General features: G+C 40.7%; 38 protein-coding genes and 16 pseudogenes. 28 read left to right on the plus strand and 26 right to left on the minus strand.

All coding sequences use genetic code 11. The features are described 5' to 3' along the window. Nucleotides 1–286 precede the first annotated feature (286 nt). Nucleotides 287–1,459 (minus strand): replication initiation protein, encoded by a 1,173-nt coding sequence (locus tag MWG72_RS13220; RefSeq protein ID WP_004647771.1) that lies wholly within the window; start codon nt 1,457–1,459, stop codon nt 287–289. 857 nt (nt 1,460–2,316) lie between these two features. On the opposite strand from MWG72_RS13220, the gene MWG72_RS13225 reads away from it, so the two are divergent. Together MWG72_RS13225 and MWG72_RS13230 are read left to right on the plus strand one after the other, a co-directional pair. After that, the gene (locus tag MWG72_RS13225; RefSeq protein WP_004647772.1) at nt 2,317–3,090 is read left to right on the plus strand and encodes a ParA family protein; all 774 of its coding nucleotides are present in this window, start codon (nt 2,317–2,319) and stop codon (nt 3,088–3,090) included. Nucleotides 3,091–3,103: 13 nt separating this feature from the next. Next, nucleotides 3,104–4,015, plus strand: coding sequence for a ParB/RepB/Spo0J family partition protein (locus tag MWG72_RS13230; protein WP_004647773.1), 912 nt, complete (start codon nt 3,104–3,106; stop codon nt 4,013–4,015). A 50-nt stretch (nt 4,016–4,065) separates the two neighbouring features. Here MWG72_RS13230 and MWG72_RS13235 read toward each other — a convergent pair. Beyond that, a pseudogene (locus MWG72_RS13235) lies at nt 4,066–4,780 on the minus strand (IS5 family transposase). A gap of 888 nt (nt 4,781–5,668) precedes the next feature. Between MWG72_RS13235 and MWG72_RS13240 the strand changes: the two are divergent. Both MWG72_RS13240 and MWG72_RS15590 read left to right on the plus strand, forming a co-directional pair. Beyond that, nucleotides 5,669–6,358, plus strand: coding sequence for a GntR family transcriptional regulator (locus MWG72_RS13240; RefSeq protein ID WP_004647775.1), 690 nt, complete (start codon nt 5,669–5,671; stop codon nt 6,356–6,358). A gap of 315 nt (nt 6,359–6,673) precedes the next feature. After that, a pseudogene (locus MWG72_RS15590) lies at nt 6,674–7,175 on the plus strand (transposase); the annotation flags it as partial. Nucleotides 7,176–7,194: 19 nt separating this feature from the next. On the opposite strand, the gene MWG72_RS13245 reads toward MWG72_RS15590, so the two are convergent. Further along, nucleotides 7,195–7,368, minus strand: coding sequence for a hypothetical protein (locus MWG72_RS13245; protein ID WP_004281965.1), 174 nt, complete (start codon nt 7,366–7,368; stop codon nt 7,195–7,197). 217 nt (nt 7,369–7,585) lie between these two features. Between MWG72_RS13245 and MWG72_RS13250 the strand changes: the two genes are divergently transcribed. Beyond that, nucleotides 7,586–7,774 (plus strand): hypothetical protein, encoded by a 189-nt coding sequence (locus tag MWG72_RS13250; RefSeq protein WP_247144247.1) that lies wholly within the window; start codon nt 7,586–7,588, stop codon nt 7,772–7,774. Between the two features lie 642 nt (nt 7,775–8,416). On the opposite strand, the pseudogene MWG72_RS13255 reads toward MWG72_RS13250, so the two are convergent. Then, nucleotides 8,417–9,417: pseudogene (locus tag MWG72_RS13255) on the minus strand (IS30 family transposase). Nucleotides 9,418–10,185: 768 nt separating this feature from the next. Here MWG72_RS13255 and MWG72_RS13260 point away from each other — a divergent pair. From MWG72_RS13260 to pnuC, 3 genes are read left to right on the plus strand one after another with little or no spacing between them, the layout of a single operon-like run. After that, nucleotides 10,186–11,391, plus strand: a complete 1,206-nt coding sequence (locus tag MWG72_RS13260; RefSeq protein ID WP_155861424.1) for a phosphotransferase enzyme family protein — start codon at nt 10,186–10,188, stop codon at nt 11,389–11,391. A 40-nt stretch (nt 11,392–11,431) separates the two neighbouring features. Next, nucleotides 11,432–13,612: a TonB-dependent siderophore receptor gene (locus MWG72_RS13265; protein ID WP_247144248.1), complete on the plus strand. Its 2,181-nt coding sequence runs from the start codon at nt 11,432–11,434 to the stop codon at nt 13,610–13,612. Nucleotides 13,613–13,640: 28 nt separating this feature from the next. Continuing rightward, nucleotides 13,641–14,210, plus strand: coding sequence for a nicotinamide riboside transporter PnuC (pnuC, locus tag MWG72_RS13270; protein WP_247144249.1), 570 nt, complete (start codon nt 13,641–13,643; stop codon nt 14,208–14,210). A gap of 177 nt (nt 14,211–14,387) precedes the next feature. Here the strand turns inward: pnuC and exaC are convergent, their stop codons facing one another. Further along, nucleotides 14,388–15,899, minus strand: a complete 1,512-nt coding sequence (exaC, locus tag MWG72_RS13275) for an acetaldehyde dehydrogenase ExaC (protein WP_247144250.1) — start codon at nt 15,897–15,899, stop codon at nt 14,388–14,390. Between the two features lie 201 nt (nt 15,900–16,100). Here exaC and MWG72_RS13280 point away from each other — a divergent pair, with 201 nt between their 5' ends. Next, on the plus strand, nt 16,101–17,282 hold the full coding sequence (locus MWG72_RS13280; RefSeq protein WP_004647792.1) for a helix-turn-helix domain-containing protein: 1,182 nt from the start codon (nt 16,101–16,103) through the stop codon (nt 17,280–17,282). Between the two features lie 507 nt (nt 17,283–17,789). Here MWG72_RS13280 and mdh read toward each other — a convergent pair. The 8 genes and pseudogenes from mdh to MWG72_RS13320 all read right to left on the minus strand — a co-directional run. After that, the gene (mdh, locus tag MWG72_RS13285; protein ID WP_071850974.1) at nt 17,790–18,962 is read right to left on the minus strand and encodes an iron-dependent methanol dehydrogenase; all 1,173 of its coding nucleotides are present in this window, start codon (nt 18,960–18,962) and stop codon (nt 17,790–17,792) included. 255 nt (nt 18,963–19,217) lie between these two features. Beyond that, on the minus strand, nt 19,218–19,490 hold the full coding sequence (locus MWG72_RS13290; RefSeq protein WP_004647794.1) for a hypothetical protein: 273 nt from the start codon (nt 19,488–19,490) through the stop codon (nt 19,218–19,220). Next, nucleotides 19,487–21,046: a PepSY-associated TM helix domain-containing protein gene (locus MWG72_RS13295; protein WP_247144251.1), complete on the minus strand. Its 1,560-nt coding sequence runs from the start codon at nt 21,044–21,046 to the stop codon at nt 19,487–19,489. The genes MWG72_RS13290 and MWG72_RS13295 overlap by 4 nt, the downstream gene beginning before the upstream one ends. Before the next feature lie 3 nt (nt 21,047–21,049). After that, on the minus strand, nt 21,050–21,328 hold the full coding sequence (locus tag MWG72_RS13300) for a hypothetical protein (RefSeq protein ID WP_247144252.1): 279 nt from the start codon (nt 21,326–21,328) through the stop codon (nt 21,050–21,052). Nucleotides 21,329–21,371: 43 nt separating this feature from the next. Continuing rightward, a complete protein-coding gene (locus MWG72_RS13305; RefSeq protein WP_247144253.1) occupies nt 21,372–21,983 on the minus strand; it encodes a DUF4198 domain-containing protein in 612 nt (203 codons plus the stop codon). A 71-nt stretch (nt 21,984–22,054) separates the two neighbouring features. Continuing rightward, nucleotides 22,055–24,211, minus strand: coding sequence for a TonB-dependent siderophore receptor (locus MWG72_RS13310; RefSeq protein WP_247144254.1), 2,157 nt, complete (start codon nt 24,209–24,211; stop codon nt 22,055–22,057). A 306-nt stretch (nt 24,212–24,517) separates the two neighbouring features. Beyond that, nucleotides 24,518–24,928, minus strand: a pseudogene (locus tag MWG72_RS13315) (transposase); the annotation flags it as partial. Continuing rightward, nucleotides 24,918–25,448, minus strand: a pseudogene (locus MWG72_RS13320) (TolC family protein); the annotation flags it as partial. The pseudogenes MWG72_RS13320 and MWG72_RS13315, both read right to left, overlap by 11 nt. Here MWG72_RS13320 and MWG72_RS13325 point away from each other — a divergent pair. The 7 genes and pseudogenes from MWG72_RS13325 to bioD form a co-directional block, all read left to right on the plus strand. Beyond that, nucleotides 25,437–26,045: pseudogene (locus MWG72_RS13325) on the plus strand (IS982 family transposase); the annotation flags it as partial. The pseudogenes MWG72_RS13320 and MWG72_RS13325 sit on opposite strands and share 12 nt — an antisense overlap. Before the next feature lie 148 nt (nt 26,046–26,193). Then, nucleotides 26,194–27,183 carry a biotin synthase BioB gene (gene bioB, locus MWG72_RS13330; protein ID WP_005093784.1) on the plus strand — a complete coding sequence of 330 codons (990 nt, stop codon included), beginning with the start codon at nt 26,194–26,196 and terminating at the stop codon, nt 27,181–27,183. A gap of 66 nt (nt 27,184–27,249) precedes the next feature. Beyond that, on the plus strand, nt 27,250–27,960 hold the full coding sequence (locus MWG72_RS13335; protein ID WP_005105917.1) for an alpha/beta hydrolase family protein: 711 nt from the start codon (nt 27,250–27,252) through the stop codon (nt 27,958–27,960). A gap of 88 nt (nt 27,961–28,048) precedes the next feature. Further along, nucleotides 28,049–29,329: an adenosylmethionine--8-amino-7-oxononanoate transaminase gene (bioA, locus tag MWG72_RS13340; protein WP_044112459.1), complete on the plus strand. Its 1,281-nt coding sequence runs from the start codon at nt 28,049–28,051 to the stop codon at nt 29,327–29,329. Next, complete coding sequence (locus tag MWG72_RS13345; protein ID WP_100535634.1) at nt 29,326–30,495, plus strand: 8-amino-7-oxononanoate synthase; 1,170 nt, start codon at nt 29,326–29,328, stop codon at nt 30,493–30,495. Before bioA ends, MWG72_RS13345 begins: the two co-directional genes overlap by 4 nt. After that, the gene (gene bioC, locus MWG72_RS13350) at nt 30,462–31,247 is read left to right on the plus strand and encodes a malonyl-ACP O-methyltransferase BioC (protein WP_004282156.1); all 786 of its coding nucleotides are present in this window, start codon (nt 30,462–30,464) and stop codon (nt 31,245–31,247) included. Before MWG72_RS13345 ends, bioC begins: the two co-directional genes overlap by 34 nt. Continuing rightward, a complete protein-coding gene (gene bioD, locus MWG72_RS13355; RefSeq protein WP_243475286.1) occupies nt 31,244–31,909 on the plus strand; it encodes a dethiobiotin synthase in 666 nt (221 codons plus the stop codon). The genes bioC and bioD overlap by 4 nt, the downstream gene beginning before the upstream one ends. Before the next feature lie 421 nt (nt 31,910–32,330). Here the strand turns inward: bioD and MWG72_RS13360 are convergent, their stop codons facing one another. After that, the gene (locus tag MWG72_RS13360) at nt 32,331–32,672 is read right to left on the minus strand and encodes a histidine kinase dimerization/phospho-acceptor domain-containing protein (protein ID WP_004282152.1); all 342 of its coding nucleotides are present in this window, start codon (nt 32,670–32,672) and stop codon (nt 32,331–32,333) included. A 189-nt stretch (nt 32,673–32,861) separates the two neighbouring features. Then, nucleotides 32,862–33,095 carry a hypothetical protein gene (locus tag MWG72_RS13365; RefSeq protein ID WP_225554309.1) on the minus strand — a complete coding sequence of 78 codons (234 nt, stop codon included), beginning with the start codon at nt 33,093–33,095 and terminating at the stop codon, nt 32,862–32,864. A gap of 318 nt (nt 33,096–33,413) precedes the next feature. Between MWG72_RS13365 and MWG72_RS13375 the strand changes: the two are divergent. The 4 genes and pseudogenes from MWG72_RS13375 to lldD form a co-directional block, all read left to right on the plus strand. After that, nucleotides 33,414–33,536: pseudogene (locus MWG72_RS13375) on the plus strand (IS5/IS1182 family transposase); the annotation flags it as partial. A 224-nt stretch (nt 33,537–33,760) separates the two neighbouring features. Beyond that, nucleotides 33,761–35,425, plus strand: coding sequence for an L-lactate permease (lldP, locus tag MWG72_RS13380; RefSeq protein WP_004282148.1), 1,665 nt, complete (start codon nt 33,761–33,763; stop codon nt 35,423–35,425). Between the two features lie 17 nt (nt 35,426–35,442). Continuing rightward, complete coding sequence (gene lldR, locus MWG72_RS13385; RefSeq protein WP_004282146.1) at nt 35,443–36,186, plus strand: transcriptional regulator LldR; 744 nt, start codon at nt 35,443–35,445, stop codon at nt 36,184–36,186. A 3-nt stretch (nt 36,187–36,189) separates the two neighbouring features. Beyond that, nucleotides 36,190–37,335, plus strand: a complete 1,146-nt coding sequence (gene lldD, locus MWG72_RS13390) for an FMN-dependent L-lactate dehydrogenase LldD (RefSeq protein ID WP_114541435.1) — start codon at nt 36,190–36,192, stop codon at nt 37,333–37,335. 353 nt (nt 37,336–37,688) lie between these two features. Here the strand turns inward: lldD and MWG72_RS13395 are convergent. Next, nucleotides 37,689–37,838, minus strand: a pseudogene (locus tag MWG72_RS13395) (VF530 family DNA-binding protein); the annotation flags it as partial. A 328-nt stretch (nt 37,839–38,166) separates the two neighbouring features. On the opposite strand from MWG72_RS13395, the pseudogene fruB reads away from it, so the two are divergent. From fruB to MWG72_RS13410, 4 genes and pseudogenes are all read left to right on the plus strand, one after another. Continuing rightward, nucleotides 38,167–39,295 (plus strand): annotated as a pseudogene (gene fruB / locus MWG72_RS15630) (fused PTS fructose transporter subunit IIA/HPr protein); the annotation flags it as partial. Nucleotides 39,296–39,381: 86 nt separating this feature from the next. After that, nucleotides 39,382–41,031: pseudogene (gene ptsP / locus MWG72_RS15635) on the plus strand (phosphoenolpyruvate--protein phosphotransferase); the annotation flags it as partial. 7 nt (nt 41,032–41,038) lie between these two features. Next, the gene (gene pfkB / locus MWG72_RS13405) at nt 41,039–41,971 is read left to right on the plus strand and encodes a 1-phosphofructokinase (RefSeq protein ID WP_004647820.1); all 933 of its coding nucleotides are present in this window, start codon (nt 41,039–41,041) and stop codon (nt 41,969–41,971) included. A 4-nt stretch (nt 41,972–41,975) separates the two neighbouring features. Then, nucleotides 41,976–43,658, plus strand: coding sequence for a fructose-specific PTS transporter subunit EIIC (locus MWG72_RS13410; RefSeq protein WP_247144256.1), 1,683 nt, complete (start codon nt 41,976–41,978; stop codon nt 43,656–43,658). A 29-nt stretch (nt 43,659–43,687) separates the two neighbouring features. Here MWG72_RS13410 and MWG72_RS13415 read toward each other — a convergent pair. The 8 genes and pseudogenes from MWG72_RS13415 to MWG72_RS13450 all read right to left on the minus strand — a co-directional run. Further along, nucleotides 43,688–44,055: pseudogene (locus MWG72_RS13415) on the minus strand (HipA domain-containing protein); the annotation flags it as partial. A 31-nt stretch (nt 44,056–44,086) separates the two neighbouring features. Continuing rightward, nucleotides 44,087–45,240 (minus strand): annotated as a pseudogene (gene tnpC, locus MWG72_RS13420) (IS66 family transposase). 160 nt (nt 45,241–45,400) lie between these two features. Next, on the minus strand, nt 45,401–45,790 hold the full coding sequence (tnpB, locus tag MWG72_RS13425; protein ID WP_247144257.1) for an IS66 family insertion sequence element accessory protein TnpB: 390 nt from the start codon (nt 45,788–45,790) through the stop codon (nt 45,401–45,403). Between the two features lie 10 nt (nt 45,791–45,800). Next, a complete protein-coding gene (locus tag MWG72_RS13430; protein ID WP_311771908.1) occupies nt 45,801–46,178 on the minus strand; it encodes a transposase in 378 nt (125 codons plus the stop codon). 118 nt (nt 46,179–46,296) lie between these two features. Further along, complete coding sequence (locus tag MWG72_RS13435; protein WP_114541431.1) at nt 46,297–48,108, minus strand: monovalent cation:proton antiporter-2 (CPA2) family protein; 1,812 nt, start codon at nt 48,106–48,108, stop codon at nt 46,297–46,299. 85 nt (nt 48,109–48,193) lie between these two features. Continuing rightward, nucleotides 48,194–48,315 (minus strand): annotated as a pseudogene (locus tag MWG72_RS13440) (IS5/IS1182 family transposase); the annotation flags it as partial. An 8-nt stretch (nt 48,316–48,323) separates the two neighbouring features. Then, a pseudogene (locus tag MWG72_RS13445) lies at nt 48,324–49,156 on the minus strand (IS982 family transposase). 114 nt (nt 49,157–49,270) lie between these two features. Continuing rightward, nucleotides 49,271–49,504, minus strand: a pseudogene (locus MWG72_RS13450) (transposase); the annotation flags it as partial. A 303-nt stretch (nt 49,505–49,807) separates the two neighbouring features. On the opposite strand from MWG72_RS13450, the gene acuR reads away from it, so the two are divergent. The 4 genes from acuR to MWG72_RS13470 all read left to right on the plus strand — a co-directional run bounded on the left by acuR (nt 49,808) and on the right by MWG72_RS13470 (nt 54,471). Then, nucleotides 49,808–50,443, plus strand: a complete 636-nt coding sequence (gene acuR, locus MWG72_RS13455; RefSeq protein WP_004647830.1) for an acrylate utilization transcriptional regulator AcuR — start codon at nt 49,808–49,810, stop codon at nt 50,441–50,443. A gap of 89 nt (nt 50,444–50,532) precedes the next feature. Continuing rightward, nucleotides 50,533–51,510 (plus strand): acrylyl-CoA reductase (NADPH), encoded by a 978-nt coding sequence (gene acuI, locus MWG72_RS13460; RefSeq protein ID WP_086044951.1) that lies wholly within the window; start codon nt 50,533–50,535, stop codon nt 51,508–51,510. Nucleotides 51,511–51,603: 93 nt separating this feature from the next. After that, on the plus strand, nt 51,604–51,762 hold the full coding sequence (locus tag MWG72_RS13465) for a hypothetical protein (RefSeq protein ID WP_161489514.1): 159 nt from the start codon (nt 51,604–51,606) through the stop codon (nt 51,760–51,762). A gap of 42 nt (nt 51,763–51,804) precedes the next feature. Further along, nucleotides 51,805–54,471, plus strand: a complete 2,667-nt coding sequence (locus MWG72_RS13470; protein WP_247144259.1) for an excinuclease ABC subunit UvrA — start codon at nt 51,805–51,807, stop codon at nt 54,469–54,471. Between the two features lie 168 nt (nt 54,472–54,639). Here MWG72_RS13470 and MWG72_RS13475 read toward each other — a convergent pair. Both MWG72_RS13475 and MWG72_RS15595 read right to left on the minus strand, forming a co-directional pair. Further along, a protein-coding gene (locus tag MWG72_RS13475; protein ID WP_247144260.1) for an IS3 family transposase occupies nt 54,640–55,715 on the minus strand; the annotation gives its coding sequence in 2 pieces (ribosomal slippage) (nt 54,640–55,463 and nt 55,463–55,715; 1,077 coding nt in all). Between the two features lie 64 nt (nt 55,716–55,779). Further along, nucleotides 55,780–55,887, minus strand: a pseudogene (locus tag MWG72_RS15595) (site-specific integrase); the annotation flags it as partial. Between the last annotated feature and the right edge of the window lie 156 nt (nt 55,888–56,043).

Consider the following 56,043-nt stretch of genomic DNA (forward strand, 5'->3'; position numbering starts at 1 on the left):
TTATTTGTAGTCATAAATTTAGTCCCCACTTGTTTTTAAGTGGGGACTAAATTAAGGCTTATAGGATGAATTCATAAGGTGTGTTCAGCGAACACTTACGTTTTGAATAGATTTAAGGAATTAGGCAGACCTCATACCCAAGTTGTCACTTGAATTTGGATAACTTAGGGAAGATCTATCTCTAAAGCCTTTATCCAACAGAGTCGTTTTTATCCTAGGGTCCTTACCACTTGTATTCTTTACAAACATATATTTAAAAAAGTGTAGCAAGTTGCTACACTTTTCGCTAGATCAGCTCTTTACCAAAAATATCATTCAGTCTTTCACGAATACTTTGAACGAATTCTGGATTATTTTTAAGTTTATGCTTCATATTTCGTTTAAAGTCATTCAGCCCCATACCAATTTCAGCAAAATCCATTTGGAATAAAGTGTCATTAATGACAATATTTGCTTGAGAGTCAGTGAGGCATCCTACTTTTTTAAACCACTTCTTGAACTGCTGATAATTTTCATCATTATTAAAAATATACCAAGAACGTACATTCGTATCGAATTTAGCCCCTAATTCTTTTACGGATGCATTGTCTTCAAATGGAACATCAAGATAGATTTTTTCAATCACTGCAATTTCATCCAGTGCCTTATCAGCAATCCGATGATGCAGTTTAAAATTCACACCTACAATTGGACGGCCTTTCTTAACGGTTTCATACTCTAATTGTAGATCTGTATTTTCGTTAATTTCTGCCACTATTTTGTCTAATACATAGCGTCTAAAATCTACCCAGCGATCATATTTGGTTTCATTAATATCAATCAGTGCTTTCAAGTTTTCTAAAAGTAATGGCACTTCATAACTCTTTTGATTGGCGTACTTAAATTCGTTTTTAATGAAATAAGTATAAAGACTCATACTGGCAACAGAATCTAGGGCAAAAAGATGTTTTAGCTGATAGGTAGTAAAATTACCCCCAGCCAGTTGAGTGAAATACGGCAACACCTCACTAGTAAAACGAATCTGAATCGCATTTTTAGAGTCATCTTCCCATCTTAACTCACGGATAATGGGAACGACAGAATGTACTTTTTTAGTCTTTCTCTTACCATTATCAGCAGGCTCCTCAATAATAAAATGAGCTACCCGGGATGAAAGCTCTTTATAGATCCGATCTATTGCAACATTAATTGAGTTACGTTTATTTAATCCTAGTAAATCTGCCAAATCATCCTTATACAAATAAATATAAGTTTGTTCGGTAATTTCACCATCTACCCTATTTTTCTCACTATAATTCGCAACCGCCATTGCATATAGAAGTGCCTTATATTCATTGGATGACAACTCGATTGGGCGAATTAAGCGGTTACTGGTACTGACAACGCCATTATGGCGAATGTTGCCTATACAGTAGGGAATATAATTCGTTTCTTCTTGCAATGGTTCAGATTCTGTCATAACCGTGATATTTATAATTTGACTTAGTTTTTATATACAAAAGTGGAAAAACTTTCAAGACTTTCACCACAAGATTCTAAAAGTGGAAGGTCCGTCATCAAAAAAAAGCGTTATTATCCGATTTTTTGCCTTTAAAGTGGAATTAAATACAGTCTTTCCACCCTACAGTGACAGACCTTCCACCTTTAGCCCCCGAAATTACAGTTTAGAATGACTATTTTTACTTTTTTCACCCACATTCAGATAGGTTAAGTTAAATAGAAACCCTGATGTGACAAGGCTTCCACCTTTCAGTTAGATTCGAAAGGTATAACTGCACATATAATCATCAGGAAATATCCAATAAAAACAGATTATCCACAGGTTAAGAACATACAGTGACAACCCTTCCACCTTTAAGGCTTAGTTACGAGACTTTATTAACATATTAAATAATTGTTTTTTAAATTATTTTTAAATAAAAATAGCGGTTTAAAAAATAGCAGTGACAAACCTTCCACCCTAGTGACAGACCTTCCACTTTAGAGTGACAAACCTTCCACTTTAGAGTGACAGACCTTCCACTTTAGAGTGACAGACCTTCCACTTTAGAGTGACAGACCTTCCACTTTATGGTGACAAACCTTCCACTTTTAAAACTCTAAGCATTTGTTTTATATAATAAAAATGCACTCTTAATTATTAATTAGCTAAATAACTAATTATTCTAATTATTAATTAAGCTAGCTTAGTTAAAGATTTATTTTTAAGCTGTTTTACATCTGAACAAATAGGATTTATAAATTTTAAAACTATAGTAAGATGAGTGAAAGTTATTTATATTACTAAACATTCAAATACGGAAGCATCTGACACGCATGTCTGCAAAAATTATTACTGTTGCTAACCATAAAGGCGGATGTGGCAAAACAACGACTGTTGTGCACCTAGCCTCAGAACTTGCCAATCTGGGCAACAAGGTTTTAGTCATTGATTTAGATCCTCAAGCAAACGCAAGTTTACACATTGGGATCCAACATCCAAGCGAAATTGTTGTGACTACAGCAGAATTACTAGTGGGCGATATTTCGTTGTTGGCAGATGCATTACAAGAAGAAACGAACTTTGAAAAAGTATCATTAATTTATGGTTCCTTGAATTTAGGAAAAACTGAAGACCAACTAAAAGAAGAAGCTCCCCGTCCTTCTGAAGAGTTAAATATCAAGTTAGAACTGTTAAAAGATCTTTATGATTTTATATTGATCGACTGTCCACCTAGTCTTAAATTATTAACCAGCAATGCCCTGGCATCTTCAACACATGTCATTATCCCTATTGAATCCGGATCACAATATGGATTGTATGGGGTAACAGATCTTTTAAATCATCTTGAAAAGATCAAACGTATTAATCCAGATTTAGAGCTTTTAGGCGCTTTACTAATTAAGCATGATGAACGTCAGAATGTCTGTAAGCTGATTCGGAATGAAGCCTTGAAACAGGTAGGAAAACTTTTAGAGACTACCATTCCTCAAAGTACTAAAGTTAATCAAGCAGCGATTCTGCAACAATCACTTTTGAACGTAGAAAAAAATTCAAAAGTACGTAAGGCTTTTGAAAGCCTTGCCAATGAAATTGTAGCTAAAGTTTAAACCTGAGAGTATTATGGCAAGCACCAAAGAGCTTTTAGCTCAGAAACTGAAACAGAATACAGAAAAACACCAGCAAGCACAGAAAGACAATATTAGAGAGCTGAAAGAGTTTAGACGTAATGTTCCTATTGAGGATATCAGCCGTAGTCCAAACCAGCCGCGTAAATTATTTGAAGAGTCACAATTAAAAGAACTGGCGGATTCCATTGACGAAGTCGGTCTTTTGCAGCCCATTACAGTGCGTAAACTTGATAATCTGAAATATGAACTCATTGCAGGCGAGCGGCGCTTACGGGCGCACCATTTACTCGGCAAGTCTGTGATTGAAGCCATTATCATTGATGCGAATAATGTAGAAGCATCTTTGTTAACCTTAGCAGAGAATTTAAAGCGTCAGGACCTGACAGATTATGAAATTTTTATTGGCCTGAACTCACTTGATGAGAAGTTAAAGAAAAACAAGCAACGTTTAGCCAATTCACTGGGTTTAAATCGCGAAGATATGTACAAGTATTTAGCGTACGAAAAACTGCCTCAAGTAATTTTAAATGACCTTGATGTGGAACCAGGCCTACTAGGTCGTACTGCTGCAACTGCATTCAAAAAATTTCTGTCGGATCATATAGAGCAACTTTCTGAGGCCGAAAAGGCTTTGCTAGGGGCTTGGGAAAAAGTAAAAGACAAAAAACTAGAGCAAAGTAAAGTTACTGCCTATGCTGAAAAAATATTGAGTCAGGATCCAGGAAAACTGACCACAACATCTGTGGTTAGAAAAATTGAATATGCAGGTAAGATTGCGGGGAATATCAAACTCAATCAAAAACAGCTTAAGGTTTCTCTGAATATCTCGGAAATTGACGAAGCTAGTCTCTTACAACTAGAAGATTTTTTAAAACAGCTGATTCAGAAAAGTGAAAAAGTGTAGCAATTTGCTACACTTTTTTTTGACAATCTCAAACTAGGGCGTGTCATCAATTAAGCCAGATAGATCGCTGATAAGAAGTTTTGAGCCAATTTATCATAGCGTGTGGCAATAGCACGATATTGTTTGAGCTTGGCAAAAAATTTCTCGATCAGATGTCTTGCCTTGTAGATATGTCAATCATAATCACGCTGATCAATAGAATTACTTTTCGCTGGCATCACAACTTGACCCTTCGCCTCTAAAATTAGATCAATGACCCGATCCCTTGAGTTGTAGGCTTTATCCATAAGCCAGGTCTGGCTCAACGATAAGTCCAGCAACACATCTGAACCGTTTAAGTCATGAACCTGCCCATCCGTGAGATAAAATCCTGTCGGGTTGCCTAAAGCATCAGTACGGGCATGAATTTTGGTGCTTAAGCCCCCTTTACTGCGCCTATTCGCCTGATTTCCCCCCAGCGCTGTGTTGGTAAGCACGTACAATGGGGTGCAGTCTAACATCACATATTCATTGTCACGGTCATGTGACAGCACTTCAAAGACTCTCTGCCACACACCTGTTTTAGCCCAAAGACTAAAACGAGTATGCACTACTCTAAAATCACCGAAGCGTTCGGGTAAGTCTCGCCACGGGATACCTGAACGATAGCGCTTCAACAAATAGTCAGTTATCTTTGGCCGTTACTCCAACAGTACCCATTCGTCCAGGTAACAGATCTTTAACCTGTTCCCACCAATCATCTATTAATGCATAGCGTTTATTCATGAAGAAATTATGAGGACCGGTAGGATTTTCTCAAGCTAATTGATGACACCCTAATTCAAAATAAAAAAAGGTTTTTAAATATTATTTCTATAAGTCAATGTGACATTGACTTATACCAGGTTTTAATTGATTCAGCTTAGATAGTGTATGGGGGCCTAAAAAATTAATTAATTTATGTCTATAGAAAAAATAGAAATAAATGTTCATATATCAATGATATATGGTTGTTTTTTATAATAAATAGCCTAAGCAATTATTAGTAAATATATGTTTTTGGATATGGTATAATTAGCTAAAAATCCAGACATCAGTGGTAAATTAAAATAAATCTTAAAATATGCCAGCCTTAAACCACAGCTTTAATTTTTGCCTACAGACAGCAGCCCAAGACGTTACCTAGTGTCACGTTACGGAACCACACTCAGTGAGCTTGCCGAATTCAACAGATCTAGAGATCTTAGTATATTGCCCTATAAATCCCATTTTCTTAAAGATTACCTTTAGATAGTCAAAGGCATTCAAGTGTACAGATAGGGACTGTGCCAGGAAACGTGCTAGTATGGAGGTGGGCAATAACTGCTTAGAATCAAGGTACGTGATTTTCTCAGTCGACTATTACGAATAGCCGCCATTTGGTAGATGCCTTTTAGTTAGATTGAACCGTCACCACTCTCCTAGACAAATTTAGTCTATTCTTTTTGCATAAATGATAACATTATGAATGGACAACGATATTCTCTCAGAATCACGTATTAATCATGCTGCTAAACATTCTCATTAAAACAAGGGAATGCATCTTTTTACTGATCGTACCTTGTTTTTAATTTTCCTCTGTTCTTTAATTTAGTACTATCTTTATCATTTATGAGCACTCACTGGATTCACTGAATGAAGTATATGGAAATCAGAGATTTGATTGAGGCTGAATTGAAAAATTATAGTTCTAATCAAATGATTCCATCCGAACGGTACTTGGCATTAAAGTTTGACTGTTCAAGGGAAACAGTGCGTAAGGCCTATGAACAGCTTCGTGCCGAAGATAAAATTTTCAAACGGCAAAATCTCGGCTGGTTCGTGAGTAATAAAAAAATTCAATATTCTCCAAACTCAATTGAAAATTTTCGTTCTTATATGAAGGCACAGGGTTTTAATGTCAGAACTGAACTAATCTCGACCAGACAGTTGGAGCGATTGGATCACAGTAATCTTTTTAGTGAAGAAAATCGTAAATTGGGCTTTATTGAAATTATTCGTTTACGTTATGCTGATGATGTACCTGTACTTCTAGAATATAATTATTTACCTGTTGCGCTGTTTCCAAATGTGCTGAATTATGATGTGATTACTTCGGTACAAGATGTCATTAAAAATCACTTTCATTATAATTACACGAGTAGTCAGTTAAAAATTAAAAATACCGGTGTGTCTCATTTTGAGAGCCAGCACTTAGGTATTCCTTTAAGTCAAACCGCCACTTATATTGAACGTATTTCAAAATCAGATGATCTAGTGATTGAATATGACATCGAAATCTGGTCACAGGACAAAATTGAAATGACCTTAGATATTCAAGCATAAGCTTATATTTATATCCTGACCATTCAAATCCTAAAAAGTTAAATGTTTTTAGGATTTTTTTATTTTCTTAGATTAGCATTAGACCTCCTTCATAAATCATTCTTACTCAGTTGCAAATTATAAATTCCAGCAACTAGATTGAATCTCAAAAGGGGGGCTTTTAGCTCTATTGCGATAACGTTCTGAAAGCATTTTGAAAGTTTTTAGACTGCCAATCCATACTTAATTTCTATTCTTCTTTATTGATTTCCTGATTATAGATTTTTAGTTCAGGATCCAGTTTACAGCGACTTTTGGCCTCTAATGGCAACAGGGTATTGGGAAGCGCGTTTGATTGAGGTTAAGCGGGCAGGGAAAATTAGACGTTATATCACTTTATTAATGGACCCAAAGACATATCCACTGATAGGCTTGGCGAAGCTTTATGCTCAGCGCTGGGAAATAAAAATGTGTTACCGAGAAATCAAAAGTGATTTACAGGAGGGCAAGCATTTGAGGAGCAAGCAACCTGATTTAGTTTTTCAAGAATTATGGGGGCTTTATTGCCTACAATATTCTAAGAAGACAAATGAAACACATGGCTCAACGTGCAAAAGTCAGTCCTTTGAGAACCAGCTTTCATATTGCATCTATTGGCATTCTGAATATATTAAGATTCGACTCTTTAGACTCCGCAGGTAATTTACCTAAACATTTAGAAAGTTTACTGGAAAGATCTAAGAGATATGTTTTGCCTGAGAGGGGAGTGAGGAGTTGCCCACGAGTTGTGAAAGGGACACCACAGAAATACCCAAGAAAATGCCAGTCAATTTCTTAACTGACCGGCATTCCTTTAATTAAGGGCTTTCAGATGATTCAGATTTTTTGTCTTTCTCATTTCCATAATCTAAAGCAACCTGTTGCGCTTCGGCGGCGGCAGTTGCTTCTATTGGAATGGATTCATCTGCAATAGCTACTGTTCCAGTAAATCCAAATAAGCTCAGGATTAGAATCTTTGAATACTTTTCCATCTGAATTTCCTCTATGTTTCTAAAACTTAATTTCAGTGTAGAGGCTAAGTTTAAATTCCGATGTATGAGCTATGTCTGCGTATGTAAGATATTCAGGATCCAAGTTATAGAACCTTGGGTTTAGGTAAGAATACTTATCGGATGAGTTTTTTTGTAGCGTTAATTGGCCAAATACAGACCGATTTTCTTAAAAATCTTTTATAGCGAAGATAATTTAATGGCAAATTATAAAAAGAGCATAGCAATGGTCAACTGCGGTAATCCCCCCTACAATAAAATCCAAGAAGACATAAACAATATGGAACCAACTACGATGAAATGGATCGGCAATAATATTGAGTTAAATGACATGCAGGGTGTCCATACTTTCTTATTAAGTTTAGAAGAAGAAGGTGGTGTTGATTAATCGCAGTATGTCATGAGTCTTATACAGGACATCGCCCAGTACATAAGGTTAAGTTTGAAAAGAATTAGCACCTCCTCTGAGAGATTTTTCTTTACCAGCCCTGTTTTTGTAACATCTAGTAATTTTTTTGTAACCTTATTGTTATTTATTGTTCACTTTGTTTATTATATAAAAGATAAAAGGTGGAGAATTTAAGATGCTCACTAAAGTCGAAGCCATTGTGATTTTACTAATGGTAATTGCATTAATACTCATTATTTATGAAATGGGACAAGGACTTAATTGGACTTTATAAACGCTTTCTCAGTTTAAAAAAAGTCCTCAATTGATGGCATTAATTTATTTATCAGAAGTTTCAGAATTTTGATCTTATACTTGGCTGACTAAAGATGAATAATATCTATATTGGTGATATTGTTTACCTAGTTTACGGTAGTCATCCAATGATGGTTGAAAAATTGCAGGATAATTTAGCTACTTGTATATGGTTCAGTGATAAAAAACATTTTTTCCGTGAGAATTTTCCCTTAAATATCCTAATAAAAAAAACCTAATTCAACAAAATATACCTGTATAGATTAAGCTTGAAAATTATCTTAAAGCTTCAATAGAACTGAATCAAAGCACCTTAGGCGGGCGAATTCAAACATGAGGTGCGATAGTTTCAAAAGCCTTATGATAATCAATAAGCTGAGAAAATTTCTCTAATAGTGTAAGCCAATCTAACGCTTTTCTAGGACGAGTATTCAGTGACATGGCAACTTGATTTAAATAATGCTGATCTGCCTGATTTAAATCAATCCCTTTAGGTAAATATTGCCTAATTAAACCATTCATATTTTCGCATGTGCCTTTTTGCCATGGTGAATGTGGGTCACAGAAATATACATCTATGCCTAAATTTTACCATCTCACGTCCACGGTCATAGGTCAACGTTTCACGCAGTTCTCAGGTAAATATTTCAGAGCTTTAGTTAAAGCCTTGCGCACTGATTCTGCCTTTGCATCAGATAATGTTGCCAAGATACAGAGCTGTGTATTTCGTTCAATAAGTGTTGCTATCGAACTTTTATTGTCTTTACCTTTAATTAAATCGGCTTCCCAATGACCCGGTATCTTTCTTGAACTTCGGCTGGGCGCTCATGAATAGTTTTAATATCCTGTAATATAGAATCTTTTTTAGGTTCACCGTTAGCTTTTCGCTTTTTATTTTCATGATGCAGACAGGATAATAAGTCTTTTTTCAACTCACCCTTTGGTAATGCTCGTATCGTTGAATAAATCGTTGTATGGCTTACATTCATTGTTTGATCCAAATCAGGAATTGTCTTTAAACGCTTCGATATTTGCTGAGGAGACCATAAACAACGGATCGCTTCAACAATAAATCTCCAGAGGATTGAATCGATTTTGAGCTTTCTGTGACTACGTCTACGTCTAGCGAAGGTGTTATCAGAAGCATATCGAGCTTGATAAACGTCATTGATACTATTTCTTTTAAGCTCACCATAGATCGTACTTGGATGTCTTTTAATGAGTTCGGCAAATTTTCTTGGTGAAAAGCCTTCTTTTCTTGACTCAAGCATTAATGCAGTACGATCTTCAAAGTTAAGATGATGGTATGACAATTTTATATACTCCATACCCTTTAAATTAATTAGGTGGTTTATGTCGCACTTCAAGTTTTACTCTGCCTTGCCTCTAATATTATTGAGAAACTGATTGATCAAAGTATTTCAAATTAAGAAATAAATAATTTTATATTTAGCTCTGATGGGATAACCATCAGGGTATTTTTTTGTCATTAAAATCTAATTTGAGACATCATTATGAATGATTTTTTTTAGAAACGAATCGAAGCATCAAAATCAATGACATTGAAGTTCGTCAGATACAGATGAAAGACTTCGATACCTGGGCAATCCATACTGAGCCGTTAAAGAACTTCATTAAAGACCAAAATCATTCAAGTGTACAACCATGGCATGTGTTACTGATCTGAACAATGAATCACTGGTAGAATTTGCTGCTGAGGAACATGGATTTAAAGAGCTACTTAGTGAAGTCATGAAAATGAATTACGGTGCATTTCAAAACTATGTTATCGCTTGAACTGAGGATCAGAAAGCTTGTTTGAATTGATGTATTTCATCCGCAGATTATGCGCGAATGCTAAGAAATCTGGAGTTCGAATATTAACCAAAAAGAAGATCATTTTTTGATTTATGCGAGAGATCTATTTTATTTTTATATTTATAAGGCTAAACTTGCCTCCAATTTAATACTGGTATGTACCACTTAATTTTAGGGCGTGTCTTCAATATTAAATGTATTTAAAAATACTGTTTGCATGTTCGCCTAAACAATGATTTTCCATTATTACATAATGATCTGGCTCAGGAATATTGATAATGACCACAATGACTGATGATTTAGGTCATGGTATGGGCAATGCCTGGGAACATAAAGACTGGGCACATATTTCTGATCCAGAATTACAAAGCCTGCAGCAGCATTATTCCTGTTTACAAGGTCATATTCAGATTTTGTGGTGTAGTCCCCGGCCATTTTCATCTGCGGCGCTGGTCAAGGTGGAGCAGGATTTTGTGAGCAGGGATGAAGCAGTCGCGCATCAGTATTTGATCAAGCGCAGTCATTGTTCATTTCGTCGTGCCCACGATATTTTACAGGAGCATGCCGTTCTTCAGCATTTAGCCAGCAAAGAAATTCCTGTTGCAGCATTGATTAGGTCAAATCAAGATCTGACTGCTTTAGAGGTGGGTGACTGGACCTATGAAGTTTATGCAAAAGCAGCCGGTTTAGATCTGTATGCAGATCAGCAATCCTGGAAACCTTTTTTCTATGCTGAACATGCCGCCAAGGCAGGGGCTTTACTGGCCAGACTACATCTGGCGATGCAGGATTTTCCCGAACAGCAGGGCAGATCAGCATCTTATTTGGTTTCCAATCAGCAGCTTTTAGACAGTGAAAATATCATTACAGCCATTCAACAGCGCATTGCAAACAGTTCAGAATTAAGCCGTTATTTTGCCGATAAAAATTTAGATCCTTACTTTTTAGATCGAATCTTACAGGTTCACCAGCGTATTCAGCCTGTATTGCAACAGGCAAGCAAAATTTGGACCCATAACGATTTACACGCTTCTAATCTGTTTTGGTCAGCGCCGGATGCCAAAGCTGAAATTACTGCCGTAATTGATTTTGGTTTATCTGACCGAAACTCTGCACTTTATGATCTGGCTGTGACGATTGAACGTAATTTCATTGATTGGTTGGAATTAGAGCAGAGCCCACATATTCAGATTGATGAAGCTGGTTTAACCGCCTTTCTACATGCTTATTTTTCTGAAGTACATCCACAAGAAGATTTTAGTATTTTGCCAGAACTACTGAAAATCGTGCATTTGGATTTCGCTTTTTCAGAGCTTGAGTATTTTGTTGGGATTACTCAAAACCAGCAACATGCAGATGCTGCTTATTACGACTGGATTATCGGTCATGTGGACTGGTTCTTTGGCGAACAAGGTCAACAATTTACCCAGACCTTAACCCGGCTCATTCAAGATGAATTGCAATCTTCTCAATGCTCTCTCTAAACCCAGCATCATCACCCACTTCACAGACATAAGGTTTCGTATGAACACTCGTCAACTCAAACAGAATGTATTAACTCGATCTTTAAATATGATCATTCTGTCGCAGCTGTGTTTAGCCCCGCTGACTTATGCTGAAGACGCTGTGCAACAGCTTGACACGATTGTTATCACCGCCGATCAAAGCATTCCTTACTCGAGTGCCAAAGTGAATGTTGAAGGATTTGCTACGAACAGTCTGCAAAAACTCCCTGCATCGGTCTCTATCTTGACTGCCGATCTCATTGCTGAACAACATGCTCGTGTGCTGAGCGATGTGGTAAAAAATGATGCAGCCATCGGTGAGGGCTATGCTGCAATTGGCTATTATCCAAACTTTGTCTCGCGTGGCTTTGCACTCGATTTGGCATCAAGCTACCTCATTAATGGCAATGTGATTCGTGGTGAACAAAATGTTGCACTTGAAAACAAAGAACGTGTGGAAATTTTAAAAGGCATTTCCGCGATTCAAAGTGGTATGTCAACCCCGGGTGGTGTGGTCAATTATGTCACCAAGCGACCTAAAGATATCCAGGCCCTGACATTCTCTGCTGATCAACATGGACAGTTTTCAGTGGCAACTGATCTAGGTGGTTTTTGGGGTGATGAGCAACAATTCGGATATCGCATCAATCTGGTGAATGAACAGATTGAGTCTTATGTCGATCATGTGGATGGTGAACGCTATTTAGCGGCATTGGCCTTAGATTGGAAAACATCTGAGCAATCTAAATTGGAATTTGATCTTGAAGCACAGCGTTCCGAACAAAGATCAGTGCCAGGCTATCAATTACTCGATGGCAAAGTCCCAGAAAATGTGAAATGGGATCGATTGCTGGGTTACCAGACTTGGGGCAAACCGGTCACGATCGATAGTCTGAATAGCAGTTTAAAATATAGCTATGCTTTGAATAGTGACTGGAACCTGGGACTCGTTGCAGCACACAGTAAATCCAGAGTTGATGACTATTCAAGCTTTGCTTATGGTTATTATCGGGAAGGCTGTCTGGAAGAGTATTCCTGTAACACGTTTGGTAAAGCTGGCGAGTATGATATTTACGATTATCAGAATCCAGATGAAACCTTTAAAACCAATCAATTTAAAGTCAAATTGGATGGGGTGATTGATACCAATTGGGTACAACATCACCTTAACTTTGATTTGACTTACACCGATAAATCTAGAAATCGTTACAACGGTATAAACCAGTACATAAATTCAGAAGACTATGTTGGTAATATTTACCAAGATACCTACGACAGGATCCCAGAAGAAGGAAATCTAGGTCCTTATTTTAAAGCTTTAGACAGTAAACAAACTGCATTGACGTTTCTTGATCGTATTGAGTGGAATGAGAAATGGTCTACTTTGATTGGTGGAAAATGGATCGAGCTGGATGAACAAGCATATGATGCAGATCGGGTAAAAGTCCGCGATACTGATTTAGGCAAATTTTTACCGCAATTTGCGATCAGCTATAGCCCCTTGGAATCGACTACCGTCTATGCCTCGTATGCTAAAGGCCTGTCAGATGGAAAAACAGCGCCTTGGTTTGCAGAGAATGCGGCTGAAACTCTAGCACCGATCTATTCAGAGCAATATGAAATTGGTTTCAAACAACAGATCCATGATTTCCTGTTGACTGCAGCCGTTTTTGATTTACGTCAGGACAATCAATATAGCAAGCCGATTTCAGGACTTCGCTATTTTATTGCGGAAGGCGAACAGCATAGTCAGGGCCTGGAATTAGGACTGAATGGTGCATTAACCGACCATCTGGTCTTAACTTCATCTTTAGCCTTGACCAAAGCCCGTTTAGAAAATGTGGAAGCGGTTGAATATGGTAATCATCAGGCGCAAAACGTGCCAAAAGCTCGTTTCGCAACACATCTTCGCTATAACGTACCGAGCATTGCAGGTTTCACTGTTCTGGCAGGTGGTCAATACAGTTCCAGCAAATATGCCAACAAAGAGGGTGCTGCGAAAGTTGCAGGTTATAGTGTGGTTGATTTAGGCGCTGCTTATCAATTTAAACTAAATACGACCGATGCATTGCTACGCTTGAATATTAATAATCTGTTCAACAAGAAATACTGGCGTGATGCAGGTGAATTTTTGGGTGACGATTATTTATTCTTGGGTTCGCCGCGTACAGCAACCTTGTCATTCAATCTGAACTTCTAAATTGGCTGCTTAATCAGGTTATATTGCTATGGAAAATATAGAAATTGCAGCGTTCATTTTAAACGTTTTAGGTGTCTGGTTGACCTCCAAACAATATAAAGTCTGCTGGTTGGTGAATATTGTCGCTGTACTTTTATATATGATTATTTTTTATCGTGTCAATTTATTTGCAGACGCAGCATTACAAGCCGTATTTATCTTGATGCAACTGTATGGCTGGTATAGCTGGTCGAAGAAAAATCATGACCAGGCTATCACCGTGCAGATTGGCTATTTGAATAAAAAAATCTGGGTATATAGCCTGATTGTGGGTATTGTCGCCGGTCTGGTGATTGGCGCCTTATTTGCTCATTTCACCACAGCATCACTCCCTTGGTTGGATTCCATGTTGGCTTCTTTTAGCTTGGTGGCAAGTTATTGGGCGGCAAAAAAATATATTGAAAGCTGGGGATTATGGTGTGTGTTAGATGTGATTTATGTCGGCATGTATAGCTATAAGTCATTGTATTTAACCGCCGTGCTTTATTTTATTTTTATTCTTCTGGCACTCAATGGCTGGAGAATGTGGCGAAATCTTTATAGAGTGAAATTATCTTGAAATGACACTATTGCAAATAGAAATTTGAGGTGATGCTCTTTCCTTTAAAAAAAGTATTTATAGACTAAAAACTTTATTTGAATTGGCCGCAGCTTGAAGATGTTGCTGATATTTTGTGAAAGCTAGCTACCATACATTCAAAGCGAACCGAAGTTCGCTTTGAATGTATTTCACTTCTTAAAAGAACCCGGCTGGTTTGGTCGAATAGCTGACTAGCAAGTTTTTAGTCTGCTGATAATGATCCAGCATCATTCTATGATTCTCACGCCCAATCCCTGATTTTTTATAACCACCGAAAGCCGCATGGGCAGGGTAGATGTGATAACAGTTAGTCCAGACCCGACCTGCCTGAATAGCACGGCCTGCACGGTAAGATGTATGCGCTGAGCGTGACCAGACACCGGCACCAAGTCCATAAATCGTATCATTGGCGATCTTGATCGCATCATCGAAGTCTTTGAAGGTGGTCACAGCCAGTACAGGCCCGAAGATTTCTTCCTGGAAGGTCTTCATGTCATTAGTGCCTTTAAAGATGGTCGGTTCAATATAGAAACCTTGACCCACTTCATGACGTGCTTCACCACCGGTCAGGATCTGTGCGCCTTCTTCACGGCCAGTGGCAATACAACCCAGAATCTTGTCCTGCTGTTCCTGTGAGGCTTGCGCACCAATCATGGTGTCGGTATCTAACGGATGACCGGTTTTAATGCGTTGTACCCGTTCTACTGCACGCGCTAAAAACTCATCGGCAATACTTTCCTGTACCAAGGCCCGGGAAGGGCAGGTACAGATTTCACCCTGGTTCAGGGCAAACATGGCAAAGCCTTCCAGAGCTTTGTCCAGATAATCGTCTTCCTGATCCATAATGTCGGCAAAGAACAAGTTTGGTGATTTACCGCCAAGTTCCAGAGTCACCGGAATAATATTTTCAGTCGCATATTGCATGATCATCTGACCCACGGCGGTTGAACCGGTAAAGGCAATCTTGGCAATGCGTGGATTGGTCGCCAGTGGACGGCCGACTTCGACCCCATAGCCATTGACGATATTTAATACGCCCGGCGGCAAAATGTCCTGAATCAGTTCAGCTAGCACCAGAATACTGACCGGAGTCTGTTCTGCAGGTTTCAGCACAATACAGTTGCCTGCAGCCAAGGCTGGCGCGAGTTTCCAGGCGGCCATCAGAATCGGGAAGTTCCAGGGAATGATTTGTCCGACTACACCAAGCGGTTCATGAAAATGGTAGGCGATAGTATCTTCATCAATTTCGGAAATGCCACCTTCCTGAGCCCGGATACAGCCGGCAAAATAACGGAAATGGTCAATGGCCAGTGGAATATCGGCAGCCAGCGTTTCACGGATCGGTTTTCCATTGTCCCAGGTTTCTGCTACAGCCAACATTTCCAGATTTTGTTCCAGACGGTCGGCAATTTTCAACAGAATATTGGAGCGGGTGGTCGGCGATGCTCTGTTCCATTGTTCTTTGGCTTTGTGCGCTGCATCCAGTGCCAATTCAATGTCTTCTACAGAAGAACGCGGAACCTTGGTAAAGACTTTGCCATCTACCGGAGAGATGTTGTCAAAGTATTCACCTTTGACCGGAGCGACCCATTCGCCGCCAATAAAATTCTCGTATTGTGCTTTAAAATGAACTTTTGAATCAGGTTGATTAGGATCGACGTAACGCATATTTATTTCCTTTGCTTATTTTCGTATGGCAAAACCGCTTCTACAGCTTTGGTATAAGGTACTTCTGCACCTTATTTGATTAATATAACTGGTATAAGGTTGGAAAAAGGTTGGGGCTAGCATGTTCACGATATTTTCATCCATTTTAAAAAAATAACGATTACAGCGGATGTAAATCATGAATTGTTGTGAGAATAAGGAATGATGACAAAACAAGATTTGATGGAAAAAAGGCACAATACTGATCAGCTTCGGCAAAACAGCAGTTTGTCTCCCTTACATGCAGAACAGCTGGGACAGAGTATTGCCAGCTCCTGGCAACGTTCATCCTCGGCTGAAATCCCGAAGAATCGTTTAGCAGCACCGCTGACGGATTTAAAAAAGACCACTTCTTCCTCAACTTTAGCCCAAGCCCTGCAACATTGTGCTCAGGATTTAAAACATATTGCCGAGCAATCTTCTATGGTGCTGGCGGTCGGAGATATCGGCAGCACCATCATTTGGGCAGCTTCTAGCCCACAAATGCAAAGTGCCGCAGAAAGTGTACATTTTATTGAAGGTGGGCAATGGCGCGAAGAGCTAGTCGGAACCAATGCATTGGCATTATCCTTAAAAACTCAACAATCCAGCTGTGTCTTTTCCAGTGAACATTACATGTCCTCCATTCATGATTGGGTTTGTTACGCTGCCCCGATTATTGATCCCTATTCAAAACAGGTCTTAGGTGTCATTGATCTGTCGACTACCTGGCCAAAGCATAACAGTTTAGCACTACTAGCTGCGGAGCGCTGTGCTACGATCATCCAGTCGGCTCTACTAGAATGCCAGAAGCAGCGCCTGTTTATTCGAGCTTTTTCAGTACCTCAAGTGCTGTTTAATGGCAAGATGCTGGTTCTGACTCCTCGACAGATTGAAATTCTGACCATTCTAGCCTTATGTCCGCAGGGTCTGAGTCTAGATACATTGCATCAAGCCTTATATGGCGAGCGCAAGGTCAGTATGGGGACTTTAAAAGCAGAAATGTCACAATTACGCGATTTATTAGGTGGTATGCTGGGTTCCAGACCCTATCGTTTATTGGCGCATGTAGAGGCTGATTTTTTAATGACAGAGCAATCTTTAGATGCTGGGTATATCGATTCAGCCTTGAAATTATGTACCGGCGTATTTCTGGCCAAAACAGAAAGTCCATTTCTATGCGCTTGGAGAGATTGTCTGGAATCACGCCTGAGCGATGCCATTTTTAAGGCTAATGAAACCGATGTCTTGCTGAAACATGTGGCACATTTTCCTGAAGCGATTGATGCTGTAGAACGCCTGATTGAACTGATGCCCAAAAACCATCCCGTTCATCAGACTCTGTTAAAATATAAAAATCTTTAAAGCTGATGTAACTGTCGGTACAAAGCTAAACAGTTAAAATAGGAATATTCTGGAATATTAAGTATTATCCTTGCTTACTGTGAGTTTACTTATTAATTTAGACTGAACCTGATCCTAAAATTTTTATCAGTGGCTACCCAGTTTGCTGTTTGCCTAGATGCTTGATATCAGCTACGCTCACCTTCATGTCATTTGAAGGACGCGCAGTTTATTCCTCAGGGATCAAATATAATCGTAAGATAATGCGCTATGAAATTTTATTTGTGGCTAGAACGGGCTATAAAAAAATAGTGGCATTTTTCTACCATGGGATTAATGTCGATATTCATAATGAAGGGGACTTCATAAAAAAGAAACACCCCCCGCTTTTATCCTCTTATGAAGGCAAAAGGATCAGCCAGGAACAGGAAAATGCATGTCTGCTCTTGGCACACTTCCTCAGGAAGTGAAACAGGGGCTGTTAAAAATGTAAGTCAGATACTTGGAGAGAATACTTACATTGAGGTACTACATCGCCGCTTTAAAAATATCTACCACTTGGGCATGGTTGGCTTTACGTGGATTGGTCAACATGCAGGCATCTTTTTGTGCATTTTCCGCCATGATGGCCAAGTCAGCTTCTTTTACATTCAATTCCGTCAGCCCAGATGGAATACCAATTGAAGCCGAAAGCTGACGAATGGCGCCAATCGCTTCATAAGCTGCTCCAGTTACGGTTAAACCTTCTGTATTCACCCCCATCAATTGGGCAATTTTGGCATAACGTTCAGGACAAGCAATCAGGTTAAATTCACAAACATGGGGGAGCAGAATTGCATTACAAACACCATGCGGCAAGTTGTAGAAGCCTCCGAGCTGATGTGCCATCGCATGCACATATCCTAAAGAGGCGTTGTTAAAGGCCATTCCGGCAAGATATTGGGCATAGCTCATGGCATCCCGTGCTTCCAGATTATCCCCATTCGCCACTGCCAGGCTAAGCCATTCGCTGATCATGGTAATCGCCTTTTCTGCACAGGCATCAGTGATTGGATTTGCTGCCGTAGACACATAAGCTTCTACTGCATGCGTCAAGGCATCCATACCTGTTGCCGCAGTCAGCCCTGCAGGTTTGGCCAACATAAGTTTAGGGTCATCAATCGCAATGAGTGGTGTACAACGCCAATCTACAATCGCCATTTTCACATGGGTATCGGTATTGGTAATGATACAGAAACGCGTCATCTCCGAAGCTGTCCCTGCCGTAGTATTGATTGCAATCAGTGGTGTCATCGGGACGGTACTTTTATCAATCCCTTCATAATCACGGATATGTCCGCCACCTGCAGTGACTAGACCAATGCCTTTGGCACAGTCATGTGAGGAACCCCCACCTAACGATACAATAAAATCACAGGCATTTTCATTATAAGCTGTAACTCCATGATGCACGTTAATATCAGTTGGATTGGGTTCCGCGCCTGGGAAAATATAACTGTCAACACCCGCCTCTTTCAAATAATTTGCAATATCATCTGCAACACCAAATTTAAACAGCCCCGCATCAGTTACAATCAGCGCTTTCTTGGCACCTAAATTTTGTGCTTTTATCCCGATTTCTTTAGCACAGCCCGGACCAAAAAGTGAAACACAGGGAATATAAAAACCGTTAGTTTGATCTGAAATATTTTTAAAAGCCATGGCGTGATTCCTTCTACCATTAATTGATTATTTTATCGGTGACCCTCACCGTAATATAAGTATTGGATGAAGTTAAAAAGAATCCTACCTACCAAATACCTACCAATTTAAATTTCTGATTCTAGCCAAAATAATGAATCTGAAATATTTAAAAGTAGGTTGGCAAGGTTTAGCAGATACTGAGTAGATTGGTTCAATAGAGGGCATGTAAGTAGCGCACTAGGCTGTTTACTACTTTCTGATTTTAAATAAATACTAAAATGCTTTATTCATTTTTAAGATAAAGATAAACAGTACAGGGCTTAGAAATACCCATAAAGCCACAAAGCTAATACTGGAGCTAAACTGGGTACGTAATAAAAACATCGCGACGAATAAGAAAATACCCGCAGTGAATTTAGTGTGCGTAGGAAAATTAGCTAAAAAAGCGTAACGAGATTTTCGGGTTTTTAGGATCTGCTTTGCACTTACCGCATAAAAACCAAAACAGCTCAGCCAAAGCAGACCGATCACTGCAATCCATATCATGTTGATGATTCCTGTTGCGTAACTTTTAGTTTGGCGTGAATTTTATTGACCGCCTTTTGCTGAATAGGGGTAATTTTCTGGTGTAACAATAGGGCGAGAAGTGCCAAGTTCCACAGCATCAGATCGATTCGCAGAAATGGCCAGTAAGTTGTAAAAGAATCAATATAATCATGGAAAATGAGATAATAAATATTGATCAGCGGCAGCATAAAAGCAGTACCAATCAGGATTTTAAGCTGAATTTTCCATAAATATTGCTGCGGTGTTAAACATGCCAGAATGAAACTGCCGAGCCAAATACTGAAAAAACTATAAATCTCATAATTTGGTGCACCTACAGGGATGCTGATAAAACGATTCGCATAGAGATAAGCCAGCATGGCAATCGGCAAGCCAAGTATCATGGTGATATTCAAGCGGTTCACCAAATAATGTCCGAGATGAAACCGCGCTGATTTTTTCTGAATCTGGCGTTTCAGACTCCACAGCAGCAGACCGGAGGCAATCATGGCGCAGCCCAATATGCCAGAGAAAAACAATCCTAAACGTAAAGCAGGTTCAGCAAAACGTGCCATATGCAAACCATACATGCCGGCATTGAGTGTGGCAATTGCACTTTCATTGCGTGTATTTTCAAGCAATTTTCCGGTAGCAGCATTTAAAATGAGCTGTGCCTGATTTCTGGTAATGGAATGATCTTTGAGCTGTGTTAAGGTTATGTGTGCCAGCTGGGTATTGGGCTGCTTGACCGTGATATTGTCAAATTCCGCATGTCCCCAGTGTTGCTGCGCCGTGCTAATAAAATGTTGAATTGGCAGCATCTCGGTTTTCACCGGAACCACAGAGTTGGCCATTACATTGACTGTGCGAATTTCTTCAAAATACTGAAAGGGATTGTCTGGATAGAGTTTTTTCATGCCGGAAGGCAGTACGATATAAAAGAAAATCGCCAGCCCGGTAAATGTCATGGTCAAAAAGAACGGCAGGGCAATCACTGAACTAACATTATGAAAATCCAGATAGGAGCGCTGCCCCTTAAATGCTCTTAAGGTAAAAAAGTCTGTCAGGATTTTTTTATGGGTAATGATTCCTGAAATCAGAGTCAATAACATGATAAAGGCAGCAATCGTCACAATCAGCCGACCAATGGTGTAGGGCATACCATAGAGCTGAAAATGAAAATTATAGAAAAAATCTCCCCCTTGGGTGGCCGAGAGGTTTAATTCTTTTCCTGTCGAAGCATCCAGGGTTTTGACTTCATAGCCACCATCCGCTTTTTGCCAGTAGACTTTATTCACAGGTGAATCTTGATTGGCGACTCCGATATACCAGTTTTGGGCGTCCGGTGCATGCTGCTGTAAATAGCTGTAAGCAGATTTTAAGGCAGTTTCCTGATTGACTTGTATTGAGGCAAATTCAGGCTGCATCCATATACTGATTTCATGCCGGTAATAGGTGACCGCGCCTGTTAAAAAGATCGCGAAGAGCAGCCAGCCAAAACTTAAACCTAACCATGAATGTAGCCATGCCATGGATTGACGGACAGATTTATGCATGGTTTAACCTATGAAGCGGGAGATGGTAAATAAGCTAAGGAAAGGAAGCAGGCTATAGACCGAAAGCTTTTTTAAACTCTGGATACAGAAGATGCCAATCACAAAACAGACATAAAAAATCAGGGCAATAACGGCGGCCAAATAGACGGATTCTGCTTTGGGCAGAAAAGCTTGTAGAAAGTAAGCCAGATCGAGTGCGATCAAATAACTGCACAAGTAGCCCACCCCAAAGCTCATGCCTAAGCGATAGAGAATAGCGAGAGGCTGCATTACAGAAATCATATTTGGCCTTGAATAAATCTATACTGATGAAAATTTAAAAAACTTAATGAACAAAACTTAAAGTCGTTACCAGATACTGTTTTTTATAGGCCTGCTGATTCAATTTTCCTGCCTTGTCTGCTTCTTTGCCGACTTCAATAACATATTGACCTTTCCATGGCGTGGCGATCGTAATCTGGCCTTGGCCGTTGGTGGTGTATTTTTTTAGCCAAAATTGCGGGGAAAAAACTGTGACTTCAACATCCGCAGCAGCTTTACCCTGATACAGTACCGTAAATGTATTGCTGTTGATCTGGGTCGGGACAATATCTAGTTCTGACTCTGCTTTCAAGTTTTGTCTGCCGGATTTGGCATGATAGCTCAACAATGATTCTCCATAGATCAATTCATGACTGAGCTGGACATCTGTCTGGCCTTGGGTCGCATAAAGCAAATGATCTTGTTGCATTTGAGGACTAAAGCTTTTTCTAGACTGAACGGCCTTTGCTTGATTAAAAGACTTCAAGGCACCTTGCTGCGTTTCTTTAAGCTGTTCACTATATTCACCAAAGAACGCATGAGTCTGCTGATTTGTATCACGTTCCAGCCAAAGCATATGCGCCTGAGCTGAAAGTGTCATAGACAGTCCGAGGGTCAGAGCGATCATTTTTTTCATTTGTTTTACCTGTTTTTGTGTATGTAGTGATGATTTAGCCCTGAACATGTCGTCAAGGCTAAGTTTGAAAATCAGTATTTAAATTTCACAGCAACGCTGTAATTTGCTGGTGCACCATAAAAACCTTGCTGATTCGGGAAATTGAACAGATATTTTTCATTGGTCAGGTTATTACCATTGGCTTGCAAGGTCATATGCTCATTCAGCTCATAGCTGGCCATTAAGTTCACGAGCGCATAAGCATCCTGCTCAATGATTCCAGCTTTCTGAGTAATAACTCCATTGGCGGTTGCTTCAGGCACATCTAGATAGGTCTGATCTTGCCACTGCACACCAAGGCCCAGTTTCAGTTTTGGAAGTTGCGGCACCTGATAGGTAGTTAAAAGATTAAAAGACTGGGTTGGATTGAAGGTACGCGCATCACCGCCATTGATCAGATCTTTCAGGCTAAACTGGGTATAACCAAAGCTTAAGGTTAAATGGTCGCTCAGTTGTCCCGCCAAGCCGAACTCGTAGCCTTGGGAACGCAAGTCACTAACCTGAGTTGTGCGTAAAGTCGGAATACCATCAGAATCACGAAGCGGATAATTACTTTGCTCCGTTCTAAACACGGCCATGGTGGCGGTAAGCTTGTCATCTAGCCAAGAACCTTTTACTCCGACTTCATAGCTTTCACCTTCGATCGGCTTGTTAATGCTGCCATCCATTGCTTTGGTGGTTTGCGGACGGAAAATCGAGGTATAACTCAGGTAACCTGTATATTCAGGGCTAAAGTTATAGGTCAAACCGGCATAGGGTAAAACTTTATCTTCATCATAAATGGTGTCGGTCCCATAACTGCTACCACTGCTTTCAGCCTGAACATAGTTCGCACCTAAAAGCAGTTTCAGATCATCATTCAGATGCAGTCGGGTCGCAGCATAAAGGCTCTGGTTCTTCTGCCGGATATGCATTTCCCCACTGGTTTTCGATAGATCCCAGCTCGGTTCTTCTGGGCTAAAACTGGCTAAATCTGTGGTAAGTGGCTGAGCAAAATTACCTCCGTAACCCAATTCATCCAGACGATTTTTAGCCCAAACATAGCCCAATGAGGCTTCATGGCGTTGTCCCCAAAGCGTATAGGTGCCGCTAAAACTCAGGCTGGCTTGTTGTTCTTTATTGTCATCAATATACATGCCTGGGTAGAGGAAGATGCCTGAAGTGCCATTTGCGTCAGGTTTGCCGGACAGAAACAAGAGCTTTGAATCGCGTTGAGTGCGTTTTTCATCATAGGTCAGTTTGGCTGTCCAGTCCCCACCCAGTTTTTGTTCCAGCTCAGCAAAGTAACTTTTAATATTGCTATCCCAATAGGTCCAGCTTGGGCTGTAATTATAATTCCGTGAGTAACTGAGCTGCTCGCCTTCAGTATTGATCAGTGGATTAGAACCCCAATTGACACCATTCGGCTTGTGATTGGTTTCGGTATAGCCAGCAGTCAATAGAGTTGTGTCAGTAATATCTGCCTCCACAACAGCACCTATGCCGTTTTTTTCCAGTTCATAACGATCCAGATAACTGTCGCCTGTTTGTTGATAGCCAAATACACGACCTCTGACTTTTCCATCTTGGGTGAGAGGAGAGGATACATCTACTTCATAGCGCTGCGTATTCCATGAACCGTAACTGGCATTCAAGGCTGCCTGAAGTTCCTGAGTAGGGCGTTTGCGAATCATGTTAATGGTTGCACCAGGATCGCCAATTCCATTATTTAAGGCATTTGCGCCTTTCACCACTTCGATACGGTCAAACAAAAAACTGTCTGGATTATCATTATTATAATTATAGCCTTCGAGTGGAATACCAACGCCATCGACTAAAACATTTGAAATCTCGAAACCTCGGGCAAGGTAGGAGGTCCGTTCCGTTTCCTGATTGCTGACGATAATGCCAGGGGTATTGCGCAGTACGTCCCGGGTATTATCCAAGGCAAAGTCATCCAGTTGCTGGCGGGTAAGGACATTGACTGTTTGCGGCGTTTCCTTGAGTGGAATATTCAGTTTTGAGGCGGTTGACGAATTTTGGATGATATAAGCCTTACTCTGTTCGGAGCTGAGCTCACTCTGTTCTGATTCCGCTGTAACTGTAATCGTCGGTAATTGCTGAGTATCATCGGCAAAACTTTGCTGGGACACTAAAATTGCAAGACTAAGAAGAGAAAGCTTAAATGATGGAGGAACGGTATAAAACATTTTAGTTAATGTAAATGATAATAATTATCAGTAATATTATTGTTTAATATCTCTTAAAGCAATCTCAATATAATAGGAAATCCAAATGAAAAATGAGTTAATGATAGGTAAATCTACAAATAAAAGTTTAATGTAAGGAGTAGGGAACAATAAAATATCACTGTTAAAAAAAGATGTTATTACCTTACTTTTGTGCTCCTGAACCAATTTGTTTATATACTGCACTATAAATTTTCAAATCCTCAATCTGGAGTGACTTTGTTGCATAAAGGCTTCAGAGATAGATCTTTTCTAAGTTACTCGAATTCAAGTGACAACTTGGGTATGAGGTCGACCTAATTCCGTTAATTTATCGCCTAATAATTTAATGCAATACATTTTGGTTTTGACCAAACTTCGCCGATGATAGCCTGACCATTTCTTCCATAGTGTCCTGCCTAAACATTTAACGGTTCGAAGTAATTCATTTCGCTCTTGCGAATGAACTTTTGTAGTTTTCTAAGGCTTTGCATTTTTTCTGGAGGGAACTACCGCATATGCTTACCGGTCTGCAATGACTTGACGGCATTGCTTGGTGTTATACGCCTCGTCTGTATAAACTGAATCAATCTGTTCATCCAACGGAATTTGATCAAGTAACTCCCCAAGGATTCGTGAATCACTCACATTATTCGTTGTGAGCTGAACTGCTCGTATTTGAAGAGTTTTAGCATCTATAGTGGGTATTGGTATGTTGAATGTAGTTCGGAAATTCTGTAATCGAGCCATGGCTTTGTAATAGGGTGGCCAGTGACATCACATATTTGTAGGCATTCAAGGCAGTTTCAGCTCGTAGTCCGCTCAGCATATTTTGTGCATCGATGACCTGTGTGGCGGTGCCCATATCTTCTTTAAAAGACAATTCTTGGATGCGTAAATTTTCCTGTGCGGCTTTCAAGTTTTATGCCAGAAGTGCATCACTTTGCTGTGCACTGAGTGCTTCGCTATAAGATTTATAAATCAGATTTTCAATTTCTTGCTGGGTGCGTGCAGTGAGTAATTCTGTAGCAGAGCGTTTGAGTTCGGCAGCCTGAATATTCTTGTTTTTATCGATCCCGGAAAACAGGTTATAGCGTGCGGCAACTCCGACAATCCAGTTTTCATTTTGATCCAGACTATATTCGCCAAAAGCAAAAACATTCGGTTTTTTTGCCGCTTGCTGGGCTTTCACATTGGCTTGAGCCAATTGGGTATGCATGAATTAGCTCTACATGCTTTACATGTGGCACTGATGAAAGGCCAAGGTACACAATATTTATGGATTGATTCAACAACTCTGCCAATTTGTAAAAATCAACGTATTTAGCGTCATAAATCATTAATCCAAATTGCATCACATGGTAGAAGCTCAATGGGCTGGTTTTATGGCTGTAAATTACGTATTGCGATGAATCAATTTGGTGAAATTGCCTGTTCTGCTTTATCGAATGGACATGTTGCTAATATAAAAATGGTTGAGCAATTGGTTGCTGGTATAGAAGCAAAACTTTACGGGGATCGAGGTTACATCAGCCAAGAATTAAAAATTAGATTGAAAGATCAAGGTATTGATTTAATTACTTATCATCGGAAGAATATGCAGGCTATTCAACTCTGTGCATCAGATAAATATCACTTAAGACAACGCAATAAAATAGAAATATTATTCGGCTTATTGAAGGGGCAATACAATTTAGTGACGAGTAAAGCACGTAGTCTTCATGGATTTCTGCGTGGAATTTACGCCTCACTATGTGCATATCAATTAACCCATCGAAATAAGCCAACAATTCAAATTAAGGAATCATCGGCTTAAGCAGGATTCGGGTTAAATAAGCTTTCAAAAATAGCTTGATACACTAAAGCTATTTTAAGCAGGCAATGAATATGAAAGAAAACGTTAAAGAAAAATAAAAAAAACAGCGTATGATTTACTCAATGGAATTTTAGATGATGCAGACAAGATGATCCGTAATGATTGGTCACGTGCCGAAATACAAGAAATTTATGACTTGCCTTTAATGGATTTACTGTTTCAGGCACAGCAAATTCATCGCCAAAACTTTGAACCGAATACTGTTCAGGTCAGTACTCTGCTTTCAATTAAAACGGGCCGTTGTCCGGAAGATTGTAAATACTGTTCGCAATCTGCACATTACGATACTGATCTGGAAATTGAAAAACGCGTAGAAGTACAAAAGGCGATTGCTGAAGCCAAACAGGCCAAAGCTTCCGGTTCGACCCGTTTCTGCATGGGCGCAGCATGGCGTAATCCGCATGAACGCGATATGCCGTATGTGCTGGAACTGGTGCAGGAAGTCAAGAAACTGGGCATGGAAACCTGTATGACTCTAGGAATGCTGAATGCCTCACAAGCGGAACGTCTGAAAGATGCAGGGCTAGATTATTATAACCACAACCTTGATACCTCACGTGAATATTATGCCAATGTCATCAGTACACGTAGCTTTGATGACCGCTTAAATACGCTTGATCATGTACGTGATGCCGGAATTAATGTCTGTAGTGGCGGTATTGTCGGCTTGGGCGAAGGCGTACAAGACCGGGTCGGTTTGTTGTTTGAACTAGCGACTATGCCGATTCACCCGGGTTCGGTGCCTATAAATATGTTGGTTCCTATTGAAGGCACACCACTGGCCGATGTTGAAAAACTGGATGTGATTGACTGGATTCGTACTATTGCGGTAGCACGGATTATTATGCCGAAGAGTTATATCCGCTTGTCGGCAGGTCGTGAATCTCTCTCTGACTCTGATCAGGCACTGGCATTTATGGCTGGAGCTAACTCATTATTTTCAGGTGATAAATTGCTTACTGCCCCGAACAGTGGTGAAGGTAAAGACAAAGCCTTGTTTGCTAAATTAGGCTTAAAAGCTGAAGCTGCCAAGAAAACAGCTAAAGAATTGGCTGTAGATGCGATGCAACCTGCTTAATTAATCGTGTAACAAACAGGGATCATTTCAACTTGAATTGGTCCCTTTTTTATTGGAACAGACAAAATGAAGATACTGATGATTACGGGTTGGGGGCTAGGAACAGCGGTCTTAACCCCGTTTGTAGAACAGTTGCGGCAGCAGCATCAAGTTAAAGTATGGGATATTTTCGATCCTAACGTAGAAAGTCTTTTGGCCGAAAAAGTCAGGCAGGCGAGTTCGTTTGATGTCTTGATGGGGTGGTCTTTGGGTGGACAGTTGGCACTTTTGCTGGCTAATGAAATCCAGCAACAATTGAAAATTGCCAAACCAGTGATTTGCTGTATGTCAAATCCCTGTTTCGTGGCCAACGAAGCATGGCCACATGCAATGCCAGTTGAACAATATACACAATTTAAATCCTCCATACTGGCTGATCCAAAACGCGGGATGCAGCGCTTCTGTACCTTGGTCACTTTAGCTGGCGCAGCAGCGCGTGAACGTGCAAAATTATTGCACCAACAGTTAAATAGTATTGATTTAAACTATCAGGTTAAGCATCTTTATCTATTGCAGCAATTAAATCTAGTGGATATCTTAAAAAATCATTCAGTCAAGATGCTATTTATATTTTCCGAGAATGATATGTTGGTTCCTTACAAAGTTAGTCAAGAATCTGTGTTTTTAACAACCCAAAATCTGAATTTGGTAAAAATACAGGGCACGCACGATGCCATCCTTTTTGATGCCAAGTTACTCGTTGAGCCAATTTTAAAATTTTTAGCCGATCTGGCTTAAGCAAAAAGAGATTGGTAGCTCTTGACGTTTCATTTTCAGATTTAACGCGCTAAGATCAGTTTTAGTTTTAATAATTGGGGTAAATTCTGTGCAGGACGCTTTTGATCAACAGCATATTTGGCATCCTTATACCTCCATGACACAACCCTTGCCATGTTACAAAGTTAAAGCTGCAAATGGTGCAGTCATTGAACTTGAAGATGGTACCGAGCTGATTGATGGCATGTCGTCCTGGTGGTGCACAATTCACGGTTATAATCATTCTGAACTCAATCAGGCCGTAACAAAACAATTAGAGTCGATGTCACATATCATGTTTGGTGGTTTGACTCATCAGCCTGCGATTGATGTGTCTAAACTGCTACTTGAGATCACGGCGCCTGAACTGGATAAAATTTTCTTTGCCGATTCCGGCTCGGTCGCGGTTGAGGTGGCGTTGAAAATGGCTGTGCAATATTGGAATGCACGTCAGCAACCACAAAAAACTAACTTTGTTACCACACGCTCTGGCTATCATGGCGACACCTGGAATGCCATGTCGGTTTGTGATCCTGTAACTGGTATGCATCAAATTTTTGGTTCGAGTTTGCCGAACCGTTTATTTGTTCCGGCACCTCAAAGCCGTTTTGATGGGGCATGGCAACCCGAAGATATACAGCCACTTGAGCACCTGCTGGTACAGCAGCATCAACAGATTGCTGCCATGATCATTGAGCCGATTGTGCAAGGTGCAGGCGGGATGCGTTTCTATCATCCAGAATATTTAAAGCAAGCTAAGTTGTTGTGTGAAAAGTACGATGTACTGCTGATTTTAGATGAAATTGCCACCGGTTTTGGCCGCACTGGAAAACTATTTGCTTATGAACACGCTCAGGTCACACCAGACATTATGTGTATCGGTAAGGCATTGACTGGTGGTTATATGACCTTGTCAGCGACCTTAACCACTCGCCATGTAGCAGAGACGATTTCAAGTGGTGAAGCGGGTGTGTTCATGCATGGCCCAACTTTTATGGCTAATCCGTTGGCCTGTGCGGTCGCATTAAAAAGTACCCAGCTGTTACTGGCTCAAGACTGGCAGACGCGTATTCAACAGATTGAAAGGACACTAGAACAATATTTACTGGATTTAAAATCCTTGGCACAAGTCAAAGATGTGCGTGTCCTCGGCGCAATTGGCGTGGTTGAGCTACATCAAACTATTGATTTGGCGCGTTTTCAGGCTGAATGTGTATGCCGTGGCGTCTGGATTCGTCCTTTTGGCCGTCTGGTCTATGTCATGCCGCCATATGTAATTTCAACACAGCAACTTGAAACTTTATTAAAGCATATGCGGGAGATGATTCAGCAGATAGAGGCAGTAGCATGAACCATCTTGAGCATTTCCAGCAGCAGCTAGATGACTTGAAACAGCAAGGGCAATATCGCCAGTTTAAGTCCAATATTTCTAGCCAGCCACGATTGCAACTCAATGGCCAAGAGATGCTGAATCTGGCATCCAATGACTATTTAGGTCTGGCATCCAACTTAACGCTACGTGAAGAATTTTTTGACCTCACGCCGATGTCTGAGCGATATATGAGTTCAAGCTCTTCACGTTTACTGACAGGAAACTTTCCCAATTTTGAACAACTTGAAGCACAGATGTCACAGGCTTTTGGACGTTCAGTACTGCTGTTTAATAGTGGTTATCACATGAATATCGGGATTCTTCCTGCGCTCAGTAATGCTAAAACCATGATCATTGCTGACAAACTGGTACATGCCAGTATTATCGACGGGATTCGTTTATCTAAAGCTGGCTATGTGCGTTACCGCCATAATGACCTGCAGCATTTGACTCAGTTTTTAGAAAAATATCAGTCAGATGAATCTATCCAGCGCATCATTGTGGTAACTGAATCAATTTTCAGTATGGATGGGGATGAAACAGATTTAGCTGCTTTGGTGGCATTAAAACAGCAGTTTGCAAAAGTCATGCTCTATGTCGATGAGGCACATGCAATTGGTGTGCGCGGTGAACGTGGATTGGGCTGCGCAGAACAGTATCAAGTATTGGATCAGATTGATTTCCTGGTCGGTACCTTTGGCAAGGCTTTGGCTTCAGTTGGTGGTTATCTGGTCTGTGCGCCAGTGATTCGTGACTATCTGATTAATAGCATGCGACCTTTAATTTTTAGTACCGCCCAGCCGCCACTATGTATGGCCTGGACTAGATTTATTTTTCAGAAGGTACAGCAGCTTCAGGCGGGACGAGTACATTTGGCAGCATTGGCTGTACGCTGTCAGCAGGGCATTCAAGACTTGGGATATCACTGTCCATCAACCTCGCAAATTGTGCCGGTACTGATTGGTGAGGCAAAACGCACCATTCAGGCGGCTGAAATTATGCAACAGCAGGGATTTTATGTGCTACCAGTACGTCCGCCAACGGTTCCTGCCAACACCTCCAGACTCAGAATCTGCCTGAATCAGAACATTTCTGCGGATGAGCTGGACGCATGTCTGCAGGTGCTGAGGAATTTGCCGCGATGAACAGCAAACAGATTGCCCAGCGTTTTGCTCAGGCAAATCTCAGTTATGAGCAGCATGCGCTGGTACAAAGTGCCGTAGCGGCAGAGTTGATGCAGTTTATGCAGCAGCATGTAGCACAACCACATTTGCAACGGGTATTGGAAATTGGCTGCGGTTCAGGGTTTTTTACCCGGCTTTTTATGCAGTATTACAGCTTTGATCATTTATTTTTAAATGATCTATATGCCGAAGTGAAGCAGCATTTCCCGGAAGATGATCGGCTTTTGTGGGGGATTGGTAATATTGAAACCTTGCCACTGCCGCAGTCTCTGGACATGGTGCTGTCGTGTTCTGCATTGCAATGGATCTCGGATTTAAAAGCATTGTTGCTCAACATTGCGCAGGCCTTAAATCCCTCTGGGCATCTGTGTTTTGCCAGTTATACGGACAATAATTTAAAGGAAATTAAGGCACTGACCGGACAAGGCTTGGATTATCTGCCTTTAGCGGAGGTCTGTGAACTGCTTGAATCCTTAGGCTTTGACATTCTGCTGCAGACAGAAGAACAGATGACCTTGCATTTTGAGCATCCGAAACAGGTGTTACAGCATATCAAAGCCACTGGTGTACAGGCGACGGCACAGGGGTTTCGGTGGACAAAATCGTCCTTACAGGATTTTTATACCGGCTATCAACAATTCCAAGACCCTGAAAGCAAACAGTATGCACTGACCTATCATCCGGTTTATGTCATTGCACGGAAGACAGCATGAGCGCACAGATTTATTTTGTCAGCGGCATTGATACCGCAATTGGTAAAACCTTTACTACTGGTTTTCTGGCCAAAAATTGGAATGAGCAGGGCATTCGTACCATAACCCAAAAGCTGATCCAGACCGGAAATGTCGATATATCAGAAGATATCGAACAGCATCGTGCAATTATGGGTTGTGGATTGTTACCGGAAGACCAGCAAAAACTGACCATGCCGGAAATTTTTACGTATCCGGCTTCACCGCATCTTGCTGCGCAGCTGGATGGGCGAGCCATTAACTTTGAACAGATTCATCAGGCTACCGAACAGCTGGCTGCGGCCTACGACTGTATTTTGCTGGAAGGTGCCGGTGGTCTAATGGTGCCCTTAACCGAAGAGTTCCTAACTATTGATTATATTCAGACACATAATTATCCGGTGATTCTGGTCACTTCAGGGCGTTTAGGCAGTATTAATCATACCTTGCTGAGTCTTGAGTTGTTAAAACTCCGCGGGGTTCAATTATATGCCATTGCTTTTAATCATGCAGATAACTCCAAAGATCCCTTGATCGCTGAAGATACCATTGCTTATTTAAAACAGTATTTGCAGCGTGATTTTGCTGATACGACATGGGTTGATATTCCAGCTTTAAATTTAGCCCTGTCTTCTCATAAGTAAGTGATCCGCTTGCAGCGAGGCTGATGTGAATGCTTAAATATCGAGGTTGCGCCACTGTAAATTGAATCTGATAGCCATATTTGTTTAACACCATTTTCATCAAATATAAGTCTAGCCCATGCCCATTTTGCTAGGGAGATTTATGCCAGAAACGCTGTCCCAAGTATGCATATCTTCAACCTTTGATTATCATTATGAATGATCAGCACACATGCAGCATAGCAATTGAAATGGTGTTTGCCTGTGCATGCAATAGAGCATTGTTAAGTAGGTTTTTAAAGACGGTATCTAGTTCAAAATCGGGTAAGGCAATTCGGGTCAGGCTCGGTCAGTCAATTGTTAAACTGGGTTCAATTTCCGGATAAAGCGACTGTAAATCGGCAATCACCTGAGTCAGGAGCCGTGCAATTTCAATACTGTACTAGATATCACTCAGTACTTGATCGGTAGAGGAAAGTGCTAGAAGCTGTTCCAGTAGCTGGGTACATCGGCGGATACCAAGGTGTACCTGCTGCAAGCTCTGTTGCAATTTGGGCGAGCTTGCCTGTTGTTCTGCCATCAGTTGTGCAAGCTGAATATGAGTTTTGATCGCGGTTAAAGGACTACGCAATTCATGGGCGGCGTATGAACTAAATACTTTTTCATTTTCCGGATTTTGATGCAGTTTATGTATTAAGTGCTTAGAGTTTTGGGCAAAGGACTGTACCTTGGAAGGCATTACTTTGGCATCTAAGGTTTTTAAATAGTGAGTAGCATCATTCACTGATAAATTTGGCTGACTTAAAAGGTTGAAACTTCATCTAAGGCTTTAAGCTCTCGACGAATAATCAAAACGATTAAGTCTATACATAGCAATAAAGACAAAATTATTGGTATTAATACCGATTATAAAATCTTTTTGAGCAATTATCCACGTAGGAACATCCGCTCTGCTACCACCACTTGAATATCCTCACGACGTAACACATAACTGAGCCTCACCTTGTTGCTTTGTACTAAAGCCAACTACTTGGTGGCTTAAATCTTTCGGTGCACCTCGGGTTTTTGCTACCACATGCTGAACGACACTGACGTCAGAGCCAAATAAAGACACTTTATAGGCAATCAACTGCTCTTGATTGGTGGAATGAAGTTGTTGGGCTAGTACATTTTCATCCAAGTTTTGCATCGGCAGTTGTTGAGTCAATCGAGCGACCATTGGATGGCTGAATCAAACCAAATTGATATATTTCCTTGACTGAGCAAGGCTTTATTGTAGGTAGATCAACTGGTTGTACGATAGATCTTGGGTGCAGACCTCTTCATTTAGAAATTATATTCCCCAAGAAGCTTTCAGTGGTAGGTTTGTGCAACAAAGCCTCTTGCAAATAAAGGCTATCAAGGGATTTATACATTGTATCCAAATAGTTTATGGCCATTAAAAGCAAAAAAGCACTAAAAACCAGATCTCGAGCTAAAACTTTATAACCAAGAAATCAATAAAAGAAGAATTGGGATTGAACAGGTATTTGGAACTTTGAAAACCTTCAAAATCCTTGCCGAGCGATATCACAACCCTGGCAAAAGACTAGGATTAAGATTTAATTTAATTGTGGGAATCCATAATTTTGAGCTGAGTAAAAAGTGAATTATGAAAGAAATCTAATATATAAAATTTTAAGAGATTATAAAAATTGGTCATACCAAAAAATAAATTAAATCTTTTATATTGTGTTTTTGGGCTAATATTACTAATATCGCCAATACAAAATGCACATTTTATCTCTTAAACACTAAATTGGTCATACCAATTTAGTGTTTAAGTACAATAAACTGTTCAATCTAGTAGTTAAGCATTTCAAGGAGTAGACAATGCTTCAACAGTGGCAACAAATTTATGATCCTATAGGCAATATCTGGATTTCGAGTGCTATTGCGCTAGTTCCAATTATTTTCTTTTTTTTAGCGTTAGCTATTTTTCGCATGAAGGGTAGTGTAGCCGCTACAATTACCGTTTTTTTAGCCTTTCTGGTCTCATTATTTTTATACAAAATGCCAATTGGAATGGCATTAGCATCAATGGTCTATGGATTCTTCTACGGCCTGTGGCCAATTGCATGGATTATTATCGGTGCAGTTTTTATATATAAGATTTCAGTAAAAACAGGACAGTTTGATGTTATTCGTTCGTCTATTCTGTCAATTACAGAAGATCAACGTCTGCAAATGCTATTAGTTGGGTTTGCTTTTGGTACGTTTTTAGAAGGTGCGGCAGGTTTTGGTGCGCCCGTCGCAATTACTGCGGCACTGTTGGTGGGACTCGGCTTTAAGCCTTTATATGCGGCTGGGCTATGCCTGATAGTTAATACTGCACCTGTTGCTTTTGGTGCAATGGGAATTCCGATCATTGTCGCTGGGCAGGTTTCAGGTGTTGACACCATGGAAATCAGTCAAATGGTTGGTCGTCAGTTACCCTTTATGGTGCCAATTGTATTGATCTGGATCATGGCAATCATGGATGGTTGGCGTGGGGTTAAAGAAACTTGGCCTGCTATTTTAGTTGCCAGCTTATCTTTTTCTTTAGCGCAATATCTAACATCAAATTTTGTTGGGCCTGAGTTACCCGATATCACTGCTGCAATTGCATCATTAATCAGTTTAACTATCTTGCTTAAGTATTGGAAACCAAAACATATTTTTCTTTTTGAGGACAAAAATATACAGGTAGATGAAACTATTATCAAGCAAGCTCGTAAACAATATAGTGTGGCACAGATAGCCAAAGCCTGGTCTCCATTTCTGATACTTACAGCAATGGTGACGATCTGGAGCATCAAACCTTTTAAAGATTTATTTGTTAAGGACGGCCCATTAAGTGATTTAGTAGTTTCAATTAAAGTGCCGTATTTGCATCAATTGATTCAAAAGCTACCACCTGTCGTGCCTGAAATTAAAGATTATGATGCGATTTATAAGTTTGATTGGTTATCAGCAACGGGTACGGCGATTATATTGGCGGCATTGATCACGATTATTTATTTAAACATGAAACCTAAAGAGGCAGTTTCGACATTCTTTGAAACCGTGAATGAACTAAAAACCCCAATTTATTCGATTGGTATGGTACTGGCTTTTGCGTTCATTGCAAACTATTCAGGTCTGTCAGCGACGCTTGCTTTAGCACTGGCACATACGGGTCAGGCTTTCACATTCTTCTCACCATTCTTGGGTTGGGTTGGAGTGTTTCTTACAGGTTCAGATACTTCAGCTAACGCATTGTTTTCAGCGTTACAAGCAACTACAGCACAGCAAATCGGTGTGCCTGAAGTCTTGTTAGTTGCTGCCAATACCAGTGGTGGAGTAACAGGTAAGATGATTTCTCCTCAATCAATTGCGATTGCTTGTGCGGCAGTGGGCTTAGTTGGTAAAGAATCTGATTTATTTAGATTTACAGTAAAACACAGCATTATCTTTACGGTGATGATTGGTATTATTGTGACCTTACAAGCTTATGTTTTCCCGTGGATGATTCCGTAAACGGGTCAAGGAAAAAAATGAAAGTCTCCGACAAAGTGGTACAGCGTTTACGTCTATTGATTGAAAAAAATAATGTGCAAGTCGGAGAGCGATTGCCTGCTGAACGCCAACTCTGTGAACAGTTAGGTGTGTCTCGTAGCTCTTTACGTGAGGCGATTCAACAACTGATTACCGCAGGGATTATTCAGAGCAAAGCGGGTGCAGGCACCTATTTAAAGCAGTTGCCTGCACATTGGTCACAGTATCAAATCGTTGAGCCATTATCCGGTTTGATGGATCAGGATCCTGAATATCGTTTTGATGTACAAGAAGCTCGTATGGTGCTTGAAGGTGGTACAGCATGGTATGCCGCACAACGTGCCACACCCAGTGATTTGATCAATATTCGTCAATGTTTTGAGCAGATTAGCCATTTTCAGGCTTTAGGTGATGATGCCCACGCAGCAATAGCGGATGCGAATTTTCATCTGGCGATTGCAGAAGCATCCCACAATCTAGTGCTGATCCAAATGATGCGTAGTTTGTTTGATTTATTGCAAGACAACGTGATGTTAGGGCGACGTAAAGTCTACACTACACCACAACATTTTGAACAATTGCATGACCAGCACTTTGAAGTGATGGATGCAATTGAACGTCAAGACTCAGAGACTGCACGTAAGGCAGCTTGTGGGCATATTGAATTTGTTGTTCAACGCGTACGTATGATCGATGAAGAAGAAGCTCGTCGTCAACGTTCGAGTCGATTAAATAGGACATAAGTTATGATTATTTCTTCTGCAAATGACTATCGTGAAGCTGCGAAACGTCGTTTACCGCCATTTTTATTTGAATACATCGATGGTGGTGCCTATGCGGAATATACTTTAAAGCGTAATGTAGACGATTTATCAAAAATCGCTTTACGTCAACGTGTGTTAAATGACATGTCTGAGCTGAGCTTAGAAACGCAATTGTTTGGTGAAAATTTGGCGTTGCCAGTGGCATTGTCACCTGTAGGTCTAACGGGTATGTATGCGCGTCGTGGTGAAGTTCAAGCCGCGGTTGCCGCAGATAAAAAGGGCATTCCATTTACCTTATCAACAGTTTCAGTTTGTCCAATTGAAGAAGTGGCACCTGCGATTCAACGTCCGATGTGGTTTCAACTGTATGTACTACGTGACCGTGGTTTTATGAAAAATGCCTTGGAACGTGCTAAAGCCGCAGGCTGTTCTACCTTAGTATTCACAGTCGATATGCCTGTTCCAGGTGCGCGTTATCGTGATGCACATTCAGGAATGAGTGGTAAAAATGCTGCAATACGTCGTTATATGCAATCGTGTATGCACCCACACTGGGCTTGGAATGTCGGTTTATTGGGTCGTCCGCATGATTTGGGTAACATTTCGAAATATTTAGGTAAGCCGACAGGTCTGGAAGATTATATCGGTTGGCTGGGAAGTAACTTTGACCCTTCAATTTCTTGGAAAGATCTTGAGTGGATTCGTGATTATTGGGAGGGTCCCATGGTTATTAAGGGGATTTTAGATCCTGAGGATGCCAAGGATGCGGTACGTTTCGGAGCAGATGGAATTGTGGTCTCCAATCACGGTGGTCGTCAGCTTGATGGTGTTTTGTCTTCTGCTCGTGCGCTTCCTTCAATCGCAAGTGCGGTCAAAGGTGACATCAAAATTTTAGCAGATTCAGGGATTCGTAACGGTCTTGATGTGGTACGTATGTTGGCTATGGGTGCAGATATTTGCATGCTTGGTCGTGCATTTGTATACGCACTTGGTGCTGCCGGCGGTTCTGGGGTAAGTAATTTACTAGATTTGATTGAGAAAGAAATGCGTGTGGCAATGACATTGACTGGTGCAAGAACCATTGCAGATATTACATCGGATTGCCTGGTCAAGCTAGAGAAAGAGTAAGCGATTTAATTACTCACATTACTAAGGCTTTGCCAACTTTCCTTTGGAAAAAGAGATTCTTATCTAAATAATTTGGGTAAACAAAGCTTCCTTTTGAAAAAAACCAACCTTGGTAAGAGTCACCAACATAAAATACACTAAATAACATAATTGGTATGTTAGTAAACTCTATATATAACAGTTATATAGAGTTTTTATTTTGTGTGGTGTAATTTAATGTAGGGTGGGGTAATTTGATTTTTGGGCACTAATTTATTGTGATAATCAACAATAATAACCAACATACATATGCTTAATCTAAAGGTATTTTACTGACTGGTATAATTTTATGATGAGAGGGGTGTTGCCTGGGGCTACGGTTTCTGTTTTGCTTTTTGACGTAACACGTACAAATATAAGCTTTCTACTTTTTCACGTGCCTAGGGTGTGGTACGCAAGAATCGCAATGATGATTTAACACTTGGATCTATGCAAAAACATCTAACTTCAATTTTACGACTTAAACTGAACCGTACCGGGTTTGTCGGAGACCAAACTTTCTGAGATGAGACGCATTGCTTCGCAAGACGTAGCGAAGCGTAGTGATCCGATGAAAAACCTAAATATACCCCTGAAATCAGAGATAGAGCGGTTCAATTAGAACTAAACCCAACTATCGCAACACTGGGCTTTGGAGAATCTCGTCGTTTCTTAATTGCGTCGTAATAATGATTATCAAGATAAAATCAAAATATACAGATTTTTGTGTAAATCCTGAGTAGAATTCGACTTTTATTTTTTCTCCAGTAAAAAGGCATAGCTTTTCACTATGCTATTTTGCAAGGACGCTTTATGCTCGCGCTAGATATACAACATATTCGAATGAAACAACACGCCACTGATAAAGCACAAGCGTTGCAATGTCTAGTCGATATCTTGGTCGAAGACCAATTGGTTACACCTGATTATATTCATGGGTTGACCGGGCGTGAACAACAAAGTGCAACGTATTTAGGACAAGGAATTGCCATTCCGCATGGGACGCCTCAGTCTCGCCAATCTATTTTAAAAACTGGGATTCGTCTGGCGCACTTTCCTGAAGGAGTTGTTTGGGACGGTGAAAATAAAATTTATTTAGCAGTAGTGATTGCTGCGAAATCAGATGAGCATTTGCAAGTCTTACAAATTTTGACGCGGGCTTTAATTAATGATGTCGCTGATCAAGTGAAACAGGCTCAATCCGCAGAGCAAATTATTGCATTATTACAAGCCCAACCCGCATCTTTGGCATTGCATGAAAATTTAATCGCCACTCAAGTTCCCGCACTTGATGTAGAAGATTTGATTTGGCAGGCAACACAGTTGCTGAAACAGCAAAAAATGGTGGAGTGTGGTTTTCTGTCGGGTTTAAACCTAAACAGCATGATTCATTTAGGGGAGGGAGTGTGGTCGATCACTTCTAACCAGCATGTTTTGAGCCCAGCTGTAAGTTTGGTAAAAGCGGAACAGGTTTTAAGCCATCAGCAGGAAATGCTCAAGACTTTGGTGTGTATTGCCAGTAATGAGCAACTGGATATGCAACGGTTTCAACGGTTAATGGATATTTTGTTTGATACTGAACAAGTTCATACCCTCAACCAAGAGCAAGATAGTCACCAGTTGGCGCAGTTAATTGGTGCTGAACTGATTCCTGATTGGCCATCTCGTCGTATTGTCTTAGCTAATGCTCATGGTCTACATGCGCGTCCCGCGACACACTTGGTCAATATGACTAAGAAATTTGCAGGGGATATTCTCGTTGCTGTAGATGAGGGGGCTTACGTTTCGGCAAAAAGTTTAACCAAATTATTAGCCATGGGATGTCGTCGTGGTCAAACTCTGACTTTTATTGCACAACCTGATACTGATGCTGTAGCAGGCTTAGAACAGATTATTGATGCAGTTCAACAGGGCTTAGGAGAAGAGGTTGAAGCTGTTGATCTTGTATCTCATCAGCACAGCAGTAGTGACCCAGTCGTAAATACTTTGGAATTAATGCCTTTTGAATCACATGGCGATACGGGTAGCTGCGGTATTGCGGCATCAACTGGCCTTGCTTTTGGTCCTGCACATGTGGTGAAGCCACGTGAATTTAGTTATGAACGTCGCGGACAGAGTTTTAAAGCTGAGAATGAAAAGCTTGAAATTGCGCTTCATCAGGTGAAAAATAGCTTACGTCAATTCATTGCACATACTGAATCTACTGCCATTAAGCAGATCTTCATGGCACATTTGGAAATGCTGGATGATCCAGACCTCCTCCAAAGTGTACAACGCGGTTTAAAACAGGGGTTGTCTGCTGCTGCAGCTTGGCATGATCATATTGAAGTGGCTGCTACCGCACAGGCTGCACTTAGCGATCGTTTACTGGCAGAGCGTGCGGCTGATTTAAGGGATATTGGTGAGCGTGTTTTGGCTGCTTTGTGCGGTGTGGCCGATGTCACAGAACCCGAGCAACCTTATATCTTAATTATGCATGATGTTGGTCCGAGTGATGTAGCGCGTCTGAATAAAGATCGTGTTGCAGGTATTTTGACCGCGGTTGGTGGAGCGAGTGCCCATAGTGCTATTGTGGCACGTGCTCTGGCTATTCCAGCAGTCGTAGGTGCGGGTGTAGCTGTTTTAAATATTGAGAACCATGCCACAGTGCTAATTAATGGGGATACTGGTGAGTATGTGGTCTCTCCCGAGCAAAGTCAGATTGATCATGCCATTGCAGAGCGCCAACGCCAGCGCGAGTTACGAGAACAAGCGGAACAGCATTGTTTAGAACCCGCCATCACACTGGATCAACATCAAGTTGAAATCGCAGCCAATATTGGCAAAGTGGGCGCTACGATACAGGCTGTGGCCGATGGGGCAGAAGCAATTGGTTTGCTACGCACAGAATTGGTCTTTATGTCACACAGCAGTGCGCCTGATGAGGCTACACAGGAAGCCGATTATCGGGTGGTGTTAGATGCTTTGGCGGGTCGTCCATTGGTGGTACGTACACTTGATGTGGGCGGGGACAAACCTTTGCCGTATTTGCCTATTGAAAAGGAAGAAAATCCATTCTTGGGCTTACGTGGTATTCGTCTGACTTTACGTAAGCCAGAGTTGTTACGTCAGCAATTGGTTGCTTTACTTAAAGCAGCGGATAATCGCCCATTAAGAATTATGTTTCCGATGATTGGGCGGGTTGAAGAATGGCGAGCAGCAAAAGCAATTTTAGATGAGGTTCGCATACAGCATCCATGTGAAAACTTACAAGTCGGAATTATGATTGAGGTTCCTGCGGCAGCATTGTTGGCTCCAATTCTTGCTCAAGAAGTTGATTTTTTTAGTATTGGAACCAATGACTTGACTCAATATACTCTGGCGATTGACCGTGGTCATCCACTATTGTCTGCTGAAGCTGATGGCTTACATCCGAGTATTTTGCTATTGATTGATCAAACGGTTCGGGCAGCACATCAGCATGGTAAATGGGTGGGCATTTGTGGTGAATTGGCTGCTGATCCAAAAGCTGTGCCTGTATTGATGGGCTTGGGCGTGGATGAGTTGAGTATGTCGAGTACCAGTATTCCATTGGTGAAGGCGCAAATTCGTGGTTTGAACTATATAAATTGCCAACAGGTCGCACAGCAAGCCTTAAGTTGTGACAGTGCGTCTGCCGTACGTGCATTGGTGGAGTAATTACCGAATGGCTAAGATATTAAGCATTACTCTGAATCCTGCAATTGACCTCACCGTGCAATTGGATCAACTAAAAGTTGGCGAGGTCAATCGTCAGTTAACGGCCCAAAGCCATGCAGCAGGTAAAGGCTTAAACGTGGCACAGGTCCTTAAGGATTTGGGACATGAACTGATTGTGAGTGGCTTTTTGGGGCAAGAAAACCGTCAAATTTTTGACCATCATATCCAGCAAGAGCAATTTGATAACCAATTTATTTATGTTGCAGGTCAAACACGACAAAACATTAAAGTTGCAGAAGCTTCTGGTCAGATGACTGACATCAATGGCAAGGGCTTTTTTGTAGATACCTCAGCAAAACAACAACTATGTGAACGTCTATCTCAACTGATTTTAGAGGTTGATGTGATTGTGATTGCTGGCAGTTTGCCACAAGGTTTTTCTGCAGAAGAGCTTTCGACACTGATTCTATGGTTACAGTCTGCGGGTAAAAAAGTCGCAGTAGATACCAGTGGTGTTGCGTTGAAAGCAGCAATTGCTGCCCATCCTTGGTTGATTAAGCCGAATACAGATGAGTTGACAGAAACCTACCATTTGCCAGCAGAAACGTTTGCAGAACAGCAGCATCTTTTTGCCAGTTTAAATAGTCAGATCGAACATATTGTGGTCTCGATGGGTGAAAACGGGGTGAACTGGCTTCACCGCACGCAAACCCTGCATGCTACTGCACCGAAGGTCACCGTCCAAAGTACGGTGGGTGCGGGAGATTCCTTGCTGGCAGGTATGATTCATGGCTTGTTGAGTTCAACTTCCCCAGAAGAAACATTGAAAACAGCAACCGCAATTGCGAGCAATGCTGTGACCCAAATTGGGTTTGCCCTTCCAGACTTTGCTGTTATTGAAGATTTGAAATCGCAAATCTCAGTCCAATCATTGAGTTAATACGATGCAAGAGATAAAACATATTTTATTTGTGCCACATAGTCCCGAGCAGCCGATTAATGCAGTGATTTTGGCCAAAAAACTGTCCAAAGCAGCAACAGCACTTGGTATTTCCAATGATGTGGCGACATCAGTTGAGCATCTCGATTTATCAAATGTTATTGATACGGTTGTTTTTGTTGGACAGAAGTCGGCAGATGCGACTCAACTGCGTGACAAGGTTGTGAAAGTCATTGGTTTGAATAACGCGCAACACGATGCGATCATGCTTTTGCAACAAGTTCTTGAGCATTCAGATGCTTTAGATGAAACTATTGCAGCCAATGTAGGGGTTACACGCTTTGTCGCCATTACAGCATGTCCAACTGGTGTTGCGCATACGTTTATGGCGGCCGAAGCCTTACAACAAGGTGCAGTAAAGCACGGTTATCAGATTGATGTTGAAACCCAAGGATCGGTTGGGGCTAAAAATGTTTTATCGGCAGAAAGTATTGCCAAAGCAGATCTGGTGATCTTAGCAACGGATATTGAGGTCAATACAGATCGCTTTGTAGGCAAACGCGTATATCGCTGCAGTACAGGATTTGCCCTTAAGCAAACGGATAAGACTTTTGCAAACGCAATTGCTGAAGCCAAAGTGCTTGAAACGGGTAAGCAAACAGCCACTAAGACAGAAAATGAAAACAAAGAAAAAACTGGAATTTATAAACACCTTTTAACAGGGGTGTCTTTCATGCTGCCGATGGTGGTGGCGGGTGGTTTGATCATTGCCATCTCGTTTATGTTTGGCCTCAATCCTGTTGAAGGAAGCTTTGCCGCATCCTTAAAGCAAATAGGTGCTGCAGCATTTACTCTTATGGTACCTATGCTGGCAGGTTACATTGCTTATTCTATTGCGGATCGTCCGGGTTTAACTCCAGGTTTGATTGGCGGTTTACTTGCAACACAATTAGAGGCAGGCTTTCTCGGTGGATTAGTTGCAGGTTTTATTGCAGGTTATATTGCGTTATTTTTATCGAAACAGCTTAAACTCCCAAGTAGCCTAGATGCATTAAAACCAATTTTGATTATTCCACTATTGGCCAGTTTAGCTGTTGGTTTAATCATGATTTATGTGGTTGGACAGCCTGTTGCACAATTGTTTGAATTACTCACACACTTCCTTGCCAATATGGGGACGACCAATGCCATGATCATGGGGATTATCCTTGGGAGTATGATGTGTATTGATGTTGGGGGGCCAATAAATAAAGCGGCTTATGCCTTTACGGTGGGCTTACTTACGTCACAAACATACGGACCGATGGCGATTACCATGGCTGCGGGTATGGTACCGCCATTGGGTATGGCAATTGCAACTTTTCTGGCAAAGCATAAATTTGCCAAACCTGAGCAAGATGCAGGGAAGGCTGCTGTAGTTCTGGGCCTATGTTTCATCTCGGAAGGGGCTATTCCGTTTGCTGCCAAAGACCCGATTCGAGTGCTTCCATGCGCGATCGCAGGTGGTGCTGTAACTGGGGCTTTGGTTGCATTATTTAAATGTGAACTAGTCACTCCTCATGGCGGTGTAATGGTACTGATCATTCCGAATGCGATGAATTATCCATTAAAATATTTATTGGCGATTGCGATTGGAAGTGTGGTGACTGGTGTAGCTTATGCCGTGATAAAACAACGGTTAGAATAAGCCCTTCATAGAAGCTTTGTGAAAGCTATTTAGTGCAATAAATGAATATTTGCTCAATCCTATTTTGGACCAGTTGGAGAGTCTCTGCTTGAATTTGTCCAGGTAATAGGTCATGAGCGATATTGCTGAATCGGATTGCAACCTTACAAATCGAGCCAATAATTTCATCGACTTCTTGGACACAAAGTTCCGCTTCCTGAGTACCAAGTTTCACAAGAGCTTGTCGAGGAATATCCAGTGCCTTACCCATGATATCCATTTGATGATATCCCCCTGGTCCTTCACAGAAAGTAACATCATAGGCAGGGGCGAGTTTCCATTGCCCATTTTGGGACATCAGAAATGAAAAGTTTTTGCAATGATCATCTCGATTATTGAATACTACATTGAAAACAGCGTAAGCGTCCGCTGAACCCCATCGCTATTTTTTAATTTGAGTTGGGTTTCCAGCGGTGTGGCAGTAATTCTTCAATCTGGGTCACTTTATGTGTCGGCAACCTTTTCAGCACATCATTTAAATAGGCATACGGATCTAGCCCATTCAGCTTTGCTGACTGAATCAGGGTCATGACATTCGCAGCTCGCTGACCACTGCGTAGCGAGCCAGCAAACAACCAGTCCTTGCGTCCCAATGCCCAGGGACGCATTTGATTTTCGACCCAATTGTTGCAAATCGGTAGATTGCCATCATCCAAATAGCGACTTAAAGCTGGCCAACGCTTCAGAGTGTAATTGATCGCCTTGGCGATTGGAGAACTCGACGGCACCGTCAGATAATGTTGGTTGAGCCATTCATATAGTTGTTGCATCACCGATTGGCTATGTTGTTGTCGGTATTCGCGACGGTGTTGCGCTGTACCATCGGTCTTTTTCCTGAGTTCTGCTTCTATGGCATACAGTTTCTGAATCATCACTAATGCTTGTTCAGCGACCTGACTTTTCCCGGTCACATGCAGTTCATGGAATTTAAGATGTGCATGGGCCATGCAGCCCACCTCAATGATCTGGCCTGATTTAAAGCGTGCTTTATAACCACCATAATCATCACAGACCAGATGGCCTTGCCAGTCTTTCAGGAACTCTTCAGCATGCTTATCCTGAAAGTCATAGATCACCGCCTGAAGTAGATTGTACTGTGTGGTGGCATAGGCCCAGACATAACCTTTCTTCGGTTTTTTCTCATTCTCACCCATCTGCATGATGGTGACCGGTGTTTCATTGGCATGCAGCACCTGTTGCTGCAGTACAAGCTGTCACAGCTGCATTGCGTTGAGGCAGGTTCGTGCTCAATACGCAGAGTGAGTAGATGATCAGGTAGCGGTCGACGTTTAGGTTTGTTGGCTGGGGCTTTCTGTGTCGCTGCATCGGTTTTAGCTGCATTCAGCCGTTCCAGTTCCAGATCAACCGCGGCAATATCTTCTTCAACCGCTTCATCCCAGAGGTGGATTTGTTTGGCCGTTAAGTATTCATTCTTCTGGGCGAACTTATGCCGTTTAAACTGCAAAAGTTCATGCTCGTATTTTTGATTGAGACTAGAGAGAGATTTAACTTTAGAATCTAATTGCTGATTTGATTGTTCCAGTTGTTGTTTTGATTATGCTAAAGACTGATGCTGCAGCGCCAACTGTCGGATAAATTCCAGCAGGTGTTCATGGGTCAGTTGGTTTAAATCAGGCAGCATTTTCATGACTGCAGTATGGTTGAGATCATGTTTGGAGAATAGCAGAATGGATGAGTTCGATTTAGAGCATTGTTACCACTTGCTGCAGACCGATTCTTTGCCAAGTTAAACCGTGGATCAGTGCTTGTAACTGCTCCGGGCTGAGGGTCACGGTTTCATCTTGGTGAACTTTAGCCCAGTGGAATTTTCCCTGTTCCAGCCGTCGGGCACATAGCCAGATGCCCAGCCCATCACGCACCAGCACTTTCATGCGACGGCCACGCTTATTACAGAACAGATAAGCACAATGCGGTTTGATATAGCCAAAGGCTCTCAGCACCTGAGCCATGACAGTATCCATACCTGCTCGCATATCCAGAGGTTGGGTAGAAAGCCAGATTTCATCAATGCGGATCATTTGATCAAGCCCTGAAGTAAAAGCAGCAACTCCTTGGCCGATTCCACTGGCCATTCTATTTCGATCACCTGATCTCTTGCGGAGCATTGTTTCTGATGCAGTGGAATTCTGATATGAGCGACAGCATTCTTTTCCGGTTCAGGTGGCGGCGGTGCTTCTTGTTTGACTCTGGTGTCGGGTGAAGAATGACGGGAAGAAAGTCGGTCTGTGGAATGGAAGGGGTTGTGAATGATGGAACCATTGATCTGGACTGACGAATCCATTTATGTAATAGATTGGCATTGATCTGATGTTGCATTGTGACCTTAGCCACTGATGTATTTGGCTGCAGGCAAAGCTCGACCAAGTGCTGTTTAAAATCAGTTGCGAAGATTCTGCGGGCTCTTTCTGTCGTTTGTTCAGTGTCTATAAAAGTGTCTAAGGCCATAAACATAATGTCCATTTAATAAATAATGGGCACTATTGGTATATTGAGAAAATAAGAAAAGTGGGGTTCAGCGGATGCTTACCGAAAAAGAGATCTACAGAGACCTCTTTTTATTTGGGCTTAATACGTGAAATTATTGATGAGTGTCATCTTCATTCAGAATTTGCCCTGTGTGCTTTGGTGTAATTAAAGGTGCAGTCGGACGCGGTCCTGTGTATTGCAAGCCGATACCGGCATAGACATCATCTGCTGCAACTTCGGTTTCAAAACGTTCTTTGTCTCGTTCTCGGATTTCTTGGCTAATTTCTTCAACATCACTCTGGTCAACACCCAATTCTTCTAAAATCGCACCGCCAAATAGCATTGCCGACTCGAAGGTTTCTCGAATCATGTAATCCACATTTTGTTTTGCTAAATGCAGCGCATGCTCACGGTCATAAGAGCGAACCAGTAACTTGGTTAAAGGAAATTCATGTTGCACCAACTCTACAATCTTATTCGTCGTTTCTTTGTGGTCTACGCAAACAACAATTGCCTCAGCCGTATCTGCTCCTGAGGCATGTAAAATATCTAAACGAGAACCATCGCCATAGTAAATTTTAAATCCAAATCTTTCAGCGTTTTGAATCATGTCGATATCATTATCAATGATGGTCACATCAATCCCTCGAGCAAGCAGTAATTGACTGGAGACTTGTCCAAAACGACCGAAACCAATCATCAATACTTTTCCAGAAAGTCCTTCGGCAATACGGATATTTTCTAAAGAAGTTTGTTCTGTAGTTTGGGTAAAAGGTTTAAATAGAATGCCTATAATCGGGGTCAAAATCATCGACAAGACTACAATCGCAGTCAGGTTTGAGCTTTCAACAGCACTAATGATTTGAGCACTCATGGCGGCAGCAAAGAGTACAAAAGCAAACTCGCCCCCTTGAGCCATCAGTAATGCGCGATCGAGTGCTTCGGAGTGTGAACTTTTGGTCATGCGTGCAATTAGGTAAATCATGGATGCTTTGACAAACATCAGCAGAAGTACAGCACTTAAGATTAACACCCAGTTATTTTTTACGACGTTAAGGTCTAGTGACATGCCTACACCTAGAAAAAATAATCCGAGCAATATGCCACGAAACGGTTCAATATCTGCTTCAATCTGATGGCGAAAAGTGGATTCGGAGAGTAATACCCCTGCAAGGAAAGCCCCCATTGCCATCGATAAGCCACTGACTTGCATCAGTAATGCTGCGCCGAGTACCACTAAGAGTGCTGCTGCAGTCATGACTTCACGGGCTTTGGCTACGGCTAATAAGCGAAATAAAGGATTAAGCAACCAATAGCCTGCAGCGATTAAACCTGCAATTGAAATTAAACCAATTCCGATGCTCTGCAAACGCGTAGAAGTACTTTCAACAACATGATTCGGTGCGATAAAAGCAACAATTGCCAATAAAGGGACAATCAACAAGTCTTCAAACAGCAGGATCGAGACAATTTTCTGTCCTCGTGGTTGAGCAATGTCTCCACGATCTCCCAAAAGTTGCATAACAATTGCAGTCGAGGTGAGTACAAAGCCTGCAGCACATACAAAACTCACTTGCCAAGAATAGCCATAGACCAAGCCTACCGCCGTTAACCCCAATGAACAGGCACTAATCTGTAATGCGCCTAATCCAAAAATTTCTTTTCTTAAACTCCATAAATACGATGGACGCATTTCTAGTCCAATCACAAACAGATACATCACAATACCAAGCTCAGCAATATGCAGAATAGACGCAGAATCGTAGAAAAATGCTAGTCCAAATGGACCAATAATTAATCCTGCAATTAAATATCCCAATACCGAGCTTAATCCTAGGCGCTTGATTAAGGGGACTGCGATCACTGCAGCCGTGAGCAATATGACAGGGGATAGAAGGCTGATAGATGTGGCTTCTGCACTCATATATTTCTCAGATTTTGTATGGGGTCTGTTGACATTTCAAGTATAGAATTTACCCGATAAAGGTAGCCAAATATATATACAGGCTTCAAGCTAATGCAACTGCATCCTCATAGCTACTCAGTAGCTTATCATATGGTGTTGCTATTCCTCTGAACTGCTTTAACCTATAAATGCGTTCTCAACTAAGTATCTAATTTTATATAAATACGCCAATCTCAACTTAAAATAAGATTTTCGAATTGAATTGGTGAATGACCAAGCTTTTTATTTAGCACCACACAAATTGTATGCGACAGAATTTTACGAGTTATGCGGTGGGTTAAATGCCATAGATCTTTTGCCCTCACTTTCTGAATGTGAAAGCGATCTGTTAATTGACCAATCACTGTTTCAATCTTTCTTCGGGCTTTCATCATTATTTGCATTGTCTCTTTAGGTCTGAAATCTATCATGTTTTTTCTAAAGGGTGTTTGTAAATCAATACCCTGATATTCATAATATCGTTTCAATTCTGGTTTTAAATAGCCCTTATCTGCTCCCAGTAAACCGTAAATATCATTCGTGATTTCAGGTGCAACATCTCGCTCATCACAATGAGCAGGTGCAAAGGTATAACCCGTAATCATGCCTGAAAGATTAATGACGATATGAGCTTTGAAACCATCAAGTTTTTATGCTTTCTAGCTCTGGTATAACTACAGACAGGGAGTGGGAAGCCATCAATAAAGTGAATGTTATCTGAACCATAACGCTGAATGAGCTGTGCCATAATGGATTGACTGACATGCCACAGGTTTGCACAATGTTTACAGAAATTGGGATAAGATCCTAATTTTGGAAACCATTCTAACCAATTGTTTTTGAAATACATCCAAATATTTTTGTCTGTATCTAAAACAAGAAATTCACCTACTATTTGCATAGTGATGATTTCTACATCAGTAACAGCAGGCGGAAAACCACGAGTTCTCAGAGGCTGAATAACAACAATGGGATAAAGCTGTTCTATGATTACATAGACAAAAATGATAAATTCTTCAATGGACATAACTTTGCTTTAATTTCTTGGTGGAAACTAAAATAGGGTTATGTCCTTTTTATTTCAATCACTTAAAAAGTTGAGATTTGGGTTTAATATATTGAAATATATTAATTATTTTTTTATGCTATCCAATCCATCACCAAACACCTGTGAGTCACTGACATTATTGGTTGTGAGCTGAGCTGCAAGTTTTTGCAGTGTTTCAGCATCTATTATACCTATGTGAAGTTTACGCTATTGTCATCGATATTCAGACTGATGTTTTTTACGTTTTCATTCACCTTCTCCTAAAAACCTCAAGCCAGTAGGGTCAATGAGTAGATGGAGACTATCGCGACTTTTTTGATAGCTAAGAAGCCTCCAGTGGTAAGTTTGTGCAACAGAGCCTTATTTAACTAAAAATTTTCTATTTAACTTATGTTTACCTAAAATCTAGTTTATAAATTATTTTTACAATATATTTATTAATTTCAATATTTTGAAGAAAAATAATAGAAATTTATAAAAAATTAGTTCATAAACTTATAGGATTTTTAAGAGCATTTATATGAATGACTAAGTACTGTGAAAAAAGAGAACTAGATGACGTTTAGATAAAATTTTCAATCAAATAATCTTATTGTTGTTATTTCTAGTCACATAGTCTATTTTTATTATATGAATTATTCTTCCTCACCCAAAAGACCACGTGGTCGACCAACCAAACACGGCTGTAACTATGCAGACACTAAAGAAGTTTTAATCCACCGAGGTATCGAGTTACTGACCGAACGTGGAATGAATGCTATGAGCTTGGACGATCTCATGAAATCAGTCCAAGTTCCTAAAGGGTCTTTCTACCATTATTTTGTAAATAAAGAGGCTTTTATTTTAGAAGTCTTAGATGCTTATGAACTTTATTTTGTGAAGCGATTGAATAAGTTTTTAAGTCAAACTGATCTTTCCCCACTAGAAAAGCTGCAAAATTTTGTAAAAGATGCGGGTGAAAAAATGCAAAAATATGATTTTAAACGAGGTTGTATTTTAGGTAACTTAGGACAAGAAGTGTCGTATTTACCACAAGAAATCATTGCCCGAATCGAAAATATCTTTAAGGTATGGGAGAAATTAGTTTCTGATTGCCTACATCAGTCAAATTCACAATATAGCCTAGCTGATTGCGATGAAGCTGCTTATCAGTTTTGGATTGGGTGGGAAGGTGCAGTTCTAAGAGCACGTTTGGTCAAATCAACAAGTCCCTTAGATGCATTTTATCGCTTGTTTACTTTAGCTGTAAAACAACAAATCACGTAAAAAGTTAATTAAAAAATAAATGCAGACGTCTGTATTTATTTTTTAATTAATTCTAGACAAGCAGTCTAATTAAATGGAGAGGAAGTTCTATGTACAAAGGTATTGTAATTACTAAAGATGAAGCAGGTTACACATCACAAATTACTGAGATTGCATCAAAGCCTTTACAAGAAGGAGAAGTTAGAGTCGAAGTCAAATATTCAACACTCAATTATAAAGATGCTTTAGCCATTACTGGGCGTTCACCAGTGGTGCGTAGTTTTCCTTTGACCCCAGGCATCGATTTTTCGGGTGTTGTGATTGAATCAAAACATCCAGCATGGAAAGAAAGAGATGAAGTTCTACTGAATGGTTGGGGAGTGGGTGAGAAGTATTTTGGAGGGCTAGCCGAGCAAGTCACTGTTTCTGGTGATTGGCTCATACAAAAACCTTCTGCTTTTTCTTTTAAAGATACGATGGTTATTGGTACAGCAGGTTATACCGCAATGTTGTGTGTCATGGCTTTACAAAAACATGGTATTAAACCAAGTGATGGAAAAATTTTAGTGACAGGTGCAAATGGTGGAGTAGGTAGTATTGCCATTATTATTTTGAATCATCTTGGTTATGAGATTACAGCTTCAACTGGTCGACCTCAAGAGTCAGAATATTTAACCTATCTAGGTGCGAGTGAAATTATTGATCGTATTGAATTATCTTCCCCAGGAAAGCCATTAAACAAAGAAGTTTGGGCTGGCGTGATTGATACTGTTGGTAGCCATACTTTAGCGAATGCATGTGCTAGTACAAAATATCGTGGTGCAGTTGCTGCGTGTGGTTTGGCAGGCGGAATGGATTTTCCAGCAACAGTTGCTCCATTTATTCTAAGAGGGATTACCTTATATGGAATTGATAGCGTGATGGCACCAATCGAATTAAGAAAAGAAGCATGGGAACGTTTAGCTACAGAATTAGATCAAACAAAATTAGAAAAAGTTACGACTGAAATTCAGTTAACAGATGCTTTAAATATTTCAAATGAAATTTTAGATGGAAAAATTCGAGGTAGAGTTGTTGTACAGATATAGTTCAACAAAATGAGTTGTGGGACTGTTCTAAATTTTGTGTAAGTACTTAATTTTCATTTATCCTACTGAGGATAATAAAAAGAGGTACTTCACATGGATGAAGCTACAATCAAAAGTATGGCAGCTGAATTAGCTAAAGGTTTAAAAACTCCTGAAGATTTAAACCAAATGACAGCCATATTTAAATGTATTAGTTTAGCAATGAATTGTTTTACGATTCAGTTCGATGATCGATTAAAAGATCATTTATAAAAAATGGGACTTACACAAAATAATTTACAGGCTCGTAGAAACATGAAAATACATTCTTTTGGTGAACACAATAACATTACTTTATCTAATAATTGTATTGAAGTTCGAGGTGCACGTGAGCATAACCTTAAGGATGTAGATGTTTCTATCCCAAGAAATGCACTTGTTGTTTTCTCAGGTGTATCGGGTTCAGGAAAATCATCACTTGCTTTTGGAACTATTTTTGCTGAAGCACAAAGAAGATATTTCGAATCTGTTGCACCTTATGCAAGACGCTTAATAGATCAGGCCGGAGTACCAGATGTTGATGCTATTGATGGTCTACCACCAGCAGTAGCATTGCAACAACAACGTGGTGCAAGTAATACCCGTTCTTCTGTTGGAAGTGTAACAACTTTATCAAGTCTCGTGCGAATGATTTATTCGCGTGCTGGTGCATATCCTGCCGATCAGCCAATGTTATATGCCGAGGACTTTTCACCGAACACTCCTCAAGGTGCTTGTCCTACCTGTCATGGTTTAGGTCACATTTATGAAGTTACAGAATCGACAATGGTTCCTGACCCAACACTCAGTATTCGTGAGAGAGCTATCGCATCATGGCCACCTGCTTGGCACGGGCAAAACTTACGCGATATCCTAGTAACCCTAGGGTATGATGTTGATCGACCATGGAAAGATTTACCGCAATCGGATAGAGACTGGATTTTATTTACTGAAGAAACCCCAACAGTTCCTGTCTATGCTGGTTTAAGCCCCGCTGAGACTCAATCTGCACTTAAACGTAAACTAGAACCCAGCTATATGGGCACTTTCACTGGTGCTCGTCGCTATGTCCTTCATACTTTTGCTAATACCCAAAGTACGTTGATGAAAAAACGTGTTTCACGTTTTATGGAAGGAAAAATATGCCCTTCCTGTCATGGTAAACGCCTTAAACCAGAAGCCTTATCTATTACCTTTGCTGGAGTAGATATTGGTGAGTTTATGCAACTTTCTTTGGATAAGTTAACTTGCCTGCTTGAGCCCATTGTTCTTGGCAATTTCGACGCTCATGATGCTGGAGAAAAGACTAATAATAAAGTAACCCAACTTGATAGATCTGAACGAGCAACAACAGGTAGAGCAGTGCATTCTGTATCTCCAGATGTAAGACGTACGTCAGCACTTTCAGATGAAAAGAAAATTGCTGCCCAGCGTTTAGCAAATGGTGTGGTGGGGCGTTTAAATCAATTACGCCAGTTAGGTCTTGGTTATCTAACATTAGATAGAGCCACACCGACTCTTTCAGCGGGAGAGTTACAACGTTTGCGTTTAGCAACACAATTAAGTTCTATGCTATTTGGTGTAGTTTATGTACTGGATGAACCGTCTGCTGGATTACATCCTTCAGATAGTCAGTCATTATATGATTCTCTCGATAAATTAAGAGACGCTGGAAACTCCGTATTTGTTGTAGAGCATGATTTAGAGCTCATGCGTCGTGCTCAATGGTTAGTGGATGTTGGACCAGATGCAGGAGAGCAAGGTGGTAATATTTTATATAGTGGAGTACCTCAGGGTTTAAGTGAGATTTCAGCTTCACGTACTGCAAGTTATTTATTTAATAAAATCCCAGTTACTCAAAGTTATGGACGTACACCCTCTGGTTGGCTTGAACTTAACAATATTTACCGACATAACCTGCATAATATTGATGCTCGTATACCTCTTGGTGTACTTACAGCAGTTACAGGTATTTCAGGTTCAGGTAAATCTAGTCTCGTTTCTCAAGCTTTACCCGAGTTAGTACTTTCATATTTAGGCAATGAGTCTGAAACTGAAAACAATAATGAAAATAATCCTTTAAATGAAGGAATGTTGGTTAACGAGGTTACACAGGGTTCTCTGGCTGGTGATGTGGAGGCTATACAGCGTCTGGTACAGGTTGATCAAAAACCAATTGGCCGTACTCCACGTTCTAATCTGGCAACTTATACGGGTTTATTTGATCATGTTAGAAAGTTATTTGCTGGGACTCCTGAAGCTCGCCAAGCTCATTATGATGCTGGACGTTTTTCGTTTAATGTGGCTAAAGGGCGATGTGAAACTTGTGAAGGTGAAGGCTTTGTCAGTGTAGAGTTATTGTTTATGCCAAGTGTATATGCCCCTTGTCCGACATGTCATGGTGCTCGATATAATGATGACACTCTGAAAATTCGCTGGAATGGACGTAATATTGCTGAAGTATTAGGAATGACCGTCAATGAAGCACGTGATTTTTTTGATGGAGAGGTCTCGATTGCTCGTTCACTACAATTATTAAAGGAAATTGGCCTTGGTTATTTACGTTTAGGGCAACCAGCGACTGAACTATCTGGTGGAGAAGCGCAACGTATTAAATTGGCGACCGAGCTGCAACGCAATCAGCGTGGAAATACACTGTATATACTTGATGAGCCAACTACAGGTTTGCATCCATCAGATGTAGATCGATTGTTAGTTCAATTGCAGCGATTAGTCGATGCGGGTAATACCGTGGTTATGATTGAGCATGATATGCGTGCCGTTGCACAAGCAGATTGGGTGATTGATGTGGGACCAGGTGCTGGAAATGCTGGTGGGAATATTGTTGTGGCAGGAACACCAAAACAAATAACAGAAAATCAAGATAGCCGTACTGCTCCATATTTAGTTAATGAGTTAGTGAGTCGTGATACTAAACTTTGATATTGCGAGTGGGTAGAATAAAACCTTAAATTAAAAGCCTGTAAAATCAATTAGATATTTTTCGTTTTAGGTGGTGTGTGAGCATGAAATCTAAAAGTTTTTTTCAACTAAGGGCTTTGTTGCACAAACGGTAATCCTCCCATAAATAACTGAAGTTAAAAGTAGAGGTTAAGCAGCCATTAGAGGTGGCCTTCCTTTGTTTGCTTGGTGTGGTCTTTCATGGTTGTAATGCCACAGCCAGTTTGTTGCATAATCTTGTACTTCATCCAAAGTATCAAATAAATGTTTGCTCAGCCAACTATAACGTATAGTCCGATTATAGCGTTCAATATACGCATTCTGCTGTGGTTTACCTGGTTGAATATATTCAATACGAATACCTTGTTCAGTTGCCCAGCGTACAAATTCGTGACTGATAAACTCCGGGCCATTGTCACACCGAATAACTAACGGTTTTTCTCGCCATTCCAATAACTGATTCAATGTGTGAATAACCCTGATCGTGGGTAATGAGAATTCTGCTTCAATAGTCAAACCTTCTCGACGGTAATCATCAATCACATTCAACAATCGGAACTTACGACTATCGATCAGCTGGTCATGCATAAAATCCAGTGACCAGACCTGATTTGCCCGGATCGGCTCTTTCAGTGGTTCTGGTGCATGCCGTTTTAGTCTTCTTCTCGGTTTAATGCGCAGATTCAGTGCTGACTCACAGTAAATGCGATAAACACGTTTATGATTCCAAACATGGTTTTCAACATGACGTAGATAAGAGAAACACAGACCAAAACCCCAATCTGTATTTTCTTCAGTGAGCTCAATGAGCTGTTCTGCAATTAATGTATTGTCATCGTTTAACTTGGATTGATAACGGTAGCAGGTTTCACTGATACTAAATGCTCGGCAAGCCAAACGAATGCTAATCGCATAGTGGGCAACTGCCTGTTGTGGCATCTTACGTCGGCAAGATGGCCTCACCACTTTTTTGCCATCGCTTCCTGAATGATCTCTGCATTTAAGCGTTCCTCAGCATACATCTTTTTAAGTCTGGTATTTTCTGCTTCCAGTTCTTTGAGTTTTGCCATTAATGATGTATCCATACCGCCATATTTGGCACGCCATTTATAGAAGGTCGCATTACTCATACCGTGTTCACGACAAAGGGCGGCTACAGGTGTGCCAGACTCCCCCTGTTTCAAAATGGACATGATCTGACTGTCAGTAAATTTAGATGTTTTCATGCAGAATCTCCTGCCTATACTTTAAGAGAAAATTCTACTTTTAGGTCCTATTGTTTTTAGGAGGGATTACTGGGTACAAACATGGACATGATGAATCCAGATCAAACAAAAGAATAATTTGATTTTCGTTTGAAACTTTCTTTTCCAAATGAAGTGTTTTTAAAGCAAACATAGTAAAGTTTATGAAGTATTCTTGAGGTCAACATATTATATTTTACAAATGAAATTGAAATTATTTAAGTTATTGAATTTTCGTTTAATAAAAGAAGATATGAAGTTATTATCAGGTATAAGTCATTTAACATAATCAATATTATACGAAATGCTA

The organism is Acinetobacter lwoffii, from assembly GCF_022967985.1.
Lineage (GTDB): Bacteria > Pseudomonadota > Gammaproteobacteria > Pseudomonadales > Moraxellaceae > Acinetobacter.

Coding starts and splice junctions, on each gene's coding strand:
- acuR (WP_004647830.1), top strand. CDS start 49,808: ATGAATTATTCTTCCTCACCCAAAAGACCACGTGGTCGACCAACCAAA.
- pfkB (WP_004647820.1), top strand. CDS start 41,039: ATGGCTAAGATATTAAGCATTACTCTGAATCCTGCAATTGACCTCACC.
- MWG72_RS13250 (WP_247144247.1), top strand. CDS start 7,586: ATGGCAAATTATAAAAAGAGCATAGCAATGGTCAACTGCGGTAATCCC.
- MWG72_RS13430 (WP_311771908.1), bottom strand. CDS start 46,178: ATGGACATTATGTTTATGGCCTTAGACACTTTTATAGACACTGAACAA.
- MWG72_RS13295 (WP_247144251.1), bottom strand. CDS start 21,046: ATGCATAAATCTGTCCGTCAATCCATGGCATGGCTACATTCATGGTTA.
- MWG72_RS13220 (WP_004647771.1), bottom strand. CDS start 1,459: ATGACAGAATCTGAACCATTGCAAGAAGAAACGAATTATATTCCCTAC.
- MWG72_RS13245 (WP_004281965.1), bottom strand. CDS start 7,368: ATGGAAAAGTATTCAAAGATTCTAATCCTGAGCTTATTTGGATTTACT.
- mdh (WP_071850974.1), bottom strand. CDS start 18,962: ATGGCTTTTAAAAATATTTCAGATCAAACTAACGGTTTTTATATTCCC.
- MWG72_RS13230 (WP_004647773.1), top strand. CDS start 3,104: ATGGCAAGCACCAAAGAGCTTTTAGCTCAGAAACTGAAACAGAATACA.
- MWG72_RS13410 (WP_247144256.1), top strand. CDS start 41,976: ATGCAAGAGATAAAACATATTTTATTTGTGCCACATAGTCCCGAGCAG.
- lldD (WP_114541435.1), top strand. CDS start 36,190: ATGATTATTTCTTCTGCAAATGACTATCGTGAAGCTGCGAAACGTCGT.
- MWG72_RS13305 (WP_247144253.1), bottom strand. CDS start 21,983: ATGAAAAAAATGATCGCTCTGACCCTCGGACTGTCTATGACACTTTCA.
- MWG72_RS13225 (WP_004647772.1), top strand. CDS start 2,317: ATGTCTGCAAAAATTATTACTGTTGCTAACCATAAAGGCGGATGTGGC.
- acuI (WP_086044951.1), top strand. CDS start 50,533: ATGTACAAAGGTATTGTAATTACTAAAGATGAAGCAGGTTACACATCA.
- pnuC (WP_247144249.1), top strand. CDS start 13,641: ATGGAAAATATAGAAATTGCAGCGTTCATTTTAAACGTTTTAGGTGTC.
- bioC (WP_004282156.1), top strand. CDS start 30,462: ATGTCTGCAGGTGCTGAGGAATTTGCCGCGATGAACAGCAAACAGATT.
- MWG72_RS13345 (WP_100535634.1), top strand. CDS start 29,326: ATGAACCATCTTGAGCATTTCCAGCAGCAGCTAGATGACTTGAAACAG.
- MWG72_RS13470 (WP_247144259.1), top strand. CDS start 51,805: ATGAAAATACATTCTTTTGGTGAACACAATAACATTACTTTATCTAAT.
- MWG72_RS13240 (WP_004647775.1), top strand. CDS start 5,669: ATGAAGTATATGGAAATCAGAGATTTGATTGAGGCTGAATTGAAAAAT.
- MWG72_RS13280 (WP_004647792.1), top strand. CDS start 16,101: ATGATGACAAAACAAGATTTGATGGAAAAAAGGCACAATACTGATCAG.
- MWG72_RS13465 (WP_161489514.1), top strand. CDS start 51,604: ATGGATGAAGCTACAATCAAAAGTATGGCAGCTGAATTAGCTAAAGGT.
- MWG72_RS13265 (WP_247144248.1), top strand. CDS start 11,432: ATGAACACTCGTCAACTCAAACAGAATGTATTAACTCGATCTTTAAAT.
- lldR (WP_004282146.1), top strand. CDS start 35,443: ATGAAAGTCTCCGACAAAGTGGTACAGCGTTTACGTCTATTGATTGAA.
- tnpB (WP_247144257.1), bottom strand. CDS start 45,790: ATGGCCAGTGGAATCGGCCAAGGAGTTGCTGCTTTTACTTCAGGGCTT.
- lldP (WP_004282148.1), top strand. CDS start 33,761: ATGCTTCAACAGTGGCAACAAATTTATGATCCTATAGGCAATATCTGG.
- MWG72_RS13300 (WP_247144252.1), bottom strand. CDS start 21,328: ATGATTTCTGTAATGCAGCCTCTCGCTATTCTCTATCGCTTAGGCATG.
- MWG72_RS13290 (WP_004647794.1), bottom strand. CDS start 19,490: ATGATATGGATTGCAGTGATCGGTCTGCTTTGGCTGAGCTGTTTTGGT.
- MWG72_RS13310 (WP_247144254.1), bottom strand. CDS start 24,211: ATGTTTTATACCGTTCCTCCATCATTTAAGCTTTCTCTTCTTAGTCTT.
- bioD (WP_243475286.1), top strand. CDS start 31,244: ATGAGCGCACAGATTTATTTTGTCAGCGGCATTGATACCGCAATTGGT.
- MWG72_RS13260 (WP_155861424.1), top strand. CDS start 10,186: ATGACCACAATGACTGATGATTTAGGTCATGGTATGGGCAATGCCTGG.
- exaC (WP_247144250.1), bottom strand. CDS start 15,899: ATGCGTTACGTCGATCCTAATCAACCTGATTCAAAAGTTCATTTTAAA.
- MWG72_RS13435 (WP_114541431.1), bottom strand. CDS start 48,108: ATGAGTGCAGAAGCCACATCTATCAGCCTTCTATCCCCTGTCATATTG.
- bioB (WP_005093784.1), top strand. CDS start 26,194: ATGATCCGTAATGATTGGTCACGTGCCGAAATACAAGAAATTTATGAC.
- MWG72_RS13335 (WP_005105917.1), top strand. CDS start 27,250: ATGAAGATACTGATGATTACGGGTTGGGGGCTAGGAACAGCGGTCTTA.